The sequence below is a fragment of the Reichenbachiella sp. MALMAid0571 genome, assembly GCF_040151475.1.
Lineage (GTDB): Bacteria > Bacteroidota > Bacteroidia > Cytophagales > Cyclobacteriaceae > CAXBNB01.
On record NZ_JBDKWG010000139.1, the window covers coordinates 173,014 to 230,684 of the forward strand.

Genomic DNA, 57,671 nt, shown 5'->3' on the forward strand with positions numbered 1-57,671 from the left:
TCACCTAACACCCATCTGATAGAATCTACTACATTGGATTTTCCACAGCCATTAGGTCCAACAATACCAGTTATACCTTCGTCGAAATTTATCGTTACCTTATCCCCAAAACTCTTGAATCCTTTGATCTCTAACTTGGTAAGCTGCATTTAGTAAATAGTAATTTTATGTAAGCCAACAAATTTAGAATTATTTTATAAATTTGGGTTATGGAAGACTCTAAATTGTGGTGGTATATTATTCTTGGAGCGATATATTTTTTTTCAAAATTTCTAAAGAAAAAGAAAGCTGCAAATGCTCCGGAGGTGGACACGGAAGAAAGAGAAGATTTTGATCAGGAAAACGAGTCAACATCCAAACGAAGAGCACCTTCTTCGATAGAAGATATTCTAAAAGAACTTACAGAGCAATCTGCTCAACGCAAGGAAGTAAAACCCGTCCCTCTTCCTGATCCTATTCCGGAGAGAAAACCCCAACAGGTTGAAGCCTATTCCAGAGAACCAAGACCTCTACCTCTGCTATCTACAATGGAAAACATAGAAGCTGTGAGGGAAGATGAAGAGATTGACATAGTTCCTCATAAGCAGATGCAGCGAGACAGGCCTGTGTATGAACGTTCGACTAAGTTTGCTATTAAGGAAGAACAAAATGACATGGCAGAAGAAATCCATGACTTATTCCAAGAAGAAGATGGGCCAAGAAAGGCGATCATATTGAGTGAGATACTGAATAGGAGGTATTGATATTTTTAGAAAGTACCTCAAGCACTAATTGTTTTTGGTTTTACAGTGTCAACCTTTGATGTTTTTCTACAAAACATTAACTTAACAATAATTTTCACTACATAAATTTCTTATGGCTTCTTATACTATTTCTGTAAATGGAAAATCACAACAGGTAAATGTAGATTCGGACACTCCTTTACTTTGGGTTTTGAGAGATACGCTTGATTTGGTTGGTACTAAGTTTGGATGTGGAATAGCGCAGTGTGGTGCGTGTACAGTTCATTTGGATGGTGATGCCATTCGGTCTTGTTCATTTCCAGTTTCAGCTATTGGAGAAAAGAAGGTCACTACCATCGAAGGACTTTCTGCTTCCAATGATCACCCTTTGCAACAAGCCTGGCAGGAGCATGACGTGCCTCAGTGTGGCTATTGTCAGGCCGGACAAATTATGAATGCGGCATCATTGCTCAATAAAAATCCACATCCGAGTGATGATGAAATAGCCAATGCCATGCATGGAAATATCTGCAGGTGTGGTACTTATGTAAGAATTAAGGCAGCTATTAAATCAGCCGCAGAGAAAAATTCCTAGTCTTCCAACATAAAGCACAAAACTATGTCTATCATAAAAACACAATATAACCGTCGGTCATTTTTGCAGGTATCGGCAGCTTCAGGTGGAGGGTTGCTATTGGGATTCAACTGGCTGACTTCATGTACTTCATCTCAAATGGCTGATGTACCAAAGGAATGGTTTGATATCAATGCATTTATAAAAATCGGAGACAATGGAAGTGTAACGATATACTCACCCAACCCTGAAATTGGACAAAATGTAAAAACTGCCATGCCATTGATAGTGGCTGAAGAACTGGATGTAGATTGGAAAAATGTGACTGTAGAGCAGGCTGACCTGAATACCGTGAAATACGAACGCCAACTGGCCGGAGGAAGCCAGTCTATCCGTCATGGATGGAATGGGTTAAGAATGGCTGGAGCTACTGCCAGACGAATGCTCATGGAGGCAGCAGCAAAACGCTGGCAGGTGTCTATTGATGAATTGACCACTACAAATGGGGTCGTGATTCATGAAGCCAAGGGTAATAAGCTTAACTATGGAGAGCTTGCTTTTGATGCTGCTACAGTTGCAGTGCCAGAGGAAGTAGAGTTGAAAGATGCCAAAGACTTTAAGCTCATTGGCCAGAAGATCAAAAATGTTGATGGGAAGAAAATAACCAATGGTACTCCGTTGTTTGGGTTAGACTACAAGAAAGAAGGAATGCTCATCGCTATGGTGGTGCATCCACCTGCTTTTGGCCTTAAATTAAAATCATTGGATGATAGTAAGGCTAAAGCCATGTCAGGCATCAAGGATGTATTATTGATAAATACCGCTCCCAAAGAGAAGCAATGGTCGGATACAAATGCCTTTCCTGATTTGGTGGCTGTGGTAGGTGAATCTACCTGGCAGGTGATGAAAGCGAAAAAGGCTTTGACAATAGAATGGGAAGAAGATACGCCACTTGAGAACAGTGAAGATCATGAACGGAAAATGAACGAAGCTCTTTTGAGTAAGGAAGGTAATGTGGCCAGGCAGGATGGAAATACGGCCAACGCTTTCAAAAAAGCAGCTAAAGTCATTGAAAGTGTATATAGTGGGCCGTTTTTGGCTCACAATACTATGGAACCAATGAACTTCTTTGCTGATGTGAAAGCAGATAAAGCAGAATTGGCAGGTCCAATCCAAACACCGGAATTTTTAAGAAAATCTACGGCTGACTTGTTAGGACTTTCTGAAGATAATATTTCTATACAAATGACCAGAATGGGAGGAGGTTTCGGACGGAGATTGTATGGTCATTTTGGGTTGGAGGCTACAGTCATTTCTCAAAAAATGCAGACACCCGTCAAGCTGATATATGCAAGAGAAGACGATATGACTCAGGGTACTTACCGGCCTGCAACTAAAATAAAATACCGTGCAGCACTAGATGATAACAATAATTTGATCGGATTTGAAGCTAAAGGAACAGGGGTTCCGGGCAGCCCGTTGTTTCCAAATAGATTTCCGGCGGGAGCTGTTGATAATTACACAGCAGAAAGTGTAAAGATCGATACCAATATTTCAACCGGAGCTTGGAGAGCTCCGAGATCAAATTTTACAGCTGGTGTGGAGCAGTCATTTCTGGACGAAGTGGCTGAAGCAGCAGGCAAAGATCCGATAGATTTCAGGTTGGAACTGTTTGATCGTGCAATTAGCAATCCTGTAGGGGAGAAGAATGATTATGATCCAGAGCGATATGCAGGAGTGTTGAAGTTGATCAAAGAAAAGTCTAATTGGGGCGCAGATACTCCGGGAGTATTTCGAGGTGTTTCTGCGTACTATTGTCACAATTCTTATGTAGCTCAGATTGTTGATTTGGTATTGGAAAATGGAAAGCCAAAGTTGAAGAAAGTGTGGTGTGCAGTTGATTGCGGTATAGTAGTGAACAAAGAAGGAGCTCTGAACCAGATAGAGGGTGGAATAATAGATGGTATAGGGCACGCAATGTACAGTGCCATGAGTATTAAAGATGGAAAACCAGAGGCTCATAATTTTGATAAATACCGTTTGATTCGCCACAAGGAAGCACCTTTAGAAATCGAGACTTTCTTTGTGGAGAATGGTATTGATCCAACAGGGCTGGGAGAGCCCTCTTTACCACCAGTAATTGGAGCACTTGCGAATGCATTGTATCAGGCACTCGGTAAACGCTTTTATACCCAGCCATTTGTGGATCAGGTGTGAAACTTAGTTTGAAAGAAATATGATTTAGAGCTTACCTTCATTAGGTAAGCTTTTTTGTTTTCAAAGTTGAGCGGGAAACGATTTCTTTCCCAAAATCTAAAGCATTGATGCCTTATAGAGCGTGTAAAATGACACGCCTAATAACACAGTGCCAATAATTGTAAGGAGTCCATAAAAGCCTTTTTGAGTCCACCATGAATACAACTTGGCATCTTCATGGTTGTCAAGATTGTACCGGAGGTCTAGTTCATCACCTATATCATAACCTAATTTAGTATCACCATTGTAATGACGAAGTATATGCTTGGTGTCATCTAAAGTGTATTCTATATGAAAATAGTAGTTGGTAATTTTCCCGGTATTATTTTCATCTCTGCCATACGTAGTTTCTGACTCACTTGCTTCTATTTCTTTCAGTATTCCCTTGACAGGTGAGGCATTTAACATCCAAATTTCATTTTTCCTTTTTAGAAATCTGGCCAGGAAAATGACCAGAATGCCAATTCCAAAGAAGATCATAGACATGATGTGCAGGTTGTTCATAGTGTGATGTTTGATAAAAAGAAAACAAACATAAAAAATGAGCAATAAATTGGATATACCCTTGAATGGGTATATTGGATGGTCTCAGTTTTAAAATGAATTGCCATCAAATTAGATGGAAACGGATACTTTTTTCAATTAATTAATGGATTAAATACTTATAACTTTTAGTTATTAATCTTTTATCCAAATAACAATTTATTAAACAATATTTATGATTTATGTTGATTTACAATTAGTTATCCCTGCCTTAGACATTGTATTGTTTGCATTATTTATTGTATTTGTTGTATTATTTGTTTATAATACATGGCCTAAATTCAATTTTCTGCTAATCTAAACTAACCAAGTCATGGCCTTTCCAGATTTCATTCAAAATTTTATAGAAAAAACAAGTACCTCCTTACCAGGAGTAGTAGGAGCTTTATTGGTTTTTGTTGTTGGGTGGTTGATTGCAGTTGTGATTAGAAAAATTGTTCATGGTTTGATGAAAAAGACCGAATGGGACGAACGTCTTTTAGGTAACACAATAGTTGACACTAATAAGTTTATAGCCAATCTGGTTTACTACTTATTTATGGTAGTCCTTTTACTCATTGTACTGGAAATGCTTGGTTTGAGTCATGTATTGGATCCTATTAAGCACATGCTGACTGAGTTTTTTGGCTTTGTTCCAAATATTGTAGCCGCTGGAGTTATCGTTTTTCTGGGCTATGTAATAGCCTTGTTTGTTTCCAATCTGGTTAAAATGGCTGGTAGTTTTATCGAGCGACTGGCAGAAAAAACTGGATATAAGGATACTGAAAAACTTATCTATCTGATTCAAAAATTGGTATTTATCGTCATTTTTATTCCATCTATTATTCAGGCGTTGAATGCCCTTGAATTGGATGCGATTACCAATCCTGCAAACAATATTTTACATACCCTGATGGATGCCGTGCCTAATATTATAGGAGCTACGTTGATTGTCATTTTTTTTGTAGTAGGTGGGAAGTTTCTTTCTTCATTTTTGGGAGAATTGTTTGGTAATATTGGCTTGGATGAGTTTGGGAAAAAGCTCAACTTATTTATGGTGAGTGATGATCATTCTTTATCAAAAATCATCGCAAATACAGTTTACTTTTTTGTGGTCTTTTTTGGAATAGTGACTGGTATTGAGATGTTAGGTTTTGAACGTTTGACGGAAATATTTCATACCATATTAAACCTGTTAGGTAGTATTCTTTTTGGATTGTTAGTGATGGTGATCGGTAATGTAGTGGCATCTACTGTGCACGGTGCGTTAATCAAAACAAATGACAATCAATATCTTGCAGGCATTGCCAGAGTTGGGATTATTGGATTGTTTCTAGCTATTGCATTGCGAACTATGGGCATTGCAAATAGTATTGTAGAACTGGCTTTTGGGCTTACTCTGGGTTCTTTGGCTGTAACTGTTGCTTTGGCTTATGGACTAGGAGGCAGGGAAGCAGCAGGCAAACACATGGAGAAAATTTTAAAGAAATTCCAAAAAGACGAATAGCAGGTTTTTCTTGTTGAAAGGAAAAACTTGCATTTCTACAACTTTGAAAAGGGTAGTATTCGAACATGTCATAAGGAATTCCTGACCATAATGCTTATTATAGCAATATGAAAGAAGTGAGCTTATATGTTATGGCAGTGCTGTACATCATGGCAGGGATCAACCATTTTGCCAAACCCAAATTTTACCTGCGTATTATACCGCCATGCATCCCATGGCACAAAGCGATGAATTATATCAGTGGAACCGCAGAGATATTTTTAGGTGTACTATTATTCTATCCGCCATATTCATCTTTAGCAGCCTGGGGTATTATTGCATTGCTCATTGCCGTTTTTCCAGCCAATATTTATCACCTGACTTCTGCTAAACCCGGTAGGGGTATTCCTATTTGGATTTTGTATCTCAGAATCCCCCTTCAGGGTGTTCTGATATTATGGGCTTGGTGGTACACCTGAAAATGGTAATTTACGTTCGTAACCATTTGATCACCACTTTATTCCTTTATTGATTACTAATGTGCAATGAAATTGGAATGAATTATGCTGGAAAGCCTGAAATCGTAAAATAAAAATTCAATAATAAACTATGAGACATGTTATTCTTATCCTGACTATCCTATTGGGCATTAAATTTACCGGAACCGCTCAGGATGACTACAAAATCCCTGAAAACACAAAGAAGATTTTGTTTTTGGGAAATAGTATCACTTACGCTGGAAGTTACGTGTCTTATATTGAAGCATACCTAACCCTTCGTTATCCCGAAAAACATTACGAGTTTATTAATGTAGGCCTGCCTAGTGAGACCGTGTCAGGTCTTTCCGAACCCAATCATGCAGGAGGAAAGTTTCCTCGTCCTGATTTGCACGAAAGGTTACAGCGGGTTTTGGATCAAACCAAACCTGATTTGGTTTTCGCAAACTATGGAATGAACGATGGTATTTATTTGCCATTCGATGATTCTCGTTTTCAAAAATACAGAGATGGGTTAAACTGGCTCAATGAGCAGGTGACGAATGCAGGTGTATCCATCGTTTATTCAACTCCACCGATCTTCGACGAACGAAAAGGCGCAGCTTACGCCAATGTGCTTGACATCTATTCTGACTGGCTGATAAGTTGTCGCTATACTCAAAATTGGGATGTGGTAGATTTGCACTGGCCAATGAGAAAATATCTGGAAGATCAGCGATTGACAGATTCTACATTTGTCTTTGCAAATGATGGAGTACATCCAAACAAATTGGGGCATTGGGTGATGGCGAAACAGGTGCTGTTGTTTCTTGGAGAACAAGATTTAATTAATGTTGAAGATGCCGAAAGTGCTATGTCTTCTATGTCCAATGGAGTGGCAGTTTTGAAATTGGTGGAAGAAAGACAGGCTATGATGAAAGATGCTTGGCTGACAAAGACGGGGCATGAAAGACCCGGTATGAAAACAGGATTGCCTATGAAAGAGGCGAAGAAAAAGGCTGCTGAAATAGAAGGTCAAATTCGGCTTTTATTGAAATGATGTAGCAATACTCAATTTGTTGTTGATAGAAATCAAATTGGAAAGAGAGTTGAAACAGGTCAAACTCATTTAAAAATTCTTAATATCCCCAGACGAGTTCTGGGGTCTGTTAGAGTTGACTGTAATTTCAAGGGATACCGTGACTGGTACGGTAAGTAGGTTTTTGTTTTTAAATGAGTTTTGACCTGAGCTAAGAAATAAAGAAAATGAAAGTTGTAGTAATTAATATTACATTTGTTTTCATTCAACTTCTATTACAAACTATACCCCATACAAAAATATGAAATTCAGTATCACTTTAGTAGCTATTTTTATGACCATTAGTTTGCAGGCTCAGGACTTTGTGTTGCCGCTTTGGGAAAATGAAATACCCAATTCTCAAAAAACGAATGAAGAAGAGGCAAGTGTAGAGACAGATATTGTCAGGATTTCTAAAGTACAAAATCCAACCATTGAGGTTTATTTGCCTTCGAAAAAAACAGCAACCGGGCAGGCAGTAGTGATCTGTCCCGGAGGAGGATATGCTATTTTGGCTTATGATTGGGAAGGAACCGATGTAGCCAGGTGGTTGAATTCACAAGGCATAGCAGGTATAGTCTTGAAATACCGTTTGCCAAATTCAAAATCGAACGTAGTGTCTTATAAATCGCCTTTGATGGATGCTCAAAAGGCCATGAGGCTGGTGCGATACAATGCAGAAAAATGGAATATCAATAAAGAAGAAGTGGGGGTTATGGGATTTTCTGCCGGAGGACATCTCGCATCAACTTTGGGGACACATTTTGACGAGAAATTAAACGAATCAAAAGATTTGGTGAATTATATCAGTGCCAGACCCGACTTCATGGTGTTGATGTATCCTGTGATCACAATGACAGAACCGTATGTGCACAAAGGATCTAGAAATAACCTGTTGGGTCCGGAACCTTCTAACGAATTGATCAATCATTTCTCTAATGAGTTGCAGGTAAAACAAAATACACCTCCAACCTTCATCGTGCATTCCGGAGATGACAAAGGAGTGCCTATTGAAAACAGCCTTATGTTTTATAAAGCCTTGAGAGAAAAAGATATTCCCGTTGAGATGCACTTTTTCCCTACAGGAGGACATGGCTACTCCATGGCTCAAAAGAACGAATCGCTAAGGTCTTGGCCAGATTTGCTCACTGTTTGGTTGCGTGGATTAAATCAATAAATAATTACCAGACGGACTGAAATGTAGCCATTCAATTTGTGTGATTTTTTTGTTCAACAAAATAAGGATAAACATAGTACTTTAACTATTTCGATTAGACTGCTGCCACAATATGAAGCCCTATTTTATAGATAAAAGCAATCTTTCCAACAGATCCTTTTCATTTGATTACCACAAATTACCCCATTACCTAAAGGTATGGCACTACCATCCTGAACTTGAATTGGTTATCCAAAAGAAGAGCATAGGCACTCGTTTTATAGGTGATAACATATCGAAATACAAACCCGGTGAAATGATCTTGTTGGGTAAAAACCTGCCCCACATGTGGTTGTGTGATGATGTCTATTTTGAAAAAGATTCGAAACTAACGGCTGAAGCTTATGTGATTCATTTCAGAGAAGATTTTGCCGGAAAAGAGTTTTTCCAAATGCCTGAAATGGCTGCCATAAAGGGACTGCTCACAAGGTCTGTACAGGGAATCAATTTTTTGGGAAAAAGCAAGGAGCTCATTTTTGACTTAATCAAAAAACTTGAGCAGAGTGACGATTTTGAAAGGGTGATAAACCTGATGAATATATTGAAATTGCTTGCCGAAGAAACCGACTATGAGTTGCTTTCCAGTGAAGGTTTTTTAAACGATTTTAAACAGACAGACAAAAGACAACTGGATGGCGTGTATCATTTTGTGATGCAGAACTTTACAAAACAGATAAAACTGGATGAAATAGCAGGCATTGTGAACATGACGGCTTCTTCATTTAGCCGGTATTTCAAACGGATAAACAGCAAGACATTTTCTCAGTATGTAAGCGAAATACGCGTGGGTTATGCATGCAGGTTGTTAATAGAAAATAAATATCAAATTGCCAGGGTTTGCTACGAGTCCGGTTTCAATAACCTGTCAAACTTTAACAGGCAGTTCAAGTCAATTATGAAATGTTCTCCCTCAGAATATGTCCGCAAGCATGTGTCAAATAAGCTCAGTAAGTAGTCACAATCAGGATAGAGTGCAAGTCAATCCAATTTTCATTAATGTGATATTGGTTCTTATTGGTTCTATTTATTCTCAATATGCATATTAATGACTTATATAGATAAAATAGTATCAGTGTGAGTGTTTATATTGGTAGTTGGGAATTGGTCTATAAGCCATCTTTGCGTGATTTATAAAATAGACAGTGATGTTGGGTAAGACGTGTTGACACAACTGCCTTTTACAAAATAGATATTAATAGAAAAAATAAATGAAATACATAGTTTGTGAAAAACCGGGTCAATTTCTATTGAAAGAAAAACAAGCCCCGGAACGAAAAAGTGGTGAAGCATTATTGAAAGTGAAAAAAGTTGGGATTTGCGGTACTGATCTTCATGCCTATGCAGGAAATCAGGCTTTTTTCACATACCCAAGAATATTGGGACATGAGTTGGCTACCCAAATCGTTGAAATTGATGAGAACGATAAAGGACTAAAGGCAGGAGACAATGTGATTGTGATGCCTTATGTGAGTTGTCAAAAATGCATTGCTTGCCGTAATGGCAAAGCCAATTGCTGTACCAATATTTCCGTACTTGGTATTCATGGAGATGGAGGTATGCAGGAGTTGATTTCAGTACCGGAAAACATATTGTTGCCAGCCGGAAATTTGTCTGATGATGAAATGGCAATTGTGGAGCCACTGGCTATTGGTGCACATGCGATCAGGCGAGCCAATGTTCAGGCAGGGGAAACGGTTGTGGTTATTGGTTGTGGGCCGATAGGTATTGGTATGATGAAACTGGCTCAGTTGGCTGCTGCAAAAGTGATAGCAATGGACATGAATGAATCAAGACTAGAATATGCTAAAAACGAAATAGGTGTTGATTATACCGTAAATGTAGGTGGAGATCCTGTGAAAGAAGTAAGTGATATTACCAATGGAGATTTAGCCACGGCGGTGTTTGATGCTACCGGGCATAAAGGAGCTTTGGAGGCAGGCCCGCAGTACATGTCTCACGGAGGAAGGTATGTTTTGGTGGGACTTTCAAAAGGCGAACTTACATTTACCCATCCTGCCATTCATGCAAAAGAATCCACCATTATGTGCAGCAGAAATGCTACCTTCGAAGATTTTAGAAATGTAATTAAAGTGTTGGAAGGTGGTCAATTTCCAGTTACTTCTTTTATCACACACAATGTTGATTTCACTGAGATGATTGATAATTTTGACAGTTGGCTCAAACCGGAAACAGGAGTCATTAAAGCAACAGTGAATTTTTAGATTAGAATAAGATACATACACAATAAGAAATAAGAACATGTCAAAAAGTTTTATACAAATCCATCCTGATGACAACATCATAGCTGCATTGAAAGATTTACATGCGGGAGAAGAATATGATGTCAATGGAACAAAAGTAACCTTGAAGCAGGATGTGCAGGCGAAGCATAAATTTTCACTTCACGATTTCAAAGTTGGTGATGAAATAATCATGTACGGCGTATTGATTGGAGAGGCTGTAAAGCCTATTGAACAGGGTATGGCCATTACCATTGATAATGTGGTGCACGCATCAACAGAGTATTCAGATCAGAATTCTAAGTTTGAATGGACTGCTCCTGATGTAAGCAAATGGAAAGGCAGGACTTTCAATGGTTACCATCGAGCAGATGGTACTGTGGGTACTGCCAATTACTGGTTGGTTTTTCCTCTTGTTTTTTGTGAAAACAGAAATATAGAAGTGCTGCAATCAGCTCTTTCTGAGTCGTTGGGATATACTACCAAAAAAGACTTTACAGTTGACACACAAACGTTAATCAATCAGTACAAGTCTGGGGCGACAAGTGAGTCACTTCTTACTACTCAGATCACCACCACTGTGGAGGAAATGTCTAAGAAAAGAGTGTTTCCAAATATTGATGGGATCAAATTCCTGAAGCATGAAGGTGGGTGTGGCGGTACAAGACAAGATGCTGAGGCATTGTGCCATTTATTGGCTGGGTACGCTACCAATCCAAATGTTGCCGGGATAACGGTTTTGAGTCTTGGTTGTCAAAATGCTGAGTACAGAATCATGGAAGAGACGATTAAAAAGAATGATCCAAACTTTTCCAAGCCACTTTACCTGATGGTACAACAAGACAGTGCCAATGAAAGGGCTTTTATCGAAGATGCTGTTAAACGTACTTTTGTTGGGTTGACAGAAGCGAATAAAATTGAAAGGAAGCCTGCGCCATTGAGCAAATTGATTATGGGACTGGAGTGTGGTGGTTCAGATGGGTTTTCTGGTATTTCTGCCAACCCTTCTCTTGGTTATGCTTCGGATTTGTTGGCGGCATTAGGAGGAACTCCGGTATTGTCAGAGTTTCCGGAATTGAACGGAGTAGAGCAGGAACTTATTAACCGTTGTGTTAAAAAAGAAGATGCACAGAGGTTTGCTTCCATTATGAAAGTATATGGAGACAGGGCAATTGCTTTGGGCTCTGGGTTTAAAAACAACCCTTCTCCGGGAAATATAAAAGACGGATTGATTACCGATGCAATGAAATCTGCAGGAGCAGCCAAAAAAGGTGGTACGTCACCGATTACTGATGTATTGGATTACACGGAAAAAATAAAAACGCCAGGTTTGAATCTGCTATGTACACCGGGCAATGACGTAGAAAGTACTACCGGACTTGCCGGGTCTGGAGTCAATGTGATATTGTTTACCACGGGATTGGGCACGCCCACAGGCAATCCCATTGTGCCTGTTATTAAGATTTCCAGCAATCATAAATTGACAGAGAAAATGAAGGATGTGATTGACATCAACACGGGAGATGTAATCAGTGGTGAAAAGACCATCGAAGAAATGGGAGAAGAAATATTGGAGTTTGTAATCAAAGTGGCTAGTGGGGAAGTAATGACAAAATCCGTGAAGTTGGCTCAGGATGATTTTATTCCTTGGAAAAGAGGTATCTCACTATAAAAATCACTTTAAAACCATGTCAGAATTACAAAATTTAAATAGATCACTTGTTGTTACTCCTTCTTATCCTGAAAGGATTTTGCAATTTGGAGAAGGAAATTTCCTGAGAGCATTTGCCAATTGGATGATTCACAAAATGAACAAGGAAGCTGGTTTTGATGCCGGAGTAGTGGCGGTACAACCCATCGACCAAGGTCTTGTCAAAATGCTCAATGATCAGGATGGATTATATACGCTTTACCTCAATGGTATAAAAAATGGAGAGGTTATTAGCGAGCACGAGGTAATAGATTGTATTCAAAGAGGGTTGAATCCTTATACAGATTACGAAGAATATTTGGCAATTGCTGACAATTCCGATTTGCGGTTTGTCATCTCAAATACTACTGAGGCAGGAATCAGCTACAATGAAGGTGATAAGCTGGAAGATGCTCCAGCCAAAAGTTTTCCTGCCAAGCTTACAGCACTGTTGTTTAAGAGGTTTGAAACGTTTAATGGAGACCCTTCCAAAGGACTGATTTTTATTCCTTGCGAATTGATTGACAGAAACGGAGACAATCTCCGTCGGATCATATTGCAGTACGCTCATGAATGGAATCTGGAGAATGATTTTACCACCTGGTTAGAAAATGACAATATCTTTTGCAACACGCTGGTAGATAGGATTGTGCCAGGGTATCCCAAATCCAAAATCGATGAAATAACAAAAGAATTGGGCTATAAAGACAATCTTGTAGTAGAGGGGGAGCAGTTTCATTTATGGGTAATCGAAGGGCCTGAAAGCGTAAAAGACGAATTTCCTTCGGAATCTATAGGACTCAATGTGGTATTTACCGACAATATGGAGCCATATAGAACCAGAAAAGTGAGGATACTCAATGGAGCACACACATCGATGGTGCCTGTAGCCTATTTGTATGGAATCGAAACTGTAAGGGAATCTGTGGAGGATGAGGTGATTGGCCAGTATATCAAAGATGTGATCTTCAATGAAATTTGCCCGACACTGGATTTACCAGAGGCAGAGCTGAATTCATTTGCCAACGATGTACTCGATAGATTCAAAAACCCTTATTTGGTGCATGCCTTAATGAGCATTTCACTCAATTCAATTTCAAAATTTAAAACCAGGGTACTGCCTTCCATTTTAGAGTTTCAAAAAAGAAAGAATGCATTACCTGAAAAGTTGGTTTTGTCTTTTGCTGCACTGATAGCCTTTTATAAAGGAGAAGTCAATGGAAAAACAATTGCTTTGAACGATGATAAGGAAGTGCTTGAGTTTTTCAAAACGGCATGGTCGGAGTACAATGGATCGGAAGATTCATTGAAAACACTTGCCACAACTGTTTTGTCAAACGCTGACTTTTGGGGACAAGATCTAACGGAAATTGCAGGATTTACAGAAGACTTAGCTCGAAATATTGGAGTAATATTAAATGGAGGAATGAAGGCTGCTTTATCAGAGTAGTTAGCCTTTACAATAATTGATTAAGCTATGAATTTAAACTTAAGAAATAAGGTTGTTGTTATATCTGGTGCTGCTGGTCTTAAAGGAAGTATAGGTGAAACTATACTTCAGGCTTTAGCTTCGGAAGGGGCTATACCAGCTATTATTGACAGGAATGATAGAGGATTTGAATACGTAGAAGAGCTCCAGAGTAAAGGCATTGATGCCTATTTTGCTAAAACAGACGTGACTGACCCTGATCAAGTGAAGAAGGCAGTGGGTAGTATAGTTGAAAAATATAACAGAATCGATGCAGTTATAAATAATGTAGGGGTGAATGATGGTATCGGATTGAATGGTTCTTACGAAGAATTTGTGTATTCACTCAAATTAAATTTGGCTAGTTATTTTGTTATAGTCAAAAATGCTTTACCAAAACTTAAAGAATCCAAAGGGAATATATTGAATATTGGTTCAAAAGTGGGCTACACAGGTCAGGGTAATACTTCTGGCTATGCAGCAGCAAAAGGAGGAGTGTTGGCACTTACTCGAGAATGGGCTGTAGATTTGATCAATGATGGGATCAGGTCAAACTGTATCATCATTGCTGAAAGTTGGACTCCAGCGTATGACAACTGGATCAAAACGATGAAGAACGGGAAGGGAAAGTTGAAAGATATTGTATCAAAAATTCCATTAGGAAATAGGATGACCACTCCTCAGGAAATAGCAAACAATGCTTTGTTTCTTATTTCAGATGTTTCATCACATACTACTGGACAGCATGTGTTTGTAGACGGGGGATATGTGCATTTAGATAGAGCCCTACTTAAAGAAAAAGACGAATAATTACTATTTTACGAAACTATATCAACCAAATACTTCACTTATACCTATCACCATGAAAAAGATACCTGTTGTACCTAAGGAATTGTTAGTTCCTTTTGTATTGATTACTTTTTGTTTTGCTCTTTGGGGTTTTGCTAATGACATTACCAATCCGCTTGTCAAGGCTTTTGGTACTATTTTTAACCAGGGTGCATTTGTCAGCTCATTTGTGCAGTTTGCCTTTTACGGAGGCTATTGTTTCATGGCTATTCCTGCGGCGTTGTTCATCAAAAAGTATTCTTATAAATCAGGTATTCTCGTAGGGCTGGCATTGTATGCCACCGGCGGACTATTGTTTATTCCGGCTAGTTTAATGGGGCTGTTCTGGCCTTTTTGTGCTGCATTTTTCATCATGACTTGTGGATTGAGTTTTCTTGAAACCAGCGCTAATCCTTACATTCTGTCTATGGGAGATGAGGAAACAGCCACTCAGCGACTGAATCTGGCTCAGGCTTTTAACCCAATGGGTACACTCATAGGAATTTTTGTGGCCAAAGATTTTATTCTGGCGAAATTAAATGGGATGAGTTCTACTGAACGTGCTGCTTTGCCATTGGATGAATTTGAAGCTATCAAGATGGCGGATCTGGCGATTGTGAGGGCTCCCTATGTAGCTATTTGTATAGTACTTGTGATAGTCTTTGTGATGATTCTGTTTAAGAAAATGCCACAAAGTGAAACAGACAACCATCAGTTGAATCTTGGAGATACGCTGAAGCGACTTTTTATCAATATAAGGTATCGTGAAGGAGTATTGGCACAAGCCTTTTATGTAGGTGCACAAATTACCGTGTGGACGTTTACTATTCACTATGGTACGCAAGTACTGATGGACGAAGGAATGACCGAATCCAAAGCGGCTACAGAGTCCGTTTCGTTCAACTTTTACGCTTCTTGTTTGTTTCTGGTAAGTCGTTTCATTTGTACCTTTCTTTTGAAATACCTGAAACCCGGATCATTGTTAATGTATTTGGCAATAGGAGCAGTGTTATTGGTATTTCCGGTAATGTTTGCAGGTGGCAGGTTTGGTTTGTATTCACTCATTGGCATATCTGGTTGTATGTCACTGATGTTCCCGACCATTTATGGTATTGCATTGAGAGGAGTGGGTGATGATGCCAAAATAGGTGCTGCAGGGCTGGTGTTTGCCATAGCAGGAGGTTCTATACTTCCTCCGGTTCAGGGACTGTTGGTTGACAATTGGACATTGAATATGTCTTTTCTAATGCCGATGGTGTGCTTTATGTTCGTAGCATTATACGGCTATAGAGTCCATTATAAGTATGGAGAATCGTAAGTCTTTCTTAATTTAAATAAGAAACAATGAGGCTGTCTTATCACCTAATTACTACTCTTTTGATTGTAGCCGTTTTAACTGGTTGTAAAACAAAAAAGACAGAGGAAAACAAATCTGAAGTGAAGATGGAAAATGATGTAAAAGGTACATTTGGTTATGATCTGGAACTTTTAAAAGACCATAAAAAAGTCATTGTGTTAAAAAGCAAAGACGGCATGGCTCAGGTAGCTGTTTGTCCTGAGTACCAGGGAAGGATTATGACCAGCACAGCAGAAGGAACTGGTGGGTATAGTTTTGGCTGGTTGAACCACGAACTGATCAAATCAGGAGAAGTATTGGAGCACTTCAATCCCATAGGTGGAGAGGAGCGGTTTTGGTTGGGGCCAGAAGGAGGTCAGTTCTCCATATTTTTCAAACCGGAAAGCAGTTTTGATTTTGCAAATTGGTATGTGCCAAAAGAAATAGACACAGAGTCGTTCAATACAATAAATACCACTGAGTCAGAAGTCAGTTTTGAGAAGGACATGGCTCTTGTCAATTATTCCAATACAAAATTTGACCTCAGTGTCAAGAGAACAGTAAGGCTGTTGGATAGGGGGCAGGTTAGCGACAATTTAAATGCGGCTATTTCCGACGAACTGAAACTGGTTGGCTTTGAGTCTGAAAACACCATCACCAACAAGGGCGAAAATGCCTGGACAAAAGAATCAGGGATGTTGTCTGTTTGGATTTTGAGCATGCTGAACCCATCACCGGAAACTACTGTGGTGGTGCCATTCAAAACCGGAGATGAGTCGGAGTTGGGTAAAATAGTGACGGATGATTATTTTGGTAAAGTGCCATCAGACCGACTTGTAGTGAAAGATGGGGTGATCCTCTTCAAAGCCGATGGGAAGAAAAGAGGTAAAATAGGAGTTTCTCCAAAACGGGCATTACCGATTTTGGGCAGCTATGATGCTCAAAATGAAGTTTTGACTGTAGCGCAGTTTACCCTAAAGGAAAATGCGATGGACTATGTCAACTCCATGTGGGAAATACAGGATCATCCTTTCGTAGGCGATGCAGTCAATTCCTATAATGACGGGCCACTGGAAGATGGAGAGCAAATGGGGCCATTTTATGAGATTGAAAGTTCGTCACCAGCTGCCGCTTTGCAATCGGGAGAAAGTCTGACACATACCCACCGCACCTATCACTTTAAAGGAAATAAGAGTGAACTCAGTTCATTAGCCGTTTCCTTGTTTGGTGTGGATTTAGCCACCATTACTACAGGAATTTAAACTGCTATATCCACCTCTGTTGACTTCTTCTCTGGTCTTAACGTCTCGTTGAGACTGGTGTGGGAATGCCTGTTTCAAAAACAGAATTAATGCATTAGATTTGAGAAAAGTATAGCGCATATATAACGCACACAGTGCGCTATGCTCAATGTTATATGCAAGCAGCACATGCCGATAAGTAGTTCGCAATGGATATTTTAACTATCCTTTCTAGCAATCCATTGAGTATGTTCTCTAGAAAAAGCATTCTCTGCATCTTTAACAAAATCTGAAAATTGCTCTTCAGATCGAATGGATTCGCTTTCTCCTTTTACAATTCCAATTTCATGAGCCGTAAGGGAATAGGCTGTTGTTAAATCTTGATATTTCTTTACCTGTATCCAGGTTATTATGCCTCCTGCAATAACTATAAGAGATTCAGTGGGAAATATTCTATCTGGAAATTTAATTTGAATCAAGAGTAAAGTAATTATCGCCACATGAACAACTATCAAAAATATGAACCACCTTTTTGAAACTCTTCTGTTTATTCCTGCTTTATTAGCATACCAGTTCCTTTGATTATCAATCCGCTCTCTTTTATAAATTTCAATTCTTTCATCGAGACTCAATGCTCGGATAAGATTCATCTTTTCGGATATTATATCTTTTGTGCTATTTTGATCTCCTAAATGTACCCCTAAATTCATATTCTGTTTTAGAATTTCCCTCAAGTCGTTTCTTAAAGATGCTCTAACAACCTGAACATTTTCAGCATCAAAATATGGTTCTGCTCGCATCATGTACCTCCATGCACGTGTTTTAACTGATTCAGCAACCGCTCTCCCGTTGTACCAAATTCTATCAAATCTCTTAACTGATTGGAATATTGTTAAACTGAGTGTTCCCAGGAACACTAAGGCTCCAATTATTGCCCATACACTATTTTTATCTGCATAGATAGTAAGTACAGACCCTAAAAAAAGCAATATCAGATAGCTTCTTATAACTGTAAGATGATTATTCTGAGCTTCCAATGATGCATTATTTGCAGATTGGTAAAGGCTAGGATAATCTTCTGAGGATATTTTTATTTCGTTAGATTGAGTAGTCACGAATTGCTTTAACTATTGAACTAGTATTCCAACCCACAATAATATTGGCAGCATTCTGAACAGCCAATGGCATCCGTTGAGATCCCCAAGGCTGCACACCAATAATCGGTTTCCTCAAACTCTTAGCAAAGTCAATTTCAAATTGAATCCAACTACTATAAGAAACATAAACTCCACCAAGGATTATCACGCATTCAACCGGACGGATTTGCTGTTTTATCTGATCTTCCAATTGTGATGTACTCATTTTATCAAAGGCTTTATCTATGGGCACGCTATAATTTGAATAAATGAAATTTGGAGCATCATTCAGGAATTGGATCATACGATCATAACCTTCATGCCTGTGCCATGCATGACTAATAAAAAGTCGATATCTGTGTAATTCGGGCATAATATTAAATTTTAGTAGCAATTAAATTATCAAAATAATAAAAGGGGGCATTTCCACCCCCTCATTTTCTCTAGGCATACCTGATTAATTTCCAAGTAACAGCTTTACCTGCATATGGTGGCATCCTATTTCCTTTAGCTATCGGAGCAGTAGTGGATGGATAACCAACAACTTCCCAAACTCCGCTTTCTGGACAATTCTCTCCAGTTTTAGCTAAAGTACCAATTGGCTTTCTAACACTTGTAGTGTACATAGCAATCAATATTTAAGGTATGTCCCTATTTGGACAACGGAGGGATATATTGCCGCCTTGAAGATTGCTTATCTAGGTAATTTCAGCTACTTTAGTATTTCCAATATTAAAAACTGAAATGGTCAGGCCTAATCTTCAAAACCAAGGGTCTGACCTTTCTATTTCTAGAAAGACCTATTTCTTTAATTTTTATTTCTCTTCTTTTCTCTTTTTATCAACTTATACATTTTCACACCTTCATATTCAAAATCTACTATATCGTAGATTATTGTTTTTGCCCTATAGTCTATTCCCATCTTATCAAACAATGCCTTTGTATTAGCATAATAATACTCGCCTGCCCTGCTTATTTTAAATGCTTCCTCCTTAACACCGTCTTCAACTGACATATATAAATTATCATCCTCACTATCTTCTTCATTAACTCCTATCATCACACTTTTACCTGTAGATAACCCTAACTTATCAATAGCAGTACTCGAAAATCCTAACTTTCCAGACTTATGAATACTACATTTAATATTCCTATCTATTTCATCTGCTTTAAAAAAGTTTATTTTCATTTCAGTCTAAATTATGGAGTCTTCACAAAGGTACCATAACTTTTTAATAAACAAATAAAATATATTTAATTTTTTATTCTCTTGTGTGCTCTCTTAAACATCCACCATGAATTGTCTGCATATAACAGATGCTAAGCTCCATAGACTGACTTAGCTATTTGCAAAAGACAGTGCTAAAAGATACTTTTAAAGATATTTGACAGGATAAGCCTACGGAGCTTAGCTAGACGATATCAATACTGCATGAGAAAAGGCATGCTAATTCTTCTAACATATAACTTTTTAATCGGCTGTCAAGCTCAAACTGATGAAGTCAATAGACAGTTTCTTGAAATGTTTGTCTCTGATTATTCTTCACACTGGTCTCCACACCAGTCTTAACGTCTCGTTGAGACCTAAAGATTGCAAATGATCAAGAATGAGTCTTAGTGAGACACTAAGACTAGGTAAGGTGGTACGTCATTTCTGCGCAGGCAGAAATCTCATAAAGACACTTCCGCCAGTGAGTTTGGTATATGCGTTTTGTTTAGTTTTTATAAAGCCTGATTTGAGCTATTACTAGACATTGAGTACCTTCTTGTAATAAGAGACCTCTGTTTTCACAGGGGTGACGAAAACCGATAGGGTTTGTACTTGCCTTGGTGAAGGTGAAATTAGACATCAAACGCTTTCGTCATTTGGATTCCTCTAGCCTTAACGTCTCGGTTGAGACTAGTGTGGGAAATGACCGTTTCAAAAAACATAATTAATGCTTTAGATTTGAGAAACGTATAAGGCGCACAAACTATCAAAGTGGATATGCCTGGATGTTAGGGAGCAATTTAATTTTATGAGAATGAAACACAAGTATGTTATAATTATTGTGGGAATCTTAATTCTCAACATCTTCTACAGTTGTCATGATTCAGAACCAGAATTATCAGGCGTTTGGTCTTCTGTTGGTTACGGAAAACAAATGATAATTACGGACAGTACGGTTACTTTATATGACACTTTCTCAGGAGGTTGTGCTCTTTTTGCTGAAATTCCCCCTAAGGTCTTCAGCAACATTTCTGAAATATTGAATTTAACACATGACAGCCTGAAAATTAAAGTAGGGTTGACTGTATATGAATTTACGAGAACCAATCCAAAAATTTCCCCTTGTAACAAGCAACTTATAAAAAATGACCCTCTTTCAAATTTTGATGCACTTTGGAATTCATTTAATGAGAATTATTCATCATTTGAGCTCAGGAGTATTGATTGGGGTAAAATGAAAGAGCATTATCGACCAATGTTAACAAGCCAATCATCAGATTTTGAATTATATTCTGTACTCCATCAAATGATATCCGAACTCAAGGATGGACACGTCTTTTTAGACGCCCCTGATAGTATAAAAAATGAACCAGGTACTGTATTTGATAATCGAATTGGCGATTTGAGGAAAAAAATTATATCCCAGATCAATTCAAAGTATTTAGATAAAGTCCACAATTACAACAAAGGGAATCTTATTTGGGGGAAAATTGATGGAAACATTGGTTACATTCAGATTAATAATTTTGAAGACTTAGCAAATTACGATCTAAGTGATAGTTTATCGGAGGAAGAGTTTTGGGAAGCCTATTGGGAAGCTGCTGAAACCAGTCAGAGTTACACAAAAGATGTTCTTGCTGGTTTAAACAAGCTAATGGAAATCATTATTAAAGACTTTAAATCCACAGAATTTTGTATTATCGATGTAAGATTCAATAGTGGCGGTTTTGATCAGGCAGGACTCGATGTTCTAAGCTTTTTTACAGATCAGAGAACCCTTGCTTACTCAAAAAAGGCAAGACATGGTAAATATTTTACGAAGAAACAGGCAATTTTTATTGATCCTAATACATTCAATTATTCAAATCCTATATATATTTTAACAAGTCATCAAACAGCCAGTGCGAGTGAAACCTTTGTTCTAGGTTCAATGAATTTGTCAAAAGCACGTAGAATTGGATCAAACACTGCAGGGGTATTCTCCGATGTTCTGGATAAAAGATTGCCAAATGGTTGGAATTATGGACTTTCAAATGAAATATATGAAAGCCCTGACAACAAAAATTACGAAATGGTTGGGATAAACCCTGATTACAAAATCAACTATGAAAAAAACAATTTTTCGTTTTACATGCAATTAAATAATGAAATTGAAACTGGAGATATTGCCCTTGAAAAGGCTATAGTGTTGGGTAAAAATCAATAAATTACTTTTTAAAGGAATAGTAAATCGTTTCCCAACGTGTATATTCAAAATAGGAGAACTGTTCAACCAGTTTAGTCTTAGTGAGACACTAAGGCCAGAGGGGATATATAAATCATTTTTCATTTGAATCGCAACAAGGGTCAAATTGAGACACTTCGCTGCGCTCACTGTGACAAAGCAACAGAGTATATAATCTTGCTTCGGTTTAACAACTGAAGCAGTTATTAAGCACTAAACCTCTCCTTGTCATCCTGAACAAAGTGAAGGATCTCTAAGGTTAAGTAATTATGATTTTCCTCTCTATATGAGTTAGTTACAGTCTCAATCTGACGGATATTGAGAAATACTAAGACTAGACGAGATTTGAGCCTATAGTGAATCAAAAAATGTAATAGACCAAATCAAATATTTGGCTATTTAGAGCAGGAAACATTATCTTCCGAAAAAAGGCGACACATAGAGTGGCGTTGGCTATAATCAAACTATTATACATGATCAAACAAGTAATAATTGCCATCACTAGTATAATTCTAATCTTTGGGGAACTGAACGGCCAAGATTTAAAAAAGAAGAGCAAGATTTATAATGTTTCCAATTCAAAATCAACTTATCATGTTCTAAAATCCGATAATACTATTCGACATGGTGATTATTCACTCGTTGATAGCAACAAAATACTAAAAGCAAAGGGGAAATTTAATAATAATGAAAAGGTTGGTCTTTGGGATTATTATCGTAACTCTGGAGGAATAGTCAGCAAATATACTTTTGATCACAACAGAGATACTTTGATTTTCTATGGTATTGCACTTCTTAAGGATGAATATGGAAATATTGTTAGAAAACTTGACTTCAAGGAAGTCGAGGCGCCTGCCGATCCTATTGGTATGGAGGACAATATTGTTCTTTTCCACGAAGATTTTTCAAATACCTACATTTCTAAGTATGGGCAATCTAACTTCGATCGATTTCATGGAAAGGTCTATTTTAAAATGAATTGCACTGAACAGCAGTTAGTTATAAATCCAGAAGTAATAATTAATAAATTGAGTGATTCCGATAGAGATCACCTTTTAGAAATTGCTCGACATACATTAAAGCAATTGGACAATAAGCGAGTATTATTTATAAATAAGGAAGGGAACTTAACAAGTGGAGAAGTAATAATTCCAATGACGTTTCGCTAAAAGTAAAGCATTCTCCACTGCTCTCAATATCTCCTTGAGATCAAATACAGATTGCAAATGATCAAGATTGGGTTTCTCTGAGTCCATTCCCATCGCCATAACAGGATGAATCTCTCAAGAAATATTCATCCAAAAACTTCAATTCCCAATTTTTCGGCTAACTTAACTTTTCCACTTTGAGGCTTTAAAACAAACGGTAGTTGTGGACATGCGGATAAGGTATCGTTACAAGGAATGTGTAGTGATGTTGGGACTTTTAATAACGTTTTTAAAAATAAAATGCAATGACGAAAAATACACGGAGACGGTTTTTGACAAACGCAGTGCCCATCACTATCGGAACCACTCTGGGACTATCCAATGCCAGTGCTTTTGGTAATGGTAGTGATACCTCACTCGAAAAGAAAATGAAAATAGTGGTTTTAGGGGCACATCCTGATGATCCTGAAACAATGTGTGGAGGAGTAATGGCCGTGTATTCAAATTCAGGCCATGAGGTTGTTTCCGCATATTTGACACGTGGAGAAGCAGGTATTGAAGGTAAATCACATGATGAATCTGCAAAGATTCGCACTGCTGAAGCACTCACTGCATGTGGTATTTTAAAAGCTCGTCCTGAGTTCATTGGACAGATTGATGGAAGTTGCGAAATAACCAAGGAGAGATACTCGCAGGCTATCAATTTTCTGGAAAAAGAAGAGCCGGATATTATACTTACACACTGGCCAATTGATACCCACAGGGATCATCGTATTTGTTCAATTTTGGTTTATGATGCATGGCTGGAATTAGGGCGCAAATCTGCACTTTACTTTGGTGAAGTTATGAGCGGACATCAAACTCAAAATTTCACACCTACCGATTATGTTGATATTGCTGGTGTATTAAAGCAAAAGCACAAGTCTTGTTTTGCACATGTAAGTCAGAAAATTGAAGAAACGTACCCGGAGCATCATGGAAAAATGGAAATTTTTCGTGGGATGGAATTCGGTTGCGATTATGCTGAAGCATTCATCAGGCATGTACAAAGCCCGGCAACTTACCTGAAATAATCTGGTCTTAGGGTCTTGTTGATCTCATGTACAGATTACAAATTATCAGGGTTGTCTCTGTGCTAATACCAGAGAAGACCCCAGAGGACAACAGGGCAAACGCATTTAAAAACAAAAACCTCCTTACCGTACAAGTTACGGTATCCCACGAAATAACAGTCGATCCTAACAGACCCCAGAACAGTCTGGGGATAAATTTTTAAATGCGATTGCCCTGTCCAAGAAGATTGGGGAGGGATTTTTATATGCATATAATCCGTAAGGTTATCTCTTGTAGAAGTCAGGATTCTCTGAGCCTGGGCTTAGTCAGTATAGGTTTCAACAGTTCGGCCACCTTTTTATGTTTGAAAACCAAGACATAACTCTGCCATGCGAAAAATGGAGCTGCTAAAACATCAATAGTGTAATGTGCATGTTGGATGAGCAACATCACCGCAATTATCACGGTGATCAATATGATCCATTTTTTTACAGGTTCCTTAACCAAAAATACACACAACACTAAAGTAGCAGTGTGGCCTGAGAAGAACAGGTCTTTCATGAGTGTGTAGTTGTTGTATATGGCATATTCTAAAAGAGGGTCTTTCAGCGGAATGATATTTATCGGAGCTTCCAATGCTACAAAATATAGTGTGATAGACCTAAATAAAATCAATACACCATAAGCAAGGTAAGCCTTTATTAAGTTGTCCGGGGTTTTGATTAATTGGAGAAAAGTAAAAATACACACTCCATATATAAGGATAAATATTGGGACGGATAAATCAAATGCAGGTAAGTGGCTTAAAACAATGTCATTTAGTGAAAGACCTTGTCTGGTTTCTACAAAAGTCATAAATGACCTAAGGAAGAAAATCTCCACAGATATAAACATCATTGCCACAAGGGTCTGGTATCGGAACTTCGGTAGTTTCAGCTCCTTGAGCCATACATACCATACTAATTTCACCTGCTCCAATTCTAGTCATCTAAAAAAGTGCGCAAAGAAAATTTAAAGATTCAATATTTTGTTAACATTCGGGTAATATTTTTTTAATCGACTGCTTTCAGATTACGGTATTTTTTCAAGAAGGTTGATTTAATCATTTGGTTATTTACAGAGTAGGGCTTTAAGGTATGTGTGGAGTGCTTTTTTAGTTTAAGTTTCGATATTTCTGTGGTTATTATTTCATTAATTATTATTGTTGTAGTAGTAGATTCAGTTATAAACTTAAATCCTATATTTTATGCTTGACCTGGGTTTTGTAAGTGCGATACTTGCTGACAATTCATTTGAAGAAGTGGTAGATTTTGCTGCTCATAATAAATTTAAATGTGTAGAAATGATGTGTTGGCCTAAAGGCAAGGCTGAACGCAGATATGCAGGAGTTACACATGTTGACGTGGCTACATTGGATGAGAAGAAAATAGCTTATTTGAAGTCATATCTCGATCAGAGAGGGATTTATATTTCAGGCCTGGGTTACTATCCTAATCCTCTTGATCCGGATCAGGAACAAGCTGAAATTTATATTAATCATATAAAGAACATTATAAGAGCCGCAGCAAAGCTTGGAATTCCTGTAGTGAATACATTCGTCGGGCGTGATCCTTCTAAATCTGTTGCGTATAATCTGGATAGGTTTAAGGAAGTTTGGCCTGATATCATAAAAGAAGCAGAGTTCTATGGGATTAAAATAGGAATTGAAAACTGTCCCATGTTGTTTACTGCCGATGAGTGGCCTGGAGGCAAAAACTTAGCTATTTCACCAGCTATCTGGGATCAAATGTTTGAAGCTATCCCAAGTGACAATTTTGGATTGAATTATGATCCTTCCCATCTGGTTTGGATGCAAATGGATGAAGTGCAGCCATTGTTCGATTACAAAGAAAAGCTCCACCACATTCATTTAAAGGATGTAAAAGTTTACAAGGACAAATTGAATAAAGTAGGAATATTGGCACATCCTCTTGAATATCATTCTCCAAAGATTCCCGGCTTGGGGGATGTGCGGTGGAGAGAGTTCTTTTCTGCACTGACCACAGTTGGTTATAAGGGGCCGGTTTGTATTGAAGTGGAGGACAAAGCTTATGAAAGCTCCGAGGCTGATATCCGTTCTGCTATATTAACGAGCAGAAACTACCTTAGTCAATTTTTGGTTCTTTGAAGTTTTGAAGTAAAATATGAATGAGTAAAAATGAAGAGACTTGTTGCATTGACCGGAGCTGGAATAAGCGCAGAAAGTGGGATCAGTACATTTCGTGACTCAAATGGCCTGTGGGAAGGGCACGATGTGATGGAGGTGGCTTCTCCTGAAGGTTGGCATAAAAACAAAGAGTTGGTGTTGGATTTTTATAACCAAAGAAGAAAACAAGCCCTATCTTCAAAACCCAACGATGGTCATAAAACACTGGCTAATCTGGAGAATGATTTTGACATAACTATCATCACCCAAAATGTGGATAATCTTCATGAAAAAGCAGGGTCATCTCATGTGTTGCATCTGCATGGGGAATTGTTCAAGTCTCGAAGTACAGCTGATGATTCTCTGGTGTACGATATGGAAGGCTGGGAGCTCAATTTGGGAGATAAGTGTGAAAAGGGATCTCAGCTACGACCTCATATTGTTTGGTTTGGAGAAATGGTGCCAATGATAGAAGCAGCTGTGGAGTATGTACTTCAGGCAGACATATTTGTGGTCGTTGGTACTTCCATGGTTGTATATCCTGCTGCCGGACTTATCAACTACGTGCGGACAGAAATACCAAAGTTTATTATTGACCCTAATATTCCTGATATACAGCAACAAAAAAACATGTATCTTTATGAAGAAAAGGCCGGGACAGGTATGCTCCGTGTAGCTAAACTATTGAGAGAAAAATACTGTTGATAGCAAAAGTATTGGTGAACTTAACAGTAATCAAATATTTTAATACCATATATGAACCATGCGTCACTAACCGAACCAGTATCAGGAGGTCTGAATATATCAGTGATCAGTATAGGGCCGGAGTACAGCTTATCTGATCCTATATGGGCTATCAATTGGTTTGATGTTACTAGCAAAACATTGTATGATTTTTACAATTCCATAGCTGTCTCTCATGTGACATCTGTCAAAGGAGTTCCTTTTTTTAAAGGGCAGTTGATCAGGCGTATTGAAGGTCAGGATGCAGATGAAAGAGAGCTGTTGCTGATTGTCTATTACCCGAATCCTGAGAGCTTTTTGACTATGATTAAGTCAAAAATATTTCAACTCAAGAGTATATTAAGAGTGTGGGCGGTAAAGGATTTTACCTTCGGTTTTATGAAAAGGAGAGACGATGGTGAAATCCCAAAATTGCAATTTCATAAATATGATGGGGGACTTGTATTTCTTGTTCATCATTTCAGAAATGGTCATACTGGTTTTGATGCTTTGAAATTAAAAGATATAGCTGCATCGTATGATGTCTTTACCTACTTTGCAGGAATCAAATCACATCTGATTGGTAGAAGGAGAAAGAATGACAAACTTAAAACCGCACCGTTCTTTATGGATGGGTTGTTAATTTTAGCAGCATTTGAAGAAACTCAATTTGAAGATATGCTGAATAGTCTTTCGTATCAGGAGTTTATCAAAGAAAACGCTTCTAATTATATAGGCTTGTACAGGAGGGAAATATGATCTTTATGGGATTTAAACCTTAGGTTATTTTGTTCTTAAAAGTTTACAGAGTTTATATTATTTTGACAATACCTCATGGTAAGTCGTATAAAACACTGATAATTAACCTTTTCTGTTTGGATTATTCAATTATTTTCTCAATATTCACATATTGAGAAAAACGATTAAATGACAGCTAAGGAAAATTATATTGATTTATGAAAAAAACAGGACTAATGTGGTTTTCTGAAATTTGTCAAAACGCAAATTAACATACCAATGTCAACCACTTTTGAACCAGCCAGAACCAATTACCCCAACACTACCTTTGATGCTCTGAAGTTAAATACCAAGGAAGTGTCAAAATCGATAATCCGATCAAAAAAAGTAATCCAGTTTCATATACAAAAAAAGAATAAACAAGCTGTTGCGAGTTGTATGTCAAAGACGATCAAGGAATCGTTTGACGCTGAAATGCTGGATTTAATTGAATCCTATAATTCAGTTCAGTTAACTTCTGCGATAAGAAATTCATTTTCAAATGACAGTGCCTTGAGTATCAGGGATACAGTAAATAATCTTCCAAAGTTTGATTTTAATACCTCAAGTCGTTTTGATAAAACAGTAATGACAAAGGTGTTTGTAAAAGGAGGATCTCACAATGGTTATGTCATATTGCATGTTCCTGCTTTCGTTCCTGCCAATGAGCTTACTATACCTGATGAAGCTACTAATTTTAAAATTAGTGCCAGATTAATTTCGATATCGGATTTTACTTTTTCCAAAGAGTTTAATGCTTACATACCAGTGAATATAGATGCGCATGGACTGTTTGGCTCTTTTCATACTACTATGCTTCCGGTACTCAGAATGCAAACACAGCCAATAACAACTCAGATATGTATCAATAAATGTAAGCCACTTGAAAGTGGAGTGGGAACAGTTTTGGTAGTTGCCGTTAAGTTCTACAATTATGACCAAGGTAAGTTTGTTCACCTTTCTGATAGTGGTACAATGAAAATTATGAAGGTCTTTTAGGCTTCCAGATAATTATTACCAGTCAGTACAAATTCCTGCGAAAATTCCGATGATATATTGAGTTAGTGAACTTGGTAATGCACCTTTTCGTAAAGGTCTGTTGTGATTAGATTTATATTAATATTCTCTTGTTCAATTTTATGCCTAATTTATGCAGGTCAGAGCCAGTCCAAAAAGCTTATAAGAAGCATTTATTTTGGAGGAGGGAGCTATTATATCGATGGGCAACAAGAGCAGGATTTGATTCTGTTTCTTGATTCCATTCCTAACATTGAAGCATACAATATTACCATTCATAGCCATACGGATAATATAGGCGGAGCAGCCTTTAACAAACGTTTGTCTGAGTTGAGGAGTTGGTCGGCAAAACAAATCCTTACTCCGGGCTATGTAAAAGAGCAGGCAATTGAAATTCAGGATTTTGGTCAATTCAATCCTGTTTATGATAACTCTACACTTCTGGGAAGAATGAAAAACAGAAGGGTTGACATTATATTTTGGCCAATAAATATCTAGTTGTTAAAAGTGAAAATAGATGGTTAAACCTCGTTTTAATCTTTAAAATAGGAGAAACAGCCTCTTTAAAATGCAAACAATTGCTACATTTGCCCACTTTTCAACTTCAAAGTTTTATGACTCAGGAACAGGCAAAAAAAGAAATATTAGAGCTCACTGACCGTATCAATTATTACAATGACTTGTACTATCAAGAGAGTGTTTCTGAGATTTCCGATTTTGAATTTGATCAATTGCTTGAAAGGCTCATTTCATTAGAAAAACAATATCCAGAGTATAATTTTAGTGATTCTCCCAGCCATAGAGTCGGAGGGACTATCACCAAAAACTTTGAAACGGTAATCCATAAGTACCCGATGCTGTCATTGGGAAATACTTATTCTGAAGAGGAATTATTAGATTTTGATAAGAGAGTTATCAAAGGGCTTGAAGGTGATGCGCCGGAATATTTCTGTGAATTGAAGTTTGATGGTGTTGCACTTAGTTTAACCTACGAAAATGGAGTGCTTGTTCAGGCCGTTACCAGAGGAGATGGCACAAAAGGTGATAATATTACTGCAAATGCTAAAACAATAAGAACTATTCCATTAAAATTAAAGGGTGATGATATTCCTCAGGAATTTGAAGTAAGGGGAGAGGCATTCATGCCTTCTGCCGTGTTCAAACTGTTGAATGAACAAAGGGCTGCAAATGGAGAAGAACTTTTGGCAAATCCACGTAATACAGCTTCAGGTACTTTGAAAATGCAGGACTCTGCTGTTGTAGCTGCCAGGAAAATTGATTGCTACATGTACAATCTTCTGGGAGCAGAGAAAAACATAAAAACCCATGAAGCCTCTATTAAGACAATTGAAAGTTGGGGGTTTAATGTATCTCCTACATACAAATTGTGTAAGAGTATTTCGGAAGTACTGGATTACATAAAGGAATGGGAAGAAAAGAGAAAGACTTTACCAGTAGATACCGATGGTATTGTTATCAAAGTGAACAGCCTTGATCATCAGGAAATTTTAGGCTTTACAGCAAAAAGTCCCCGTTGGGCAATTGCTTATAAATACAAGACTGAAAGTGCATCGACTATTTTGAAGGATATTACTTATCAGGTTGGAAGAACCGGGGCTATTACTCCTGTTGCAGAACTAGAACCCGTGTTATTAGCCGGGACAACTGTTAAGCGGGCTTCTTTGCATAATGCAAATGAGATAGCCAGGTTGGATATTCGTATTGGTGATACTGTGTATGTTGAGAAAGGGGGAGAGATTATCCCCAAAGTGACAGGTGTGGACACCACTTTTCGAAAATCTGATTCAAAAGAGCATATTTACATAACCCATTGCCCGGAATGTGGATCGGAATTGGTGCGGGAAGAAAGCGAAGCTTCTCATTACTGCCCGAATACAGAAAACTGCCCCCCTCAGATTACAGGAAGGATTCTCCACTTTATTCATAGAAAGGCTATGGATATTGATTCCATGGGTGAGCAAACTATTAAGTTGTTATACACAGAAGGGCTTGTTAAGAATATTGGAGACTTGTATAATTTGAAATACGAACAGGTAGTTCAATTGGAGGGTTTCAAGGAATTGTCGAGCAAGAATCTGATAGATGGAATAGCCAAATCTAAAGAAGCGCCATTCGAAAATGTGTTGTTTGGGATGGGAATTCGGTTTGTAGGTAGAACTGTAGCAGAAAAATTGGTCGCCTGTTTTAAGAACATTGATGCTTTGATGTCTGCTTCTCTCGAGGAGTTGATGGAAGTACCGGAAATAGGAGAGCGGATTGCTCAAAGCCTTGTATCCTATTTTAATAATCCCAAAAACCGAGTGCTTATAGAGAAACTTAAAGACGCAGGTTTGAATTTTGAAATTAACGAAGATGATTATCAATTAGCAGGAGACTCATTAAAGGATATGTCTTTTGTGATATCAGGAGTTTTTGAAAAATATGGTCGTGATGAATTGAAAGAATTGATAAAGTCACACGGAGGCAAAGTGGTTTCATCTATTTCAGCCAAATTGGATTATCTGGTAGCAGGTGAAAAAATGGGACCCGCTAAACTTGAAAAGGCAGCCAAACTAAATATAAAAATAATTTCAGAAGCTGAGTTTGATAAAATGATAAATTTGTAATTGATGTTTAATAAATACTTTTTGTCATTCAAAACGGCTTCCGCCATCAAATCACCCAAGGCAGATCGAGGTACCAATGGATTTTCGAATTCTTTACGTATTGGAATCTTGTTTACCTACTCAGATAAGCATAATTTTGAGCTTGTAAATGAAATGATGGGTAAACTTGAGCAGGAGGGTAAAAGTGTTGACTCAATTACCTATATAGTAAAAATGGGAGAGAATGATAGTTATCCATTCCCTTTTTTTAATATTAAAGATATTGATTTTTGGGGTAATTGGAAAAAGACGGAAGTCAATGATTTTATCAATATTCCATTTGATTATTTGTTGAGTTTGGATTTGAATATTAACAATATTACCCAGAATATATTGGCTTTATCGATGGCTAAGTGCCGTGTAGGGCGTTATGAAGAAGGAAAAAGTGATTACTTTGAATTGATGATTGATCATAAAGAAGATGATTATGAGCAGTTTATCGATCAGGTCTATCACTATATTAAAAATTTAAGAAATGGAGAGTAAATTTATGGGTACGGGTGTTGCGTTGGTTACACCATTTAATGAAGATTATAGTATTGATTACAATGGGCTGGAAAGGTTGATAGATCATGTTTCTGAGGGAGGAGTGCACTATTTGGTAGTCTCAGGCACAACTGGTGAGCCATCTACTATGTCCGATAAAGAGAAGTTGGAGGTGTTGAAATTTGTAAAAGAAAAGAGCACACACAACCTGCCTGTAATTTTTGGAATAGGTGGTAACAACACTCTGGAGTTACTGGAGAAATATAAAGTTTTTGAAGAAGAGGTAGATGCTTTTTTATCTACTTCGCCTTATTACAATAAGCCCTCACAAGCTGGCATACAAAAGCATTATGAGCTTATTGCAGACAGGTCGTCTAAGCCTGTGATGATATACAACGTCCCAAGTCGTACAGGATCCAATGTAGAGGCTGCTACGACAATAGCATTGTCTCAACACCCAAATATTTTTGGGCTTAAGGATGCATCCGGAGACCTTGCTCAATGCATAGAGATTGCTGCCAACAAATCAGATGATTTTATGTTGATCTCCGGTGATGATGTACTTGCTGTACCCATGATTTCTATAGGGGCAGTGGGGCTTGTGTCTGTAGTGGCAAATGCACTTGCGGCTCAAACAGTTGAGATGGTGGATTTTGCATTGGCAGGAGATTTTAAGAATGCTGCAAAGAAAGCCTATGGTCTTATTGAGCCAATTGACTTGTCGTTTGCAGAAGGTAGCCCTAGTGGAGTGAAATATATGTTGAAAAAAATGGGAGTGTGTGGTGATCAGGTGAGGCTTCCTCTTACTACTCTCTCTGATGATTTGAAGAAAAGAATAGACATGTTTGTTTCTGTGATGTAGGAACTATCTTAATACTCTACCTGAGCAAAGGACAAAAAGAAAGCCTCAAAATTTAGTTTTGAGGCTTTCTTTTTGTGTGAACAATAATGTTTATTTTCTATACAAGACAGCTTTCACGGCTTCCTTGGCTCGTTCTGCATTAGGCAGTACTTCTTGAAGTAAAGTAGGCGCATAAGGCACAGGAACGTCTTTGTTGTTGATCCTGTGAATAGGAGCGTCCAGGTAATCAAATGCGTGCCTTTGCACATAGTGGCTTATTTCCGTAGAGATAGATGCCAAAGGCCATGTCTCTTCCAGTATCACCAATCTATTGGTTTTTTTAACAGATTCTATAATAGTTTTGTAGTCAATAGGTCTTACTGAGATCAGATCTATTAATTCTACACTTATATTTTCTTTGGCAAGATCTGTGGCAACCTGATCCACTACTTTCATCATTTTACCGAAAGATACCAAAGTGACATCAGTTCCTTCTTTTACCACTTTTGCTTTATCCAGTGGAATAAGATATTCTCCTTCAGGAACTTCTCCCTTGTCTCCATACATCAACTCAGACTCCATGAAAATAACCGGATCATTGTCTCTGATAGCAGACTTTAAAAGGCCTTTAGCATCGTAGGGATTTGATGGTACTACTACTTTCAGCCCTGGAGTATTTGCGTACCAGTTTTCAAAATTTTGAGAGTGTTGAGAACTCAATTGCCCTGCATTTCCTGTTGGGCCTCTAAACACTGCCGGCACATTAAACTGACCTCCAGACATAGACATCATTTTGGCCGCACCATTTATTATTTGATCTATAGCCACCAATGAAAAATTGAATGTCATAAACTCTACAACAGGTCTCAAACCATTCATTGCTGCCCCAACACCCAATCCTGTAAAACCAAGTTCGGCAATAGGAGTATCAATCACTCTTTCAGCTCCAAACTCGTCCAGCATTCCCTGGCTTACTTTATAAGCACCGTTATATTCAGCCACTTCTTCTCCCATCAGGAACACATTTTTGTCCCTTCTCATTTCCTCACTCATTGCCTCTCTTAAGGCTTCTCTAAATTGAATTACTCTCATACTCAATAATTTTTTCGAACCGCTAAATTATATACTACAATATGAATATCCTAAGCAATTAAACAAATCTGCTTGATCAAATTGACTAATTACCGGACATAAAAAAAGTCCCTACCGAAACTATCAATAGGGACTTAATATTAAATGAGATATTCTTTATTTTAAGGCAGTACTAACAGCACCTGCATATTTGTTGAATTCTAAATCATTCAACGCCATATCCTTAAGTTTTGGATCTTTGTCCACAGCTTTTTTAAGGCTGGATATCATGTCTGAATCATTTTTCAATCTGGCAGAAGCTATAGCAGAGCAATAATATGCCAATGCATAATCACTGTCTTTTTCAGTAACGTCTCCGAAAGCAGTGATTGCATTTTGAAAATCTTTATTCAATAATAGAGCAAGACCTCTGTCGAATATTACATCAGCTTCTGATTTTGCACTTCCTAATGAAGAAAGGGCAGCATCGTATTCTCCTCTTTTGATTTCCAAAGCACCTTTTACACCGTTCATTCCGGCAGCATGGTCTTTGCTAGGGCTTTTACCCAACGCTTCAGAAATAGTATCGAAAGCTTTTACGTTATCACCTTGCATCAAATATGAAGTAGCCAAATTACCTAATACTTCGGCGGCATTGTTCTTCTTTGCAGCAATCTCGAACTGAGCTACAGCTTTTTCAATATTTTGATTTTTGTTACCTTCCATAGCCATGTCAAGATATACAGCACCCAGATTGTTGTGTGACTGCCAGCTACCACTTTTCTTAGTAGCCGCTTTGTAGATAGCCTCTTTTTCAGAAAGAGAAGGTGTCAGTGAAGCTGCAAAAAGTAATTCTTCGTTTGATAGAGTATCAGCACTTACTTTTCCATCAACAATTTGTTTTGCAAGGACAGAGATAGTAGGGTTAGACTTTTTGATTTTCACCGTTAATACTTCTGTTTTAGCAATCCTTAAACCAGGGTAAATGTCCTTGAAAATTGCTTTGTAAGAATCAAGTTTTTGAAGGGCTTTTTCTTTGTCTTCGAATGTTCCAGCTCCGTTTACTATTTTAATGATTTCGGATTTTTGTGCATCAGAAATTCCATTGTAGCTATTTAAAGCATCTTTAAACGATTTCCAATCTTGAATTACCGGCTTCAACACAAATTTAATTCCGTCAGCCATTTCTTTGTAATCGTATTTTTTCATTTGAGCTCTGTAGTACTTTTCGATGGCTGCTGCTCTGTCGCCAGATAAGTCAGAGTTTATTGTTTCAGTACCTTCAGGAGAGTGGCCGCCTATGATGGTTACGGTTCTTGTTACGTTTTTGTCTGCGATAAATGCAGAAAAATCTTTTCCTTTTTTACTTCTTGTTTCAGAAGATTTCAAAAGTGAGCGTCCCTGATCGAAGAAGAAATCTACAGTTGTAGGAACCAATTCTTCTTTGTCATTGTAGCCATGAAATGCATAAGCAGTATAATATACGTCTTTCACAAGTTTAGAAGTTGTAATTATTCCGGGAGCTACAACAAGTCTGTCAGTAGTTTTCAACGATTTGCCAGAAGTCATGGAAGAAGCTACTCCTTGAATTTCAAGATTACCAGATTTCATTGCATCTACGTAATCAAATTCGAACTCACCACTTTTTCTAGAAGTAGATGTGCTCTGGTTTGGAAAATCACTGGATTTAAGTTCAATACTTCCTACAGTCTTGTCACTTTCACCATATTTGTAAAAAGTGTTGATAGTGTACATGTATTTGGAAGGAAGCATTTTTGCTGGAAGAACAGCGGACATTTCAAATTTAACCTTATCCCCGTGTACTTCTAATGGGTTAGGTGTAACTTGTAAATCCTGATCTTTAGCAAGCTTCTGCATGTTTTTTAAGGCACTACACCCGGATAAAAGGAATAAACCCGTTACCAAGGCAATCGCAAAATTCGACTTTCTCATTTGAATATTTGTTTATTTATAATTATCGGTAAATATTTGATTTGGTTGAAATCATTGCAATAATAGCTAAAAAATAAATATATACTAAACTTATAATACACAAAAAAAGAACGATATTCGTTAATATTGTGCTATAAAAAATAAGACTATGCAGGAATTTCTTGAAAAATATGCTTTTGGAGTTTGTGCCAGACTTGGCGAAAAGCTTAGAATACCTACATCAAGTATTCGGTTATTTTTTATTTACAGTTCATTTCTCACATTCGGTTCTCCGGTTTTAGTCTATCTGGCACTTGCATTCATCATGAATATAAGGAAGCATTTACGCAGACGTCATTCCCTTTGGTATTATTGATTGGTAGAGAAATTGACAGCCTTTATCTTATGAATCCTAACCATTCACAGGGAAGATGCTGCAATAAGTGTACCATTATTTTTTATACTGCTGTATAATTTTGAAGAGTGCTTTTTGGGTTTCCAGATTGGGGAAGAACTCATATAAACTGGTATGCAACTCATAATTCAGTGTGAGCCCCTGCTCTAGAAAAGTAAATCCTTTTTTGTATTGTCCTGCTTCTACCAGATACACCACTGCTCTGTAATAAAGCTCAGCTTCTTCCGGGCATTCTTCTATACCATCTAAGATGATTGTTACAGCCTGCTCTGTATCTCCCTGTTCGTGATAAACAAAAGACCAATCCAACCAGATGTCTATATTTTCTGGAGCTAGCTGACTTGCTTCATCGTAAGCATCCAAACTGGAAACATTGTTGCCAACCTTGTATTCGGCATCTGCAATGGCTTTCCAGTAATCAGGATTTTCAACATCAAGCTTTAAGGCTTTGTTGAAAAAATGGACTGCTTCATACCATTTTTCTTGCTTGGCCAGACATACTCCAGTCGAAAACCAGGCTTCATCATAATACTGATCTAATTTTGTTGCTTTTCTGAAATACCTGATGGCAAGTTCGTATTGTTCTATTTTCTCGTATGCTGTTCCGATGCTGTAGTAAATTTCCGGACTTGAACCTTCACGTTCCAAAGTTGTTTTGTATGCTTCCAGGGCTTCATCAAACTTTTCCAGTTGCATGAGTGAATTACCCATGTTGAAATAAGCGGAACTAAACTGGTCATCAATGGCTATTGCATATTCATAGGCATTAATTGCTTCTTCGAATTTTTCAAGCTTATTGTAAACAATCCCAAGGTTGTACCAGGCATACTCTGAGAAAGGATCATTGTCTATAAACTCCTTGTAGTAGGAAAGACTGCTTTCAAGCTCACCAGTCATGTCCAGACAGTAGGCAAGCTCGTACAATACGTTTTCATTGTTAAGATTTTCTTCAAGTGCTATTTTATAATATTTAATAGCATCATAATATTTAGCCTGATTTTGATAAGTCAATCCTATGCTGTAGTAGATGTCATCCTTTTCATCTGAAGACTCCAGAGCCCTTTCAAAACTTTCCAGTGCTTCTGAATGATCTCCTTTCATGGCATACACATTGCCCTTGATCAGGAAAATCTCGGCATCTCCCGGGTGTAGGTTAGAAGCTTTCTCAAGTATAGCTATTGCAGTTTCAAATTCCTGCATGTTGGAATAGCACTGAGCCTTCAATACTAAGAAATCTACCACATAAGGGTATTGTTCTATAGCAAGATTGGCTGCTTTGAGTGCTTTGCGGTTTTTTCCATTTTCCAGAAAATAGTGTAAAATATTTTCGAATTCATCCTGAGTAAAGTAGATCGATTCGTTATTCTCCGAATAGGACTCATACCGCTTTATCAAATCCTTGTCCTCGTTTCTTTTTTTAAAATTCTCTTCCATTCACCGATTTGAACTTTGATGCAAAAATACTCAACATGAATACTTTATAAAGAAGTAATTCAAAGTATTCTTTTGTAGTAAGGTATAAAAATATTTTCAATAAAAAACACATATTACAAACCCTATTGACATGTTAAATGTTTAGTTGTCTAAATGTTTGACTTCCCTGTCATGTAATTACCAATTGGAGATCAAAGACTTAATTGTACCAGACTTATCATTAAGTTTAAATAATATTATGGTGGTATTTTTTTAAAAAGAAAATTTTAAATTGAGCAAAAACTACAAAACGATATAAATAAATGATGGCAAAGAATAAGGATTCAAGAAGACTATTCTTAAAGAGAGGTAGTATGCTGGCGTTAGCTGGCTTCACAGGATTGGACATAGTATTTGGAGAAAACATGCCGGAAGGTTATGTGCCTGTTATTTTGGAAGGTGACGATCCTTTTAAGCTTTTTAACAAACACAAGGATATGTCATTGCTCAATGATAAACCCTGGAATATGGAGGCTCAGGCGCATCTGCTGGATGATAGAATTACTCCTGAGTCACGAATTTTTATTAGAAATAATGGTTTGATTCCGGAAAAAGCAGACCCAAAAAAATGGACGCTAACGGTGGACGGAGAGTCGGTTATCAAAGCCAAAACTTATACATTAGATGAGTTGAAAAGTAAATTCAAACAATACACTTATCAGTTGACATTGGAGTGTGGAGGGAATGGACGAAGTGAATACGACCCTCCGGCAAAAGGCAATCAGTGGACCATTGGAGCTGTGGCATGTGCCAGCTGGACTGGCATCAGGTTGAGGGATTTGTTGGAAGATGTAGGGATAAAAGGTGATGCCGTGTATGTCGGATACTATGGTGCAGACAAGCATCTGAGTGGAGATGAGAACAAGGTGGTTATTTCCAGAGGAGTGCCAATAAGCAAGGCGATGCAGGACGAAACTCTCATTGCATTTGCTATGAATGGAAAGGATATTCCATTGGTACATGGATACCCTTTGCGCATGGTGGCAGGTGGTTGGCCTGCAAGTACTTCAGGTAAATGGCTCAACAAACTTGTGGTACGAAACAAAGTACATGATGGACCGAAGATGGAAGGTTCTTCCTACCGAGTGCCGTGTGAGAGTGTACCCCCCGGAGCTAAGGTTGAAGACAAAGACATGTGCATCATAGAATCCATGCCGGTGAAATCATTGATTACCTATCCACAATCCGGAGCTATGATTGACGAAAACAAGCAATTGGATATCAGAGGCCATGCATGGGCTGGCGAGTTTGAGGTTTCATCCATGAAGTACAGCATAGATTTTGGGGCAACATGGCATAAATGCGAGCTGGAAAAATCCGCAAACAGGCTGGCCTGGCAACATTGGAAAGCGAAAGTAAGGTTCCCTAAAAAAGGATATTATGAAGTGTGGGCCAAAGCAACCGACAGCAACGGAGTAGGGCAGCCAATGGTAGTGCCCGGCTGGAATCCAAAAGGATACCTTAACAATGCCTGTCACCGCATAGCTGTAAAAGTGAAATGAGTATGAAAGAAGATAAATTCATCCGACTGATTGAAAGATGTTTTAATGCGCTGTTGGCGGTTACCATTATTACGTTGATGTTTCCTTTTGCTGCCTATTACTTTATATGCACATACGAAGGAAAAGTAGATAACGAAGAGGAGGTTGTAGTCGAACAAGTAATGAAGGTTGACGATGGGATAACGACTGATGACAATGAGATTTTAAATGGAGTGCATGTTAATTCAGGATTAATAGAAGATAAGGGATACGAAATTGTATTTGCTACTTGTACCAAATGTCATTCTGCAAAACTCGTGACTCAAAACAGAGCTACCAGAGAAGGCTGGGAGAGTATGATCCGATGGATGCAAAGGACACAAAAACTTTGGGACTTGGGAGAAAACGAAACCTTAATACTGGATTACCTGTCTAAGAATTATGCGCCGGAAAAGAAAGGCAGGAGGGCGGCTCTGTCTAATATTGAATGGTACGAATTAAAAGACTAGACAATCCACACCTGAAGTGAAAACAGACCAATGCACTATCTGGATCAATTTATAAACGGAACTGTCGGGTATGCTCGTTGGTTTTGGGGACAAATTACCTTTCAGTCCAGTGATGGCCTTTGGAACAACTACTTCTATTACCTCATTATAGTATCACTGGTATTTTTTCTTTTGGAGATAGTAGCTCCATGGAGAACCAACCAGCCCAGATTTAGAAAAGACTTTTGGCTGGATGCCTTTTATATGTTCTTCAATTTCTTTCTTTTTTCTGTAATCATTTATGCCGGAGTTTCCGAAGTTGGCGTTTCCCTTTTCAAGGATTTTATTGGACTGTTTGGGATCAAAAATCTGGTAGCAATACATGTGGAGCAATGGCCTGTATGGGCTCAGTTGCTTACATTATTTGTGGTTAAAGATTTTATTGAATGGTGGGTTCATCGACTGTTGCACCGATCTGATCGCCTCTGGGAATTTCATAAAGTACACCACAGTGTAGAGCAGATGGGGTTTGCTGCACATTTAAGATACCACTGGATGGAAAATGTGGTTTATAAATCCATCGAATACCTGCCACTGGCTATGATCGGGTTTAGCCTTAGTGATTTTTTTCTGGTACATATCATTGCCATTGCCATCGGACACTGGAATCACGCCAATTTTCATTTTAACATTGGCCCGCTAAAATATATTTTCAACAATGCGGCCATGCATATATGGCACCACGCTCATGACATTCCAAAGGAAAGAAGGTATGGAGTCAACTTCGGACTGTCTTTGAGTATCTGGGATTATTTATTTGGTACCAACTATATACCATATTCTGGTAGAGACATCAAGCTGGGATTTCCTGAAATGGAAAAATTTCCCAAATCGTTTGTGAAACAAAACCTATATGGATTTGGTAAAAAGAAGTAGCCCATAAATATCTTATGCCAACCTAAAGGGCAGGCAGGGATTCCATGTAAATTGAGTATTGTTTCTATTTTTTTATACTGAAAACTATTATCTATGAATTTTAAGCTCCTACAATCTTTGTTGCTCATGATGCTTTTTTGTGTCAATATAGCATGCTCCAGTACTACAGATTCTGACGACTCGTTCAGTGATGAGGGTAATGTACCCATTGCAGATCAACTCAGTAAAATAAAGTTGCCGGAAGGTTTCAAGATTTCTATTTATGCCGAAAATGTGGACAATGCCCGATCTATGGCATTGGGAGCTAATGGGACTGTGTTTGTGGGCACCAGAAATGCCAAAAAAGTCTATGCATTGGTTGACGCTGACGGGGACAACAATGCAGAGGAAGTGCTTACGATTGGTTCAGACTTAAAAACTCCAAATGGTGTAGCCTTTTGGAATGGCAGCCTTTATGTTGCGGAGATCGACAAGCTTTGGCGCTATGACAACATTGAATCCAATTTGAAGAATGTGCCCAAACCGAAACTGATTTATGATGATTATCCGTCAGACAATCATCATGGATGGAAATACATCGCTTTTGGCCCTGATGGAAAACTCTACATTCCGGTAGGTGCTCCCTGCAATATTTGTGAGAGTAAAAACGAAATCTATGCCACCATCACCCGAATGAACCCAGACGGCACAGGAAGGGAGATTTATGCCAGAGGCGTAAGAAATTCCGTAGGGCTGGCGTGGCATCCTACCACCAAGCAACTGTGGTTTACCGACAATGGCAGGGATCAGTTGGGAGACAATGTGCCTCCGTGTGAATTGAATAAAGTGACGAAAGCAGGACAACACTTTGGCTATCCATATTGTCATGGCGGGGATATTGGTGATCCGGAGTTTGGGCATAAATTCTCCTGCGATGAATTTGAACCGCCAGCCAGAAAACTCGATGCTCATGTAGCCCCACTGGGTTTGAAGTTCTATACCGGAGATATGTTTCCTGAGAAATATAAAAATCAAGTTTTCATTCCTGAACACGGCTCCTGGAACAGGTCGAAGAAAATAGGTTACCGTATTTCATTGGTAAAAGTAGAAAACAATCGTGCAGTGAGCTATGAAACTTTCGCAGAAGGATGGCTCGACGAAAAGGAGCAGGAAGCATGGGGCAGGCCTGTCGATTTACTCGTAATGCCAGATGGTGCTATGCTGGTTTCGGACGATAAAAAAGGAGTGATCTATCGGATTGCTTATGTTGGGGAGTAGGGAGGTATTTATAAAAGTTAGAGAGTATCAGGATTCTGCATCATATTGAATAATATTCGTAAATTTGAACATGGATTGGCAAACATACATATCAACAGATCAGAATGTTCTTTTAGGAAAGCCAACTGTTAAGGGTACTCGTATTTCTGTGGAACATATTATAGGGTTATTGGCACAGGGATGGACCGAACAGCAAATTCTAGAAAATTACCCTAGGTTAACAAATAAGTCTTTGCAAGCTGTATTTTCATATATCCAAGATTGTTTGAAAGATGGACTTCTCTATTTTAATACCTAATCCCAGAAAGTTTTGAAATTTCTGGCAATCTTCAGATAAAACCCACCTGATCAACTTATGGTTCATTTTTTAGTGCCAAATTGAGACACTTCGCTGCGCTCAGTGTGACAAGGCAGCAGACAATATGAGCTTGCTTTAGCTGTAATAGCTGATGTTAAGCGCAAAACTGTCCTTGTCATCCTGAACATAGTGAAGGATCTTTGGCTTAGGCATGAACTAACTACCAAACGCATGTTATTCCAGAAAACTAGAAAGAAATATGGAAAAAATGCTGCTCAATCGTTTTCACTAAATAGGAACCACGAGCAAAGGAAAACGCTCGATTTTCCTTTGCTCGTGGAACTCAATTTTCCTCCCTTACAACTCTCGCACTTTTATATTTCTAAACCAGATTTTGTCTCCATGATCCTGAAGGCCAAAACGGCCTTTTCTTGATTTACCAAAGTCGGGTTTGTTCTTGAATTTTGACTTGGCTACCATCTCATCCCAGGCGGGAGAAAACATTTCGTACTCCACTACTTTGTATCCGTTTTGCCAGTGCTCGGCATGACCATCCTTTACAATTAATCTGATTCTGTTCCATTCTTCTGCTTCATTGGCGGTGACAGGAGTGGTTGGAATCAAATCATAAAGTGATCCGGCTCTGTGCGATGGTAATTTAGAATCATGGTGTCTTTTATCGTCCAAAAATTGCAATTCAGGGCCGGTATGCCACATACTTCCATATTTAGGATCTTCAACAATGTTAAACATCAATCCGGAGTTTCCTCCTTTGATGATTTTCCATTCTAATGTCAACTCGTAGTTTTCAAATTCATCATTGGTCACGATATCCTTTCCGCCTTTTTTTGTGAGGTGAAGTTCTCCGGCAGGAGTCACTACCCATTCAGGGTTAAGACCTTCTCCATTATAGGTATGCCATTTGTCTATGGATTTTCCATCAAACAACAATTTCCATCCTTCTTTCACCTCTGCTTCTGTCAGTGTGTTGTTAGTAGGAGTGGGTGTCTTAAAGCCAGGCTTGTTAGCTGGTATTTTTGTCATGGTGTACCACGTTTCTGTTGACCACAGTGATTGTCTGTCTTGACTGATAAATGGCTGTTTGATGTGTATGTAAACCACCTTGCGTTCTTTTATACCATCAATTTCCAGGAATATTTTCTTACGGTCTTCTGATAGGTTTACAGAAACAACCTTAAGCACTTCTTCTCCCATTTTTGGGCCGCCATAGGCTGGTGTTGCCACATAGAAATATTGCTGTACATCAAAGTCTTCCACGGTTAAATTTGTGCCCCCAAGTATTGGTTCTGTCAATTCAATTTCCATCCCATCTGTTTTGGCTCGAACGGCCAGCATCTCAAAAGTAGATTTCTTATTGTAAGAAAAACCGTTGAGCGAATACCACAAGTGGCCTTCGTGACGCCAGTTTCCACCAGAACCAATTCCTCCGGCATACAAGTTGCCATCTGGCCCCCAGACTAATCTGTTGACACCAGCATCTAATCCTTGCATAAACCGGAAGGCAGCTCCCTGTTTTATACCATCTACTTCATCAATAAATACCCGTTTGATTCCGCCATGAGTTACATCACCATGAATCATCTGGTCTTTATATGGGCCGATATTTAATATGGCTTGCTGGCTTGGTGAATTACTGATTTCAACATGAGGAAGCCATACCAAAGGTGGTTGTTCTTCATAATCTTTCACCCTGTCCCAGTCGGCATGTTTAAACCCATAAAACTTGCCTTTTTCTACCCTCACGATTTTGCTGGTAGGAATCCAGTTGCCTTGATTGTCTGATACATACAATGCACCGTCAGGACCGTGCGATATTCCGTTTGGTGTACGAAACCCTTCAGCCAGAATTTCTAATTCACTTCCGTCTTTACTTATTCTTATAACTTTCCCTCTGTCAGGTACATTTTTATGTTCTTCTCCCAAATCTGTGGCAAGTGTAGCATAGAAGTTTCCGTCTTTATAGAGCAAGCCAAATGCAAATTCATGGTAGTGAGAAGTGACATACCAGGAGTTACACACTTTCCTGTATTCATCAATTATTTCATCTCCATCGGTATCTACCAGCTTTGTCAACTCTTGTTTTTGTAGTACGTACATTTCACCATCTACCATCTTTATACCCAGTGGTTCAGCAAGCCCGCTGGCTATTTGTTTCACTTCCATGGTTTCCTGATTTCTGGAATTGTAGTTTTTGATGATGTAAACCGAACCGGCAGAGTCCCAGGTGCAAATGACCATTTTGTCGTTACCGATAAAATCTATGCCTCCAATTCTTGGGTGAAAGCTCGATAATTTAGCCTCAAATTTGTCGAAAGAAGGATGAACAGCATCCAATGGCATTTTATCTCCAGGGATGGTTTTTGAATAAGTTTCGTTAGGCACATATGGTGTCAATTTTCTAAAAAAGCTTCCATCATGATACAAAACTGAATTTGGAACTACCGTGAATTTTTTTCCGTCATCTGACCATTGAAGGGATACGGCATAACCGCCACCCCCTTCGTAAAATTGCAGTTTGAACTTATTCCAGCCTTTCTTTAGAGTGGCTTTTCCATCGATAGCCGATGCGCTGTGGTCGCCATCATTGTCAAGAATTTTCTTGCCGTTTAAGATGAATTTAGATCCATCGTCACTTACCAGTCTAAATACTTTTTCTGTATTTGAATCTGATTTGATGTATCCTTCAAATTCCATATAAAAACTTGAAGGGCCACCATAAGCACCATTGCCTGTGTTGTGAATGGCAGAGGCAACACCATTCATAATAGGCAGGGTACTTTTAGTAAGTTCATCGTATAAAATTGCCCTGTCGTCTATCATGTAAAAATTAGTTGCTACACCCGGTTGTTTCGTTTTTGTATCTCCTTTTGTGCGATCCTGGATGTCAAGTTCAACCTCTATGGTTTTGGTATCTGCAAAGAGTTTTATCTCTTCCTTTTTTGGTACTGGCTCTCCGTCCAGAGAAAGTAAATAGTAAACCATTTCTTTAGCGTCATTTTTAGATAAATCGGGGTGAGGCGTCATCAAAAGTTCTCCCCAATTGCCTTTTCCGCCACTGATTACCTTGTCAGCCAACTGATCAATCACTCCCCATTCAAAAGGATATCTTTTTGCAATAGAATCATAAGCAGGGCCTACCAGATTTTGATGTTCCAAGTGACATGTCTTACAATCGTTGATGCCCTCCAGTTTCATTCCCCTTGCCAGTATTCCATTGGTTTTTTCAGATGGTTCTTTCCAGTCAGTCGGAACAGGATTGAAATAGGTGTTAACTGTAGTGTTGCCTGTTATTTCAATTTTATTGCTTCTACTGCCAGAGTCTTTGTTATTGATTGTTTCATTACTAATAATGCCATCTGCAATGTTGTAAGTCAATACAGCAGTAAGATCACTTGATGATCCTTTTAGAATTTCAAATTCTCGAATAAGCCCCATTTTACCTTCTTTTAAGCTATACTCAGGTGTTTCCCGCAGCTTTACCGATCCTCCGGATTTTGAAATAAGTTCAAATTCTATTCCTACCTGACCTTTTTTCATCACATGTCCCAGATAGTTGATGGTTGGTGTTTCAGTTCCTTTAGCTGTTTTTAGTTGCCATTGAGTTTGAGTTGTGCTGTCGTAAACATAGGGGTAACCTTTACTGGTTGGTTGTACTCCATGTGCTGTTGTATATACGGCTCCTTCATAATTTACACCACCTTTCCATGCCTTGTACAAATTACCTGTTTGCAAGTCATAAGATGCATATAGGTCTTGATGCAATGCTACAGTCAGCATTCTTGGTTTTTTGTCCATAACAGACCTAAACACCCAGGTGTCTTTAGGACGATTGTAGTCTATGGGTTGCTCGCAAGCTGAGAGAATAATTATTGAAAAAAAGCAAAACGCTTTGAATAGAGTGCTTAGTAATTTCATCGTTAAGAAACAGGTTTTTGTAATCCGGCAAATTAAGTGAATGAATGCGTTCAAAAAAAAGAAATGCAACTTATTTCCAAACACCGTTAATAACAGCTTACAGTTTGATTAGGAAATATTAAATTTACGTGCATTATCTGATTAACCCTACTTTGTCATATTTGAGAACAGCGTAAAACCTGACAGGTTAAATGACCAGAAAAGCCTAACCTATGCCAGTTAAGTGACAGAAACCTGTCAGGTTTCAACCCTCGTACCCCAACTTGACAAAGTAGGGTTAAATAATTCATAAAAAAACTGGCATGAAAGAAAGAAGAGATTTTATAAAACTGTCAGCACTTGGACTGGTAGGCTTATCAGGAGCATCCATTGCGTCTTGTGACCAAAAAGAGGAGAGGAAGGAATATTCCTCAACAGTAAAGGTAAAAAACAAACCAATAGTACTATCTACATGGAATGCAGGGATAAAAGCTAATGAGGAAGCCTGGAAAATACTTTCTGCCAATGGCAGGTCGCTTGATGCGGTAGAAAACGGAGTGAGGATAGTGGAACTCGATCCTGACAATAGCACAGTAGGCTATGGTGGTACTCCGGATATGAATGGCAATGTTACTCTGGATGCATGTATCATGGACGAAAATGACCGATGTGGTTCTGTTGCCTGCCTTCAGCATATCAAAAATCCGATTTCAGTTGCCAGAAAAGTGATGGAAGAAACGTTGCATGTCATGCTCGTAGGAGAGGGAGCCTTTCAGTTTGCCTTATCACAAGGTTTTAAAAAAGAAAACCTGCTGACGGAAAAATCCGAAATGAGGTATAAAGAGTGGTTGAAGAAGTCGAATTATGCTCCGCCGGAAATCAATGTGGAAAATCATGATACCATTGGCATGTTGGCTATGGATGCAGCCGGCAATGTGTCGGGAGCATGTACCACCAGTGGATGGGGATATAAATTGCCGGGCAGGGTTGGTGATTCACCGATCATTGGCGCAGGATTATTTTTAGATAGTGAAGTAGGCGGTGCTTGCGCTACAGGGTTGGGGGAAGAAGTAATAAGAGTAGCCGGATGTGCGATGGTAGTAGAGATGATGCGACAAGGTTATGAACCGGATATGGCATGTAAAATAATAGCAGAAAGAACCAACAGAAAAGCCAAGTCAGGTAAACCTCAGGTGGGCTTTTTGGCATTACGCAACGACGGAACTTATGGGGGCTATAGCATCAGAAAAGGCTTCAACTTTGCTGTGAATGACGGCAAAGGCAATAGATTGGAAAATGCAAAGAATGTGATGTAAACTTTCGGAAAAACATGAAGCTAATTTGTAAAGGAGAAATTATGCTATTAAACAAACAGCTTTTGAATGTGATAATTTCAGATGCTTGCAGAATCGTATTCCCTTCCTTGGAGGGGGTAGGCCTGCCTGTCGGATCAGACAGAGGCGGTTTTTTGATGGAATTACAAGTTTTCAAAATCACAAACAACACCTATCGTGTTAATAGTTTATGAGTCAGTTGTAGAATCAATTTTGTCTGAATGGTAAAAAAGAATTAAACAGCCTCCCATTTTTTAGCACAACCATATATGAACCATCATTTAAATATTTCCTTTAAAGCTTCTTATGCTACACTCAACGAAATTACATCAAGTACAAAACACATTTGGATAGTTTGTCATGGTTATGGTCAGTTGGCATCTCATTTTATTAAAAGATTTGATGTATTCGATCAGCAAGAGCATTTTGTGTTAGCACCTCAGGGGTTGTCAAAATTCTATTTGAAGGATTATACTAAAGTTGGTGCAAGTTGGATGACCAAAGAAGACCGGGAAACTGATTTGGAAAATCAGAGGTCCTATTTTGATGTCTTATTGGACTATGTTTTCGCAAGTATTGATTTAAATGATTATGAAGTTCATCTTTTAGGTTTCTCTCAGGGAGTGTCAACGATCAGTCGGTTGGCTGCCTATAAAAAGATTCCATTTACGAATCTCATTCTTTGGGCTGGTGGTTTTCCTCCTGAGCTTACTCCAAAGGATTTTAGTTTTGCTAATCCTCAGGCAAAATTGAAAATTGTATTGGGTGATCAGGATGCCTTGTTTCGCATGCCAAAATTTCAAACTGAAATTGATAAGGCAGAGCTAGCCTTGAATCGATCTTCTGAATTTATTCGCTTTGATGGAAAACATGAAGTGAGTAGAGAGGTGTTGAAGGTTATTATATAATATGTACTTCCTAACCCTCCAAAAGTTTAAAACTTTTGAAGGGTTCTACTACAAGATGATAATTTTCCAATCAAACCATTATTATTCACTTTATCATAAATACATCCCTTCCAAAGCTATTTTTTATAAATTGCGGTTCGATTTTTAGTATAAAGAATATGAAGTATTTGGGAGTATTATTTGTAGTGATGGGTTTCATTTGGAATATAGCTTTGGCACAGCCTGGTAGGTGGCAGCAACGTGTTGAGTATGTTATGGACATAGATATGGATGTGGAAACCAACCGGTTTACCGGAAGTCAGCGTCTCAAATATTTCAACAATTCTCCCGATACACTGTTCAATGTGTATTACCATTTGTATTTTAATGCTTTTCAGCCGGGAAGTATGATGGATGTGCGGAGCAGGACAATTGAAGATCCTGATAAAAGGGTAGGAGACCGGATTTTTAACTTAAAAGAAAATGAGCAGGGGTGGCATAAAGTCATCTCCCTGAAACAAGAAGAAAAACCACTAAAATATGAAGTGTCAGGAACAGTACTGGAAGTGCAACTGGCGCATCCAATTCTGCCAAATCAAACTGCTTTTTTTGAGATGACTTTTGAAAGTCAGGTACCATTGCAAGTGAGACGGAGCGGCAGAGACAACAAGGAAGGCATACGATACTCTATGTCTCAGTGGTTCCCAAAAATGGCAGAATACGACAGAACAGGTTGGCATACCGATCCTTATGTTGCCAGGGAGTTTTATAGTCCCTGGGGAAAATACAATGTCAACATCAGCATAGATAAAAAATATGTGGTGGCTGCTACAGGGATTTTACAAAATCCTAAAGAAATCGGACATGGTTATGACAAGCCTAATTCTAAAGGAAAATCAGGGAAGAACGGAAAGTTAACGTGGCAATTTGAAGCCAATAATGTCCATGATTTCGTTTGGGCTGCTGATCCTGATTATGTTCATGATATTGTAAAGAGTAAAACAGGGTCGACAGTTCACTTTTTTTACCAAAAAGATACTTTAAAAGAAAATTGGAAAGACTTACCCAAATATGTGTCCAGGGCATTTACTTTCTTAAATGAGAAGTTTGGAGAATATCCTTATTCGGATTACTCAATCATACAGGGTGGTGATGGTGCAATGGAGTATCCAATGGCAACTTTGGTTACTGGTCATAGAAAACTTTCCAGCCTGACAGGGTCATCTGTACATGAAATATGTCATAACTGGTTTCCAATGATGCTGGCTACCAACGAGGGAGAATTGCCCTGGATCGATGAGGGATTTGCCAGTTTTGCTGCAAAGTTGACAATGAGTCATTTTCCCAAAAAAGAAGATGAAAAGGATGACTTTGTTTTTAAATCTTTGTACAAATCTTATTTTGATTTGATAAAGTCGGGCAAAGATGAACCATTGACTACTCATGCAGATCATTTTGCTACTAACAAGGGATATGTGTCTTCCTCTTATTCAAAAGGAGCGGTGACATTCAATCAATTAGGGTATGTGATTGGTGATGAAGTGTTGTTTCGTGCATTCAGGAGATTGTTCAAAGATTGGAAATTTCAACATCCGGATAAAGAGGATATTATCAGGGTATTTGAAAAAGAAAGTGGATTGACATTGGACTGGTATTTTGATGAATGGATCAATACCACCAACACCATTGATTACGGATTAAAGTCAATTGCAGGAGGAAAAGACAAGACTACTGTATTGTTGGAAAGAAAAGGAGAGATGGCAATGCCACTAGAGCTTACCATAACTCTAAAAGATGGAAGTGAAAAGTTGTATTATATCGCTTTGCAAACAATGCGTGGGGACAAATACTTTGATCAGGAAGTCACCAAACTTACTGATTGGGCATGGGTAAATCCTTTGTACGAATTTGACCTTCCTTTTTCACTTTCAGCTATTGATAGCATAGAGATAGATGCGTCTCAGGGTCTTGCAGATATTGACAGAACTAACAATGTGTATCCATTTACAAGTGACTTTACACTGAAAGGCGAAGTGAAAAAATAATATCAGATGAAGTTTGAAACTTTCACCTGATATTATGATTAAAACCAATTCTGAATTTACTTTTCTTTGTCTTTGAACATGGTTTGCATGATTCCGAAATAAGTCAGGAATCCGAGTGCGACAGAAACCAACACTATCCCAAATGGTAATGGGCCAGGGTTATAGTTTATATTATACCCCAAGACTTCTATGATGATCAGGCCAATGCCCGCAAAAAGAATGATCAATCCCCATTTCAAAAAAGGAATTTTATCATAGTTGGCTTCTTCTTGGGCAAATGAGGGAAAAGTTACCCCTTCTATATTGTCCTTGTCCAGGATTTTTCTTTTGAGCTTATAATCCAGTATTGATTTTACGAGAGAAAGTATGCCGTAAGTGATAGTAAAAATTACTGCTATAGGGGTCATGATTTTTTAGTTTTAACTGATAATTATTGATTTCGAACATAAGACACAGGGTAGGAATAAATGTTGCAAAAATATTTTCTTTCTATTATTTCTCTACGCTTTGAGCCTTCAAGTAGTGAAATGTGATTGTTGGGGTTTCTTGTTATCACCTCAATGAAGGAGAGACCTAGATATAGGGTTTTATTATAAGCAGATTTATTTAGGAGTCTCTAAAGTTTGACTGTGGCTAAAAAAAAAGTACTGTAATTGATGCCATAGCCGTCAGTTTAAGCTCTTTTGTCCTTTCGACGAAGGAGAAATCTTTCCTACTGACCCGAATAAGCAAAAAAGATCCCTCCAAAGTCGGGATGACAAGGTGACATCTTACATAGCCTGAAGGCAAAGGCAGCTATGCGGCAAAGAGGGTATGCTTTTATATGCGTTTGTCCTGATGATTCATCTCAGGTTTAAATACCAGAAAGTAACTTTACTATTTTCTTTAAGTATTGTAAAATAAATCAACCAGAAGCTGCAACAATTTTCGCTATCTTATGTCAGATGATACAAAATGGATGATCGGATATTGATAAATCAGATTTTGTCGGGAGATAAAGTAGCTTTTAAGAAATTGGTGCAAAACAATGAAAGGCTGGTTTTTCATATTGTGTCCAAGTTGGTTCAGAATAAAAGTGACGTAGAAGATTTATGTCAGGATACCTTTGTCAAAGTGTATCAAAAACTTTCTACGTTTGGTTACAAGAGTAAACTGTCAACATGGATAGCAACTATAGCCTATAATACTGGTATCAACTACCTTAGAAGCAAAAAGATCAATACCGAATGGGATGGTGCAGAAACCGGGGTGGTGATTGATGTGGAAACACCATCATCAATTATAGAAAATAAAGAAATAGATCAGATTGTGAGAAAATATGTCTCTCAATTACCAAAACAATACCAATTGATTATATCTTTATACCATCTTGATGAGTTTAGCTATTCAGAGATTACGGAAATCACTCAAATACCGGAAGGTACCGTGAAGAGTTATTTGTTTCGGGGTAGAAAAATATTGAAAGAAAAACTAAAAGTGTTTTATCAAAACGAAGTGATAAAATGAAAAAGAGCTTAGACGATAGCATTCAAAACAGAATTTTTGAAAAGCACGAATACACAGATACTGAAGATATAGATGTACGATTGTATCGTATCATTGATCAATCTTTAAAAGTAGATTCAGCATCAGGTTTAGATATTGGCTTTGCAGACAGGGTAGTGGCTCAGGCCATGTCAAAACCAGTGTGGGTTAGAACTCTAAATGCATTTCTTTGGGTCGCTGGGATCTTGATTCTTGTGAGTGGAGGTATTGGTAGTCTTTTATATTTAGTTGATTTTGCTATGCCAAAGGTCTCTTTCGATTTAGATTTGGTGTTTGCTCAAAAATGGTATTTTGTATTTACAGTAGCTGTTGTTTTTATAGTGGAAATAGCAGATATGCTGTTTGTGCGAAAAGGTGCAGCCAAAAATATATTGTCCCTCTTTGATTAATTTTAGTATAAAAAAACAGAGAATAAGTTTTTTGTCCAGACTCACCGAATACAAAAAAACATGCCCAATGTTAATTAAGCTGACCCAATTGCTGTAATTTTGACAGATACGTAGTTTTTAATCCAACAAGAATATTGAAATTTAAAGATTTAGGCATTCACAATCCTGTATTAGAAGGAGTTGAAGCCATGGGGTTTGAAGAAGCCACACCCATTCAGGAACAAGCTATTCCGGTAATATTATCCAACAAAGACTTACTGGCCTGTGCACAAACAGGGACAGGAAAGACCGCAGCATTTCTACTGCCGGTTTTGCAAAAAATCAGTGACAATCCAAATCATGGAGAGATCAATACACTGATCATTGTGCCTACCAGAGAACTTGCTGTCCAAATAGACAATCAGATTCAAGGGTTGGGATATTTTGTAGGTGTTAGCTCGATCGCCATTTATGGTGGGGGAGATGGTTCGTCGTGGGACAATCAAAAGAAGGCATTGGTACAGGGTGCTGACATCATAGTTGCAACTCCGGGAAGGTTTATTGCGCACATCAATCAGGAATATGTAAAGCTCAATACCGTTAAGCATTTCATTTTGGATGAAGCGGACAGAATGCTCGATATGGGTTTTTATGATGACATTAAATTGATAATGAAGCAACTTCCTGCCAATAGACAAAATTTGATGTTTTCGGCTACTATGCCGCCCAATATCAAGAAGCTTACCAATGAAGTATTGAAAGATCCGGCGCAAATCAGCCTAGCCCTATCAAAGCCAGCGGAAAACATAGTACAGGCTGCATTTTTGACTTATGAAGGGCAAAAAGCAGAATTGCTCAAGCACCTGCTCAAAGCTAAGAAAATGACCAGTGTGATTGTTTTTTCTTCTAAAAAAGCGTCTGTAGATCAGCTTACAAAGGAGTTTAAAAAAATGGGTATTCAGGCAGAAGCCATTCACTCTGGATTGGAGCAGCAGCATCGCGAAAAGGTGTTACAAGATTTTACCAACAGGCAGATACATGTATTGGTGGCTACAGATGTGGTAAGTCGGGGCATAGATATTACAGGTATAGAAATGGTGGTGAACTACAACGTACCACAAGACGCTGAAGACTATGTGCATCGTATCGGACGAACAGCCCGTGCTTCTTCTGACGGAGTGGCTTTTACCTTCATCAACGAAGAAGATATGGGGCGTTTTTCCAGAATCGAAAAACTGATAGAAAAGGAAGTAAGGAAAGTGAAATTGCCATCTCATATCGGAGAAGGGCCGGTTTACAATCCAAACTATAGAGAGAAGAAACCATTTAGAGGGAAGAAAAGAGAAAAAAGATAACTTGTTTTTTTACATCAATGGCTGCTTCAAAATCGAGTGACGCAAGCCATAGCTGACAGAGCTTCTTTCATCCTTTTTGTGAAATTATCCCCAAATTAATATTCATAAATCGAACCACAATAGTAGTTTTGCGGATGGCAGAAAAAATCATCATTCTTGACTTTGGCTCACAATATACACAACTGATAGCCAGGCGTGTAAGAGAGCTAAATGTATATTGTGAAATCCATCCTTTTAGCAAAATCCCTGAAATTGATGGTACTGTAAAAGGTATCATATTGTCCGGCAGCCCTTGTTCAGTGAGACAGGAAGATAATCCTGATATCAATTTGGGTGAAATAATAGGAAAAGCACCAATTTTGGGTATTTGTTATGGTGCTCAACTTCTGGCTCATAAATCGGGAGGTGAAATTTTACCTTCAGAAATAAGAGAATATGGCCGGGCCAAGCTCGCAAGGGTTGATTCAAAAAATGAATTGCTTAAGGAAATTAATATAGGATCCCAGGTATGGATGTCTCATGGGGATACAATTTTGGATATTCCTGAAGACTATGAAATCATAGCCAGTACGGATTCTGTAAATGTAGCAGCTTTTCATAGCCAGTCGCATCCTGTCTGGGGCATTCAGTTTCACCCTGAAGTTACACATACAGAACAAGGGAAAATTCTTCTTAGAAATTTTGTTGTGCACATTTGTCACTGCTTGCAAGACTGGACACCGGATATTTTTATAGAGTCCACTGTTGAGGCATTAAAAGAACTAATAGGCAGAGACAAGGTAGTGCTCGGATTGTCAGGTGGGGTGGATTCATCCGTAGCAGCTTTTTTGATACACAAAGCCATAGGAGAGAGATTGCATTGCATTTTTGTAGATAATGGTTTGTTGAGAAAGAATGAATTCAATGATGTGTTGGAGTCATACAAAGGGATGGGACTAAATGTAAAAGGAGTGGAAGCTTCCGCTGAATTTTACAAAGCACTTGAAGGATTGAGTGACCCTGAGGAAAAAAGAAAAGCAATCGGCAAAACATTTATAGAGATATTTGATCAAGAGGCACATAGAATAGAAAATGTAAAGTGGTTGGGGCAGGGCACCATTTATCCTGATGTGATCGAATCTGTATCTGTCAATGGTCCATCTGTTACTATAAAGTCACACCACAACGTGGGTGGTTTGCCAGAGAAAATGAAATTGAAGGTGGTAGAACCTTTGAACACTCTTTTTAAAGATGAGGTAAGGAGAGTAGGTAAAGCTTTGGGGATTGATGATAAAATTCTTGGGAGACATCCATTTCCTGGTCCTGGTTTAGGAATTAGAATTTTGGGAGATATTACGGCTGAAAAAGTACGGGTACTTCAGGAAGTAGATCATCTTTTTATCAATGGACTGAAAGAAGCCGGATTGTACGATGAGGTGTGGCAGGCAGGTGCTATGTTGTTGCCAGTGCAGTCAGTCGGAGTAATGGGAGATGAACGTACTTATGAAAGTGTTGTAGCCCTTCGTGCGGTTTCCAGTTTGGATGGAATGACGGCCGATTGGTGTCACCTGCCTTATGATTTTTTGAGCGATGTGTCTTCCAATATTATCAACAGGGTAAAAGGAGTAAACAGGGTGGTTTATGACATTAGCTCCAAGCCTCCCGCTACTATTGAGTGGGAGTAATCGTCTTTGATATAAAACAGGGGTGTTAACAGGACTCAACACAGAGTGCAGTATTGTAACTTGATTCATTTTCGTTATTTTTGATAACTACCAATTCCTAGTGTTATGAAAATCCTAACCGTTGTTTTTTTACTTTTTTTCCCTTTATTGTCTGAAGCGCAAATACCAATATTGGATGCCAGAAAGGAGATAGTAAAACTTCTTGACGAATGGCATCAGGCAGCAACGGATGCAGATGCGGAAAAGTACTTTGGAAGCATGACGGAGACTAGCCGGTTTTTGGGAACCGATGCAAGTGAAAGATGGACGAAAGCGGAGTTTATGGCATTTGCTAAAGACGCTTTTGAACACAAACGTACCTGGAAGTTTATACCTTCTGAAAGAAAGCTGACTGTTGATAAAGGGCTGAAATGTGCCTGGTTTGATGAACAGTTGGATACCTGGATGGGACCTTGCAGGGGTTCTGGTGTATTGGTGAATGATGGTAAAGGATGGAAGATTGAGCAATACAATTTGGCGGTGTTGGTGCCCAATGACAAAATGAATGACTATCTGAATTTGATAGGGAAAGCAAAAGAATAATAAGTTGGAAAGAGAAAAAATAGTTAAGATAATATATTGGGTTTTGTTTGCCTGCGCCCTTGGATCGCTTTGGATTAGCCTCAGATCACAGTTGTACGCTATGGAGTATTCATTGATAGCAGTGGCTTTTTGGGTTGCAGCTTACTTTTTTAATAAGAAGTTTATGACAAAAGAAGAATAAATGTCTTGTTGAGTATTCCTAAAATTGCTGCTAATTAACTTCTAAAAGATTAGTCCGCTTCACAGTTTATTAACCCACATAACCTTTAAATTTCTGAATATCTTCCATAAATTGCGCTCTTAATCTAAGTGGCTATGATAGAAGGTGTGATTTTTGATATGGACGGTGTGATCATGGATAGTGAGCCCATTCACTACAAAGTGGAAAAAGCGATTCTTGCCAATTTCAACCAGCCATTTGAGTTTGAAGATCATGCCCGGTTTGTAGGTCAGACTACCAGAGATTTATGGAAAACACTGTGCGAAGAGAGAAATTTGCCTCAGGGCTTTGAAGTGCTTGCTCTGCTCGACAATGCAGATTACATGCAAGAGTTGGAAAAGGGTGATATCGAACCCATAGATGGGCTGATAGGTCTTTTGGAGAATATTCAGAATCAACAAATCCCTATGGTAGTGGCTTCTTCCGCCATTCGTAAAAATATCGAAACCGTAATCAGCAGATTTGAAATTGGATCTTTTTTCAAAGGTTCAGTGAGTGGGCAGGATGTTGAGAATACCAAGCCCAATCCGGAAATCTTCTTTAAGGCGGCTAAAGTGATTGACATCAAACCTGAAAATTGTTTGGTGATAGAAGATGCAAAACATGGAGTGGAGGCTGCAAAAGCCGCAGGAATGTTTTGCATAGCACTAAGAAATTTGAACTCAGGAAATCAAGACCTTTCCCAGGCAGATTTAATTGTAAATAGTTTGAGCGAAATAGACCTGAACTTTGTGAACCAATTGATAAATAAAGAAAAGTAATATGTTACCTAAAATAAACCCGGCAGAAACCAAGGCATGGAGTGCTCTTGAAAAGCATCAGGATAAAATTTCACAAGAGGCCATGGCTGATATGTTTGAATCTAGCCCTGATAGATTCAATGATTTTTCTATTCAATGGAAAGATTTTCTTTTTGATTACTCAAAAAACATTATAAATGATGAAACAGTCAAGTTATTGGTGAACTTGGCGCAGGAGTGTAAACTAAAAAGTGCCATTGAAGCCATGTTTGCTGGAGAAAAGATCAATGAAACAGAAGGAAGGGCTGTGCTGCATACAGCCCTTAGGAGTAGCAGCAAAGAACCTTTAATGGTAGATGGCGAGAACATAAGACCATTAATTCAAAAGGAATTGAGTAAAATGAAAACCTTCACTGACAAGCTTCATGCTGGTGAGCTGAAAGGGTTTACAGGAAAGCCAATCAGAAATATTATAAACATTGGTATTGGTGGTTCCGATTTGGGCCCATACATGGTTACCGAGGCTTTAAAACCTTATCAGAAGGAAGGGATCAATTCTTATTTCGTTTCCAATGTAGATGGTTCACACCTTTTTCAGGTGTTGAAGAAAATAAATGCAGAGGAGTCTTTGTTTATCATCGCATCCAAAACTTTCACCACGCAGGAAACCATGACCAATGCTGAGTCAGCCAAGTCCTGGTTTTTGGAGAAAGCCAAAGATGAAGCTGCAGTTAGTAAGCATTTCATTGCGCTTTCTACCAACAAAAAATCAGTTGAAGCTTTCGGAATAGATGCAGGCAATATGTTCGAATTTTGGGATTGGGTTGGTGGAAGGTATTCCTTATGGTCATCAATAGGAATGTCTATTGCATGTGCTATTGGGTTTGACAATTTCCGAAGCTTGCTCGATGGAGCAGAAGCTATGGACAAGCATTTCAGAGAAACTGATTTTGATAAAAACCTTCCGGTTTTGGCAGCATTACTTGGCATCTGGTACAATAATTTCTTTGGAGCAGAATCTCATGCCATTCTACCTTACGATCAGTATTTACACCGTTTTGCCAGT

At 38.4% G+C, this 57,671-nt stretch carries 53 protein-coding genes (2 of these 53 only partly in view); 41 read left to right on the plus strand and 12 right to left on the minus strand.

Translation table 11 applies throughout. The features are described 5' to 3' along the window. Positions 1–149, minus strand: the 5' end (the start) of a protein-coding gene (gene smc, locus AAOP42_RS15805) for a chromosome segregation protein SMC (RefSeq protein ID WP_349529510.1). The gene continues 3,406 nt to the left of window position 1, outside the view; 149 of the gene's 3,555 nt are visible here — the first part of the coding sequence; the start codon lies at positions 147–149; its stop codon lies off the left edge, out of view. A 60-nt stretch (positions 150–209) separates the two neighbouring features. On the opposite strand from smc, the gene AAOP42_RS15810 reads away from it, so the two are divergent. From AAOP42_RS15810 to AAOP42_RS15820, 3 genes are all read left to right on the plus strand, one after another. Then, on the plus strand, positions 210–743 hold the full coding sequence (locus tag AAOP42_RS15810; RefSeq protein ID WP_349529511.1) for a hypothetical protein: 534 nt from the start codon (positions 210–212) through the stop codon (positions 741–743). Between the two features lie 112 nt (positions 744–855). Beyond that, positions 856–1,317 carry a (2Fe-2S)-binding protein gene (locus AAOP42_RS15815; protein ID WP_349529512.1) on the plus strand — a complete coding sequence of 154 codons (462 nt, stop codon included), beginning with the start codon at positions 856–858 and terminating at the stop codon, positions 1,315–1,317. 24 nt (positions 1,318–1,341) lie between these two features. Further along, positions 1,342–3,513: a xanthine dehydrogenase family protein molybdopterin-binding subunit gene (locus AAOP42_RS15820; RefSeq protein ID WP_349529513.1), complete on the plus strand. Its 2,172-nt coding sequence runs from the start codon at positions 1,342–1,344 to the stop codon at positions 3,511–3,513. A gap of 96 nt (positions 3,514–3,609) precedes the next feature. On the opposite strand, the gene AAOP42_RS15825 is transcribed toward AAOP42_RS15820, so the two are convergent. Next, positions 3,610–4,056, minus strand: a complete 447-nt coding sequence (locus tag AAOP42_RS15825) for a hypothetical protein (RefSeq protein WP_349529514.1) — start codon at positions 4,054–4,056, stop codon at positions 3,610–3,612. Positions 4,057–4,408: 352 nt separating this feature from the next. On the opposite strand from AAOP42_RS15825, the gene AAOP42_RS15830 reads away from it, so the two are divergent. The 11 genes from AAOP42_RS15830 to AAOP42_RS15880 all read left to right on the plus strand — a co-directional run bounded on the left by AAOP42_RS15830 (position 4,409) and on the right by AAOP42_RS15880 (position 17,154). Next, complete coding sequence (locus tag AAOP42_RS15830) at positions 4,409–5,581, plus strand: mechanosensitive ion channel (protein ID WP_349529515.1); 1,173 nt, start codon at positions 4,409–4,411, stop codon at positions 5,579–5,581. A 107-nt stretch (positions 5,582–5,688) separates the two neighbouring features. After that, on the plus strand, positions 5,689–6,039 hold the full coding sequence (locus tag AAOP42_RS15835; protein ID WP_349529516.1) for a DoxX family protein: 351 nt from the start codon (positions 5,689–5,691) through the stop codon (positions 6,037–6,039). Between the two features lie 130 nt (positions 6,040–6,169). Next, positions 6,170–7,096 (plus strand): SGNH/GDSL hydrolase family protein, encoded by a 927-nt coding sequence (locus AAOP42_RS15840; protein ID WP_349529517.1) that lies wholly within the window; start codon positions 6,170–6,172, stop codon positions 7,094–7,096. Between the two features lie 280 nt (positions 7,097–7,376). Then, positions 7,377–8,291: an alpha/beta hydrolase gene (locus AAOP42_RS15845; protein ID WP_349529518.1), complete on the plus strand. Its 915-nt coding sequence runs from the start codon at positions 7,377–7,379 to the stop codon at positions 8,289–8,291. A gap of 112 nt (positions 8,292–8,403) precedes the next feature. Further along, positions 8,404–9,285, plus strand: a complete 882-nt coding sequence (locus tag AAOP42_RS15850; RefSeq protein WP_349529519.1) for an AraC family transcriptional regulator — start codon at positions 8,404–8,406, stop codon at positions 9,283–9,285. Positions 9,286–9,538: 253 nt separating this feature from the next. Continuing rightward, positions 9,539–10,552, plus strand: coding sequence for a zinc-binding alcohol dehydrogenase family protein (locus AAOP42_RS15855; protein WP_349529520.1), 1,014 nt, complete (start codon positions 9,539–9,541; stop codon positions 10,550–10,552). Between the two features lie 37 nt (positions 10,553–10,589). Further along, complete coding sequence (locus AAOP42_RS15860; RefSeq protein ID WP_349529521.1) at positions 10,590–12,242, plus strand: UxaA family hydrolase; 1,653 nt, start codon at positions 10,590–10,592, stop codon at positions 12,240–12,242. Between the two features lie 16 nt (positions 12,243–12,258). Next, a complete protein-coding gene (locus AAOP42_RS15865; protein WP_349529522.1) occupies positions 12,259–13,710 on the plus strand; it encodes a tagaturonate reductase in 1,452 nt (483 codons plus the stop codon). Positions 13,711–13,737: 27 nt separating this feature from the next. Further along, positions 13,738–14,538 carry an SDR family oxidoreductase gene (locus AAOP42_RS15870; RefSeq protein WP_349529523.1) on the plus strand — a complete coding sequence of 267 codons (801 nt, stop codon included), beginning with the start codon at positions 13,738–13,740 and terminating at the stop codon, positions 14,536–14,538. Positions 14,539–14,590: 52 nt separating this feature from the next. Then, positions 14,591–15,874, plus strand: a complete 1,284-nt coding sequence (gene fucP / locus AAOP42_RS15875) for an L-fucose:H+ symporter permease (protein ID WP_349529524.1) — start codon at positions 14,591–14,593, stop codon at positions 15,872–15,874. Between the two features lie 26 nt (positions 15,875–15,900). Next, positions 15,901–17,154: a DUF6786 family protein gene (locus AAOP42_RS15880; protein ID WP_349529525.1), complete on the plus strand. Its 1,254-nt coding sequence runs from the start codon at positions 15,901–15,903 to the stop codon at positions 17,152–17,154. A 197-nt stretch (positions 17,155–17,351) separates the two neighbouring features. Here AAOP42_RS15880 and AAOP42_RS15885 read toward each other — a convergent pair whose 3' ends face one another. The 4 genes from AAOP42_RS15885 to AAOP42_RS15900 all read right to left on the minus strand — a co-directional run bounded on the left by AAOP42_RS15885 (position 17,352) and on the right by AAOP42_RS15900 (position 19,458). Then, positions 17,352–18,248 carry a DUF4231 domain-containing protein gene (locus AAOP42_RS15885; RefSeq protein WP_349529526.1) on the minus strand — a complete coding sequence of 299 codons (897 nt, stop codon included), beginning with the start codon at positions 18,246–18,248 and terminating at the stop codon, positions 17,352–17,354. Beyond that, positions 18,232–18,642, minus strand: coding sequence for a TIR domain-containing protein (locus tag AAOP42_RS15890; RefSeq protein WP_349529527.1), 411 nt, complete (start codon positions 18,640–18,642; stop codon positions 18,232–18,234). The genes AAOP42_RS15885 and AAOP42_RS15890 overlap by 17 nt, the downstream gene beginning before the upstream one ends. 70 nt (positions 18,643–18,712) lie before the next feature. Further along, complete coding sequence (locus tag AAOP42_RS15895; RefSeq protein WP_349529528.1) at positions 18,713–18,895, minus strand: hypothetical protein; 183 nt, start codon at positions 18,893–18,895, stop codon at positions 18,713–18,715. Positions 18,896–19,077: 182 nt separating this feature from the next. Further along, entirely contained in the window at positions 19,078–19,458 is a 381-nt protein-coding gene (locus AAOP42_RS15900) for a hypothetical protein (protein ID WP_349529529.1), read from the minus strand. A gap of 835 nt (positions 19,459–20,293) precedes the next feature. On the opposite strand from AAOP42_RS15900, the gene AAOP42_RS15905 reads away from it, so the two are divergent. The 3 genes from AAOP42_RS15905 (at position 20,294) to AAOP42_RS15915 (ending at position 23,924) form a co-directional block, all read left to right on the plus strand. Next, positions 20,294–21,685 carry a S41 family peptidase gene (locus tag AAOP42_RS15905; protein WP_349529530.1) on the plus strand — a complete coding sequence of 464 codons (1,392 nt, stop codon included), beginning with the start codon at positions 20,294–20,296 and terminating at the stop codon, positions 21,683–21,685. A 491-nt stretch (positions 21,686–22,176) separates the two neighbouring features. Further along, a complete protein-coding gene (locus tag AAOP42_RS15910; RefSeq protein WP_349529531.1) occupies positions 22,177–22,872 on the plus strand; it encodes a toxin-antitoxin system YwqK family antitoxin in 696 nt (231 codons plus the stop codon). Between the two features lie 284 nt (positions 22,873–23,156). Next, the gene (locus tag AAOP42_RS15915; protein WP_349529532.1) at positions 23,157–23,924 is read left to right on the plus strand and encodes a PIG-L deacetylase family protein; all 768 of its coding nucleotides are present in this window, start codon (positions 23,157–23,159) and stop codon (positions 23,922–23,924) included. Positions 23,925–24,204: 280 nt separating this feature from the next. Here the strand turns inward: AAOP42_RS15915 and AAOP42_RS15920 are convergent, their stop codons facing one another. After that, positions 24,205–24,873, minus strand: coding sequence for a phosphatase PAP2-related protein (locus tag AAOP42_RS15920; RefSeq protein ID WP_349529533.1), 669 nt, complete (start codon positions 24,871–24,873; stop codon positions 24,205–24,207). A 277-nt stretch (positions 24,874–25,150) separates the two neighbouring features. On the opposite strand from AAOP42_RS15920, the gene AAOP42_RS15925 reads away from it, so the two are divergent. The 8 genes from AAOP42_RS15925 (at position 25,151) to dapA (ending at position 32,620) form a co-directional block, all read left to right on the plus strand. Beyond that, positions 25,151–26,071, plus strand: a complete 921-nt coding sequence (locus AAOP42_RS15925; RefSeq protein WP_349529534.1) for a sugar phosphate isomerase/epimerase family protein — start codon at positions 25,151–25,153, stop codon at positions 26,069–26,071. A gap of 30 nt (positions 26,072–26,101) precedes the next feature. Beyond that, entirely contained in the window at positions 26,102–26,794 is a 693-nt protein-coding gene (locus AAOP42_RS15930; protein ID WP_349529535.1) for an SIR2 family NAD-dependent protein deacylase, read from the plus strand. Between the two features lie 51 nt (positions 26,795–26,845). Next, positions 26,846–27,571 carry a hypothetical protein gene (locus AAOP42_RS15935; RefSeq protein WP_349529536.1) on the plus strand — a complete coding sequence of 242 codons (726 nt, stop codon included), beginning with the start codon at positions 26,846–26,848 and terminating at the stop codon, positions 27,569–27,571. A gap of 258 nt (positions 27,572–27,829) precedes the next feature. After that, complete coding sequence (locus AAOP42_RS15940; RefSeq protein WP_349529537.1) at positions 27,830–28,588, plus strand: hypothetical protein; 759 nt, start codon at positions 27,830–27,832, stop codon at positions 28,586–28,588. A gap of 102 nt (positions 28,589–28,690) precedes the next feature. Next, the gene (locus AAOP42_RS15945) at positions 28,691–29,104 is read left to right on the plus strand and encodes an OmpA family protein (protein WP_349529538.1); all 414 of its coding nucleotides are present in this window, start codon (positions 28,691–28,693) and stop codon (positions 29,102–29,104) included. Positions 29,105–29,220: 116 nt separating this feature from the next. Next, positions 29,221–31,233, plus strand: coding sequence for an NAD-dependent DNA ligase LigA (gene ligA / locus AAOP42_RS15950; RefSeq protein WP_349529578.1), 2,013 nt, complete (start codon positions 29,221–29,223; stop codon positions 31,231–31,233). 3 nt (positions 31,234–31,236) lie between these two features. Next, positions 31,237–31,758: a DUF6913 domain-containing protein gene (locus AAOP42_RS15955; protein WP_349529539.1), complete on the plus strand. Its 522-nt coding sequence runs from the start codon at positions 31,237–31,239 to the stop codon at positions 31,756–31,758. Beyond that, positions 31,748–32,620 carry a 4-hydroxy-tetrahydrodipicolinate synthase gene (dapA, locus tag AAOP42_RS15960; protein WP_349529540.1) on the plus strand — a complete coding sequence of 291 codons (873 nt, stop codon included), beginning with the start codon at positions 31,748–31,750 and terminating at the stop codon, positions 32,618–32,620. Before AAOP42_RS15955 ends, dapA begins: the two co-directional genes overlap by 11 nt. 90 nt (positions 32,621–32,710) lie before the next feature. Here dapA and AAOP42_RS15965 read toward each other — a convergent pair whose 3' ends face one another. Further along, the gene (locus tag AAOP42_RS15965) at positions 32,711–33,691 is read right to left on the minus strand and encodes a pyruvate dehydrogenase complex E1 component subunit beta (protein WP_349529541.1); all 981 of its coding nucleotides are present in this window, start codon (positions 33,689–33,691) and stop codon (positions 32,711–32,713) included. Positions 33,692–33,847: 156 nt separating this feature from the next. Continuing rightward, a complete protein-coding gene (locus AAOP42_RS15970) occupies positions 33,848–35,623 on the minus strand; it encodes a tetratricopeptide repeat protein (RefSeq protein WP_349529542.1) in 1,776 nt (591 codons plus the stop codon). Between the two features lie 148 nt (positions 35,624–35,771). Between AAOP42_RS15970 and AAOP42_RS15975 the strand changes: the two genes are divergently transcribed. Next, positions 35,772–35,978: a PspC domain-containing protein gene (locus tag AAOP42_RS15975; RefSeq protein WP_349529543.1), complete on the plus strand. Its 207-nt coding sequence runs from the start codon at positions 35,772–35,774 to the stop codon at positions 35,976–35,978. Positions 35,979–36,053: 75 nt separating this feature from the next. On the opposite strand, the gene AAOP42_RS15980 is transcribed toward AAOP42_RS15975, so the two are convergent. Next, positions 36,054–37,451: a tetratricopeptide repeat protein gene (locus tag AAOP42_RS15980; protein ID WP_349529544.1), complete on the minus strand. Its 1,398-nt coding sequence runs from the start codon at positions 37,449–37,451 to the stop codon at positions 36,054–36,056. Between the two features lie 305 nt (positions 37,452–37,756). Between AAOP42_RS15980 and AAOP42_RS15985 the strand changes: the two genes are divergently transcribed. The 5 genes from AAOP42_RS15985 (at position 37,757) to AAOP42_RS16005 (ending at position 41,950) form a co-directional block, all read left to right on the plus strand. After that, a complete protein-coding gene (locus tag AAOP42_RS15985) occupies positions 37,757–38,992 on the plus strand; it encodes a sulfite oxidase (protein ID WP_349529579.1) in 1,236 nt (411 codons plus the stop codon). 2 nt (positions 38,993–38,994) lie between these two features. Then, entirely contained in the window at positions 38,995–39,480 is a 486-nt protein-coding gene (locus AAOP42_RS15990) for a hypothetical protein (protein WP_349529545.1), read from the plus strand. A gap of 30 nt (positions 39,481–39,510) precedes the next feature. Continuing rightward, positions 39,511–40,395: a sterol desaturase family protein gene (locus AAOP42_RS15995; RefSeq protein ID WP_349529546.1), complete on the plus strand. Its 885-nt coding sequence runs from the start codon at positions 39,511–39,513 to the stop codon at positions 40,393–40,395. A gap of 93 nt (positions 40,396–40,488) precedes the next feature. Next, positions 40,489–41,652 (plus strand): PQQ-dependent sugar dehydrogenase, encoded by a 1,164-nt coding sequence (locus AAOP42_RS16000; protein ID WP_349529547.1) that lies wholly within the window; start codon positions 40,489–40,491, stop codon positions 41,650–41,652. A 70-nt stretch (positions 41,653–41,722) separates the two neighbouring features. Beyond that, on the plus strand, positions 41,723–41,950 hold the full coding sequence (locus AAOP42_RS16005) for a DUF433 domain-containing protein (protein ID WP_349529548.1): 228 nt from the start codon (positions 41,723–41,725) through the stop codon (positions 41,948–41,950). A gap of 357 nt (positions 41,951–42,307) precedes the next feature. On the opposite strand, the gene AAOP42_RS16010 is transcribed toward AAOP42_RS16005, so the two are convergent. After that, positions 42,308–45,886, minus strand: coding sequence for a 3-keto-alpha-glucoside-1,2-lyase-like domain-containing protein (locus AAOP42_RS16010; protein WP_349529549.1), 3,579 nt, complete (start codon positions 45,884–45,886; stop codon positions 42,308–42,310). Positions 45,887–46,188: 302 nt separating this feature from the next. Here AAOP42_RS16010 and AAOP42_RS16015 point away from each other — a divergent pair, with 302 nt between their 5' ends. The 3 genes from AAOP42_RS16015 (at position 46,189) to AAOP42_RS16025 (ending at position 50,131) form a co-directional block, all read left to right on the plus strand. Beyond that, a complete protein-coding gene (locus AAOP42_RS16015; RefSeq protein ID WP_349529550.1) occupies positions 46,189–47,181 on the plus strand; it encodes a glycosylasparaginase in 993 nt (330 codons plus the stop codon). 287 nt (positions 47,182–47,468) lie between these two features. Further along, entirely contained in the window at positions 47,469–48,107 is a 639-nt protein-coding gene (locus tag AAOP42_RS16020) for an alpha/beta hydrolase (protein ID WP_349529551.1), read from the plus strand. Between the two features lie 158 nt (positions 48,108–48,265). After that, positions 48,266–50,131, plus strand: a complete 1,866-nt coding sequence (locus AAOP42_RS16025; protein WP_349529552.1) for a M1 family metallopeptidase — start codon at positions 48,266–48,268, stop codon at positions 50,129–50,131. A gap of 56 nt (positions 50,132–50,187) precedes the next feature. Here AAOP42_RS16025 and AAOP42_RS16030 read toward each other — a convergent pair whose 3' ends face one another. Further along, positions 50,188–50,538: a hypothetical protein gene (locus tag AAOP42_RS16030; RefSeq protein WP_349529553.1), complete on the minus strand. Its 351-nt coding sequence runs from the start codon at positions 50,536–50,538 to the stop codon at positions 50,188–50,190. A 547-nt stretch (positions 50,539–51,085) separates the two neighbouring features. On the opposite strand from AAOP42_RS16030, the gene AAOP42_RS16035 reads away from it, so the two are divergent. The 7 genes from AAOP42_RS16035 to pgi form a co-directional block, all read left to right on the plus strand. Then, positions 51,086–51,637: an RNA polymerase sigma factor gene (locus AAOP42_RS16035; RefSeq protein WP_349529554.1), complete on the plus strand. Its 552-nt coding sequence runs from the start codon at positions 51,086–51,088 to the stop codon at positions 51,635–51,637. Next, a complete protein-coding gene (locus tag AAOP42_RS16040) occupies positions 51,634–52,065 on the plus strand; it encodes a hypothetical protein (protein WP_349529555.1) in 432 nt (143 codons plus the stop codon). Before AAOP42_RS16035 ends, AAOP42_RS16040 begins: the two co-directional genes overlap by 4 nt. Before the next feature lie 134 nt (positions 52,066–52,199). Then, positions 52,200–53,399, plus strand: a complete 1,200-nt coding sequence (locus AAOP42_RS16045; RefSeq protein ID WP_349529556.1) for a DEAD/DEAH box helicase — start codon at positions 52,200–52,202, stop codon at positions 53,397–53,399. Positions 53,400–53,533: 134 nt separating this feature from the next. Next, on the plus strand, positions 53,534–55,063 hold the full coding sequence (guaA, locus tag AAOP42_RS16050) for a glutamine-hydrolyzing GMP synthase (protein WP_349529558.1): 1,530 nt from the start codon (positions 53,534–53,536) through the stop codon (positions 55,061–55,063). A gap of 105 nt (positions 55,064–55,168) precedes the next feature. Beyond that, positions 55,169–55,645 (plus strand): nuclear transport factor 2 family protein, encoded by a 477-nt coding sequence (locus tag AAOP42_RS16055; protein ID WP_349529559.1) that lies wholly within the window; start codon positions 55,169–55,171, stop codon positions 55,643–55,645. A 315-nt stretch (positions 55,646–55,960) separates the two neighbouring features. Then, the gene (locus tag AAOP42_RS16060; protein ID WP_349529560.1) at positions 55,961–56,626 is read left to right on the plus strand and encodes an HAD family hydrolase; all 666 of its coding nucleotides are present in this window, start codon (positions 55,961–55,963) and stop codon (positions 56,624–56,626) included. Between the two features lies 1 nt (position 56,627). Further along, positions 56,628–57,671, plus strand: partial view of a glucose-6-phosphate isomerase gene (gene pgi / locus AAOP42_RS16065; RefSeq protein WP_349529561.1) — the 5' portion only. The gene runs 606 nt beyond the window's last position; the window shows 1,044 of its 1,650 coding nt (coding positions 1–1,044); it begins with the start codon at positions 56,628–56,630; its stop codon lies beyond the right edge, outside the window.

Coding starts and splice junctions, on each gene's coding strand:
- AAOP42_RS15810 (WP_349529511.1), top strand. CDS start 210: ATGGAAGACTCTAAATTGTGGTGGTATATTATTCTTGGAGCGATATAT.
- AAOP42_RS15815 (WP_349529512.1), top strand. CDS start 856: ATGGCTTCTTATACTATTTCTGTAAATGGAAAATCACAACAGGTAAAT.
- AAOP42_RS15820 (WP_349529513.1), top strand. CDS start 1,342: ATGTCTATCATAAAAACACAATATAACCGTCGGTCATTTTTGCAGGTA.
- AAOP42_RS15825 (WP_349529514.1), bottom strand. CDS start 4,056: ATGAACAACCTGCACATCATGTCTATGATCTTCTTTGGAATTGGCATT.
- AAOP42_RS15830 (WP_349529515.1), top strand. CDS start 4,409: ATGGCCTTTCCAGATTTCATTCAAAATTTTATAGAAAAAACAAGTACC.
- AAOP42_RS15835 (WP_349529516.1), top strand. CDS start 5,689: ATGAAAGAAGTGAGCTTATATGTTATGGCAGTGCTGTACATCATGGCA.
- AAOP42_RS15840 (WP_349529517.1), top strand. CDS start 6,170: ATGAGACATGTTATTCTTATCCTGACTATCCTATTGGGCATTAAATTT.
- AAOP42_RS15845 (WP_349529518.1), top strand. CDS start 7,377: ATGAAATTCAGTATCACTTTAGTAGCTATTTTTATGACCATTAGTTTG.
- AAOP42_RS15850 (WP_349529519.1), top strand. CDS start 8,404: ATGAAGCCCTATTTTATAGATAAAAGCAATCTTTCCAACAGATCCTTT.
- AAOP42_RS15855 (WP_349529520.1), top strand. CDS start 9,539: ATGAAATACATAGTTTGTGAAAAACCGGGTCAATTTCTATTGAAAGAA.
- AAOP42_RS15860 (WP_349529521.1), top strand. CDS start 10,590: ATGTCAAAAAGTTTTATACAAATCCATCCTGATGACAACATCATAGCT.
- AAOP42_RS15865 (WP_349529522.1), top strand. CDS start 12,259: ATGTCAGAATTACAAAATTTAAATAGATCACTTGTTGTTACTCCTTCT.
- AAOP42_RS15870 (WP_349529523.1), top strand. CDS start 13,738: ATGAATTTAAACTTAAGAAATAAGGTTGTTGTTATATCTGGTGCTGCT.
- fucP (WP_349529524.1), top strand. CDS start 14,591: ATGAAAAAGATACCTGTTGTACCTAAGGAATTGTTAGTTCCTTTTGTA.
- AAOP42_RS15880 (WP_349529525.1), top strand. CDS start 15,901: ATGAGGCTGTCTTATCACCTAATTACTACTCTTTTGATTGTAGCCGTT.
- AAOP42_RS15890 (WP_349529527.1), bottom strand. CDS start 18,642: ATGCCCGAATTACACAGATATCGACTTTTTATTAGTCATGCATGGCAC.
- AAOP42_RS15895 (WP_349529528.1), bottom strand. CDS start 18,895: ATGTACACTACAAGTGTTAGAAAGCCAATTGGTACTTTAGCTAAAACT.
- AAOP42_RS15900 (WP_349529529.1), bottom strand. CDS start 19,458: ATGAAAATAAACTTTTTTAAAGCAGATGAAATAGATAGGAATATTAAA.
- AAOP42_RS15905 (WP_349529530.1), top strand. CDS start 20,294: ATGAAACACAAGTATGTTATAATTATTGTGGGAATCTTAATTCTCAAC.
- AAOP42_RS15910 (WP_349529531.1), top strand. CDS start 22,177: ATGATCAAACAAGTAATAATTGCCATCACTAGTATAATTCTAATCTTT.
- AAOP42_RS15915 (WP_349529532.1), top strand. CDS start 23,157: ATGACGAAAAATACACGGAGACGGTTTTTGACAAACGCAGTGCCCATC.
- AAOP42_RS15925 (WP_349529534.1), top strand. CDS start 25,151: ATGCTTGACCTGGGTTTTGTAAGTGCGATACTTGCTGACAATTCATTT.
- AAOP42_RS15930 (WP_349529535.1), top strand. CDS start 26,102: ATGAAGAGACTTGTTGCATTGACCGGAGCTGGAATAAGCGCAGAAAGT.
- AAOP42_RS15935 (WP_349529536.1), top strand. CDS start 26,846: ATGAACCATGCGTCACTAACCGAACCAGTATCAGGAGGTCTGAATATA.
- AAOP42_RS15940 (WP_349529537.1), top strand. CDS start 27,830: ATGTCAACCACTTTTGAACCAGCCAGAACCAATTACCCCAACACTACC.
- ligA (WP_349529578.1), top strand. CDS start 29,221: ATGACTCAGGAACAGGCAAAAAAAGAAATATTAGAGCTCACTGACCGT.
- AAOP42_RS15955 (WP_349529539.1), top strand. CDS start 31,237: ATGTTTAATAAATACTTTTTGTCATTCAAAACGGCTTCCGCCATCAAA.
- dapA (WP_349529540.1), top strand. CDS start 31,748: ATGGAGAGTAAATTTATGGGTACGGGTGTTGCGTTGGTTACACCATTT.
- AAOP42_RS15965 (WP_349529541.1), bottom strand. CDS start 33,691: ATGAGAGTAATTCAATTTAGAGAAGCCTTAAGAGAGGCAATGAGTGAG.
- AAOP42_RS15970 (WP_349529542.1), bottom strand. CDS start 35,623: ATGAGAAAGTCGAATTTTGCGATTGCCTTGGTAACGGGTTTATTCCTT.
- AAOP42_RS15975 (WP_349529543.1), top strand. CDS start 35,772: ATGCAGGAATTTCTTGAAAAATATGCTTTTGGAGTTTGTGCCAGACTT.
- AAOP42_RS15980 (WP_349529544.1), bottom strand. CDS start 37,451: ATGGAAGAGAATTTTAAAAAAAGAAACGAGGACAAGGATTTGATAAAG.
- AAOP42_RS15985 (WP_349529579.1), top strand. CDS start 37,757: ATGGCAAAGAATAAGGATTCAAGAAGACTATTCTTAAAGAGAGGTAGT.
- AAOP42_RS15990 (WP_349529545.1), top strand. CDS start 38,995: ATGAAAGAAGATAAATTCATCCGACTGATTGAAAGATGTTTTAATGCG.
- AAOP42_RS15995 (WP_349529546.1), top strand. CDS start 39,511: ATGCACTATCTGGATCAATTTATAAACGGAACTGTCGGGTATGCTCGT.
- AAOP42_RS16000 (WP_349529547.1), top strand. CDS start 40,489: ATGAATTTTAAGCTCCTACAATCTTTGTTGCTCATGATGCTTTTTTGT.
- AAOP42_RS16005 (WP_349529548.1), top strand. CDS start 41,723: ATGGATTGGCAAACATACATATCAACAGATCAGAATGTTCTTTTAGGA.
- AAOP42_RS16010 (WP_349529549.1), bottom strand. CDS start 45,886: ATGAAATTACTAAGCACTCTATTCAAAGCGTTTTGCTTTTTTTCAATA.
- AAOP42_RS16015 (WP_349529550.1), top strand. CDS start 46,189: ATGAAAGAAAGAAGAGATTTTATAAAACTGTCAGCACTTGGACTGGTA.
- AAOP42_RS16020 (WP_349529551.1), top strand. CDS start 47,469: ATGAACCATCATTTAAATATTTCCTTTAAAGCTTCTTATGCTACACTC.
- AAOP42_RS16025 (WP_349529552.1), top strand. CDS start 48,266: ATGAAGTATTTGGGAGTATTATTTGTAGTGATGGGTTTCATTTGGAAT.
- AAOP42_RS16030 (WP_349529553.1), bottom strand. CDS start 50,538: ATGACCCCTATAGCAGTAATTTTTACTATCACTTACGGCATACTTTCT.
- AAOP42_RS16035 (WP_349529554.1), top strand. CDS start 51,086: ATGGATGATCGGATATTGATAAATCAGATTTTGTCGGGAGATAAAGTA.
- AAOP42_RS16040 (WP_349529555.1), top strand. CDS start 51,634: ATGAAAAAGAGCTTAGACGATAGCATTCAAAACAGAATTTTTGAAAAG.
- guaA (WP_349529558.1), top strand. CDS start 53,534: ATGGCAGAAAAAATCATCATTCTTGACTTTGGCTCACAATATACACAA.
- AAOP42_RS16055 (WP_349529559.1), top strand. CDS start 55,169: ATGAAAATCCTAACCGTTGTTTTTTTACTTTTTTTCCCTTTATTGTCT.
- AAOP42_RS16060 (WP_349529560.1), top strand. CDS start 55,961: ATGATAGAAGGTGTGATTTTTGATATGGACGGTGTGATCATGGATAGT.